The sequence below is a fragment of the Microbulbifer weihaiensis genome, assembly GCF_048323715.1.
Taxonomy (GTDB): domain Bacteria; phylum Pseudomonadota; class Gammaproteobacteria; order Pseudomonadales; family Cellvibrionaceae; genus Microbulbifer.
Window position 1 is genome coordinate 57672 of record NZ_JBLWFL010000017.1, and the last position, 56112, is coordinate 113783.

Here is a 56112-nt window from a genome sequence, read left to right on the forward strand (position 1 = left end):
AATACAAACCCGAGGGAGGTGAACACTTCCTCACGCTCCTCGAAGCAATCCGCCTCGCGTTCGCTGACCGCGAGACTGACGGGCACGAGCAATGGCTGCGCCTGGATGCCACCGGCGGCAAACGCGGCCTTCATCTTTTCATAGACGATGCGCTCATGTGCCGCATGCATGTCGACCACCACCATGCCATGGGCGTTCTGCGACAGGATATAAATACCGTGCAGCTGGGCGACAGCAAATCCCAGCGGCGGTGCTTCACTGTCCGTATCATCCACGGACACATTCCACGCCGGGGTGCCCGCCGGGGACTGCACCGGAGCTTCGGCAACACCGCCGCCATAGGGCGTGTGCAGCTCTCCATACCCCTGCATCTGCTGCTGGATCCGCGCGGGCGAGCTGCGCTCCCCAAAAGCGGGCGCAGCAAAGGAACCGGAAGCGGCGGGCGTCGGCGCCTGTGCAAGGGCCATCCTTTCCTGCCCGGCAAATTCGCCAGCGGCAATACCCGATGCCTGTGGCGCCGGCGCTTCGCTCTCATCTTTGTGCCCCGGGCGCACATCCGCCAGTGCCCGGTGCAGCGAGCCAAACAGGAAATCGTGCACCAGGCGGCTGTCGCGGAAGCGCACTTCGTGCTTGGTCGGGTGCACATTCACATCCACGGATGCAGGATCCAGCTCCAGATACAGGACAAATGCCGGGTGGCGACCGTGATACAGCACGTCGGCAAATGCGCGACGCACCGCATGGCTTACCACCCGGTCGCGGATGGCGCGGCCATTCACATAAAAGAACTGCAGGTCGGCCTGTGAGCGGGAGAATGCCGGCTCCGCGACCCACCCCCACAGGCGCAGGCCACTGCGCTCGATATCGATATGCAGTGCATTCTGCATGAAAGCCGGGCCGCACAGCTGCGCCACCCGACGCTCTTTCTCCGCGCGGCTGGTGCCGCCGCGCAGGTTATGCACACCCTTGCCGTTGTGCCGCAGGCTGATGGACACGTCAAAGCGCGACAGCGCTAGGCGCTTGATGGTCTCATCCACCCGATTGAATTCGGTTTTTTCCGTGCGCAGGAATTTGCGTCTCGCGGGCGTATTGAAAAACAGGTCGCGCACTTCCACCGTAGTGCCACGCGGATGTGCGGCCGGCGCCAGCTGGGTTTCCATCTCGCGCCCTTCGGCCGTCACCATCCATCCCTTACCGGTTTCATCGCGGCTGCTGGTCAGGGTCAGCCTGGCCACGGACGAAATACTGGCGAGGGCCTCGCCGCGGAACCCGAGTGTCGCCACTGCTTCCAGATCCTCCAGCGCGTGAATCTTGGAGGTGGCGTGGCGGGCCAGGGCCAGGTGCAGGTCCTCCTGCTCGATACCCTTGCCGTTGTCCCGCACCATGATGCGCTTCACCCCGCCTGCATCAAGATCCACTTCCAGACGCGTGGCCCCGGCGTCCAGGCTGTTTTCCAGCAGTTCCTTGATCACCGAAGCCGGGCGCTCGACCACCTCGCCGGCGGCGATCTGGTTTGCGAGTCTGGGAGAAAGGAGGCGGATATTGTCGGGCATTGAAAATCTTGCTGTGTTGTCCACTCCGCGGGTGCACCGCGGAGGTCTGATCGGTCAGGCGCGCCGTCGCGCCGGGCTCCCACCTAGCTCGATGGGATCGTTAACGTCTGTCCAACGCGGATCATCGAGGTCTGCATTCCGTTGACCTTTTTCAGCGCCGCCACCGACACGTTGTAGCGGGCGGCAATTCCGGAGAGCGTGTCCCCGCGCGCAATCGTATGCGCCTTGGCCGCGCCGGTGCCGCGCGCCGCCAGCCTGGTACCGGCTGGCGGGCGGGCGTTGAAGTGCGCCACTATACCGTCACTGAGCTTTTCTGCCATGCGCTTCTGGAACGCCGGGTCGCGCAGGCGGCGCGCCTCCTGCGGGTTGGTGATGAAACCCGTTTCCACGAGGATCGACGGCACGTCCGGCGAGCGCAGCACGGAGAAGTTGGCCTGCTCCACTTTCTTTTTGTGCAGGTGCGTGAAGCTACCCAGTGAACTCAGCACACTGCCGCCGATGTCGAGACTGGCATTCATGGTGGCGGTCATAGACAGGTCCAGCAATACGCCAGCCAGGGTATCGTCCTTGTCCCCCAGGCTCAGGCTGCCGGCGCCACCGATCAGGTCGGATTCGTTTTCGCGCTGGGCGAGAAACCGCGCCGTTTCACTGGTGGCACCGCGGGAGGAAACCGCGTAAACACCGGCGCCGCGCGCATCCTTGCGGGTAAACGCATCCGCGTGGATGGAGACAAACAGGTCCGCGCGCAGTGCGCGGCCCTTTTTCACCCGATCCCGAAGGGGAATGTAGTAGTCACCGCTGCGCACCAGCTTGGCGGAGAAGCCGGGGTTGGCATCAATCGCCTTGTGCAGCTGGCGGGCAATGGCCAGCACCACATCCTTCTCCCGCAGGCCGCCGGGGCCGAGGGCGCCAGGGTCTTCACCGCCGTGACCGGCGTCGATGGCAATGATGATATCGCGCTCACTGCCCACCTGCTCGATGGTTTTTTCTTCCACCCGATCGCGGTCATGCAGGTCGATCACCAGGCGATCCGGAAGCTGTTCGTGGCGGCGCAGGGCAAAGCTGCGCGGGTTTACTGGCTGTTTCAGGTCCAGCACCAGCCGCAAGTCGGTTTTGTCTTTGGCCGCATGGCGAATGCCGGAAATCGGTGTTTCTGCAATGGGCAGCCCATCGATCGAAGCGGCCAGCTTGGCACCACTGACATCAATAACAACGCGGTCGGGATTCTCCAGGGTAAAAAGTCTGTGCTCTGCGGGGCCGTCGAGATCCAGTACCAGCCGTGTGTGATCCGGCGCGCGCCATAAGCGCACCCCCTCCACTTCTGCTGCACCAGCAGACGCCGTCATCACTGCCACCAGCGCCAATGTGCAGGCCCGCTGCATCCCCAACAGCGTCCTGAGCCACACCTTTCCACGCCTCTGCATCCCCACTCCTGTCATTATTATTGCCCTATCGAAAATTTCGCCCTGCACTCCCTGACCACAGCACCTGCAAGGTCGCCTAGCCGCCTGCCGGAAAATCCGCGCGCTCGAGCACGCCGGCACCTGCAGCAGACAGCGCACGCAGCTCCAGTCTTCGCCCCGAGCCGTCCACCACCAGGGAAAGCGTCATATCCGGTTCCGGCAGCACGCCCACGCCCCGCTCAGACCACTCCACCAGGCTCAGGTTACCCGCCCCGAAGTAATCCCGCACCCCCATGAACTCCAGTTCCTCGGCATCACCCAGGCGGTAGAGATCAAAGTGGTACACCCGGCTATCGTCAAATTCATAGGGCTCAACCAGGGTGTAGGTCGGGCTCTTTACTGCGCCGCGATGACCGAAAGCCCTGAGGACGCCGCGGCTGAACGTGGTTTTACCGGCGCCCAGCTGGCCACCGAGAAAAATCACCAGCCCTTCACTCAGGCCGCTGCGCTTACAGGCCTCGCCCAGCGTTTCGCCGGCCGCAACCGTCGCCGCCTCGTCGGCCAGGAACAGTGCCTTGTGTACACTCATCGTCAGTCCACCAGTTTGCGAATGTGGGGCAGCAGGTCGGTGGCCAGCAGTCCCCGCTGGCCGCCTTCGGCGGCAGCGCGATCCCCGGCCTCACCATGCAACCAGACGGCGAGGCGCGCTGCAGCGGGCAGCGCCATACCCTGGCCGATCAGCGCGGCGACAAGCCCCGTCAGCAGATCACCCATCCCGCCGGAAGCCATACCTGGATTGCCGCCGTTGATCAGATCCACGCCATCGGCGTGGGCAATCAGGGTTCCCGCCCCTTTAAGTATCACTACGCCGCTGAATTTCTGCTGAATTGCCCTGGCGGCCGCAACCGGATCGCGCTTTACCTCGTCGGTGGATACGCCGAGCAATCGCGCCGCTTCTCCCACGTGCGGGGTCAGTACCCAGTCATCCCGGCGGATCCCGGCAAGCACACGGCCTTCGGCAAGGATGTTCAGGGCATCAGCATCCACGACCAGCGGCGCGCTGGCGCGGCCGGCCCGTGCCAGCATCTGCTCACCCCAGGGCGCGCGGCCCAGGCCGGGCCCCACGGCAATCACACTCGGTTTCTCCAGCAATGGTTCCAGCTCCTGGCCGGAAACCACCGGCTTCGCCATCACTTCCGGACAGCGGGTTAACACGGCGGCCACGTGCTCCGGGCGGGTCGCGAGCGAAATCAGGCCGGCCCCGGCGCGGGCAGCGGCCTCGGAGGCCATCAGTGGCGCACCGCCGAATCCATGGTCACCACCTACGACCATGACGTGGCCAAAATGGTTCTTGTAACTGTCCGCCGCCCGCAGCGGCAACCGCTCCAGGCTGTCGCCGGTGTAGCGGCGCAGCAGGTGCGGTACGCCGTCATAGACCGGGGATGCCGCACCGAGATCATCAAACACGACCTCGCCGGCCACAGCCGGGCCGCGGCCGAGATACAGACCCGCCTTGCGGCCGATAAAGGTGATCGTGACATCCGCCGCAACCGCGCCGGTTTCAGCAGCGGCACCGGTATCAGCGGACAGGCCGGATGGCAGATCCACCGCCAGCACCGGCGCCTGCGCGCGGTTGATATGGGCTATGGCAGACTGCACCGGCTCCCGTACAGCGCCACTGAACCCGGTGCCCAACAGCGCATCGACGAGAACGACACCCTCGTTGATCGCGGGCATTTCCGCCAGGGCAGTTACCAGTTTCGCGCCTTCGCGCTCGGCATACCCGTAGGCTTCCAGCGCTTCGCCGTGCAGCTTCTCCATCGGCACACCGACAAACACGGTCACCGGAAGCTTGTTTTGCGCAGCCAGCCCCGCGATCACGTAGCCGTCGCCTCCGTTATTGCCGCCGCCGCAATACACCTGAATTTCACGCAGTTCCGGCCAGCGCTGACGCAGGCACTCGAAGGCCGCACGACCGGCGCGCTTCATCAGCGCCAGCGCCGGGATCTGCTGCTGGTCAATCACGCGTTGATCCAGCAGGCGCACCGCCTCGGCGCTGTACAGGTATTCCGGTACCTGGGCGTCATTAATGGGGGCGATGGCGGTGGTCGGTTTCTGGCTATCCATAAATCGGTACTGCTCCCTCTGGTCAGTTCCAGCTGTGGTCAATTTTTAAACTGTGGCAAAATAGCGGCAATTATACCGCTTCAACCCCGATGCCTCCTGCATGATTTCCAACTCCACCCATTCCCAGAATGCCAACTGCACCGATTCCGCGATGTCAGAACTCGTGGCGCTCATTCGTATATGGGCGCGGGAACTGGGTTTTCAGCAGGTGGGGATTACCGACTGCCAACTGGAGCAGCACGGCCAGCGGCTCCAGCAGTGGCTCGACGCCGGCTATAACGGCGACATGGAGTGGATGGGCGCCCACGGTGATAAACGCTGGCGTCCCGAGCTGCTGGAGGAAGGCACCCTGCGGGTGATCAGCGTACGCCTGGACTACCTGCCGCCCGATACCCAGCCGGTCAAAATCCTCAAAGACCCGGAAAAGGCCTATGTGTCGCGCTACGCCAACGGTCGCGATTACCACAAGCTGATCCGCAAGCGCCTGGCCCAACTGGCGCAGCAGATCGACCAGTACTGTGAAGCCCGCGGTATCGCGTCCAGTGGCCGCGCATTTACCGACAGCGCCCCAGTCATGGAGCGCGCGCTGGCCGAGAAGGCCGGGCTCGGCTGGATTGGCAAAAACTGCATGGTGATCAACAGCAGCGCAGGTAGCTGGTTCTTTCTCGGCGAGGTGTATACCAACCTGCCGCTGCCGGTGGATACCAGTGAGGAGCCGAATCAGTGCGGCGAGTGTACGGCCTGCCTGAAAGTGTGCCCCACGGATGCCTTCGTCGCGCCTTATACCCTGGATGCGCGTCGCTGCATTTCCTACCTCACGATCGAGAACAAGGGCCCGATTCCGCTGGAGTTTCGCGAGCCGATGGGCAACCGGGTGTTCGGCTGTGACGATTGCCAGGTGATCTGCCCCTGGAACAAGTTTGCCAGGCCCACAGATGAAAAGGATTTCCACCCGAGACACGGCCTCGACAGCGGCGAGCTGGTGACACTTTTCCAGTGGTCGGAAGACGAATTCCTGAAGAAAACCGAGGGTTCTGCGATCCGGCGTATCGGCTTTGAGCGCTGGCAGAGAAACCTGGCGGTGGCTTTGGGCAATGGTGAGCCGAATTCGGAAGTGATCGAGGTTTTGGAAAGAACTCTGGAAGCTTCAACGCCGCTGGTCGCGGAGCACATCGCGTGGGCCATTGAGCGGCTGCGCAGCGGACGGCGGCGCAAGCGGAAGATCAAACGGACCTCAAGGTAAATCCGGCCTCAGCGGCAAGGGTGCTTCGAAGCAAGAGCTATGTTGCCATTTTGTGATCTTGCGGAGTACTGCAGCCCAAAGTGCAGGCCGGGTATCGGGTTCGGGGTTTCAGGAGCGTCGCAAACAGGATGTTTGCGCCGCAGCGCCCAGGGATGGGTTTACAGCGGTCCTGGAACCCCGCACCCGATACCCGGCCGCCACAAATCCAGCGTCCAATCCACAAGATCAGAAAGCACTTAACTCATACGAAAAAAGTGCTCGCGATAGTGCTTCAGCTCGTTAATCGAGTCATGGATATCATCCAGCGCCAAATGGCTGCTGGTTTTCTTCACACCTTCCAGCACATCCGGTCGCCAGCGTCGCGCCAGTTCCTTCACCGAACTGACATCCAGGTTGCGGTAGTGGAAATACTGCTCCAGCAGCGGCATGTACTTCACCAGAAAACGGCGATCCTGGCCGATGGAATTGCCGCACATGGGCGAAGCGCCCTCCGGCACCCACAGACTCAGGAACTCAATGGTCTCCCGCTCCGCCTCGCGCTCACTGATATGGGACTCCCTGACCCGCGCGACCAGCCCCGAGCCACCGTGCTGCTCCGTGTTCCAGTCATCCATCGCATTCAGCAGCGCATCGCTCTGGTGAATCGCCATCACCGGCCCCTCAGCCAGAACGTTCAGGCGGGAATCGGTCACGACAGTGGCGATCTCGATAATGCGCTCTTTCTCGGGATCGAGGCCGGTCATTTCCAGATCGATCCAGATCAGATTATTCTGATCCACAGTATTCTCCTGATTTGCCCCACTCTAATCGCGGGAGCAGGCATTGCGGGTAAATTTGAAGGCTAAGGGGAAGTTACCGCAATCCCCTAGCGATGCAAGTTATAATCCGCCGCTTTCCGCCAGTCGAATCCCCATGAGCAAACGTAAACTGAACCGCCGCCAGCAGTGGCGCATCGCCAAAATCCAGCAGGAGCGGGAAGCCCGTGCGCGCAAGCGGGAGGAAAACCTCGAGCAGGCGGATGAAGAAGGGGACCTCGGAACCGAGCAGACCGGCCTGGTCATCGCCAACTACGGCACCCAGGTGCTGGTCGAAAGCGAGTCCGACGGGGAGCTGCGACAGCGTTGCCATGTGCGCGCCAATATCGACACCCTGGTCACCGGCGACAAAGTCGCCTGGCGCCCCGCAGTTGGGGGATCCACCGGTGGACTCGGTGTCGTCGGTGCTCGCCTGCCGCGGCATTCAGAGCTGCAGCGCCCGGATCGCTACGGCGACATGAAAACCGTTGCCGCCAATATCGACCGCATCCTGATCGTGATCGCCCCCTACCCCGAGCCCTTTGCCAACGCCATCGACCGCTACCTGGTCGCCGCGGAAACTACCGGCATCCAGCCTCTGCTGCTGCTCAATAAGATCGACCTCATCGACGACGGCAATCGCGCTGCCCTCGAGGACCTGCTGCGCCCCTACCCGGAGCTCGGCTACCAGGTACTGAAATTGTCCACCAAAACCGGCGAAGGGCTCGACAACCTGCTTGCCACCCTCGCCCTGGGCACCAGCGTATTCGTAGGCCAGTCCGGCGTCGGCAAATCGTCCCTGATCAATGGCCTGCTGCCGTCCGCCGCCGCGCGTACCGGCGCACTGTCTGAAGCGACCGGCAAAGGCACCCACACCACAACCGCCGCGGAACTGTTCCACCTGCCCAGCGGCGGCGATCTGATAGACTCCCCCGGCATCCGTGAATTCGGCATCTGGCATATGAGCGAACAGGAGCTGCTGGAGGGATTTGTGGAGTTTCGCCCGTTTATCGGCCACTGCCGCTTCCGCGACTGCCGCCACCAGAGCGAGCCCGGCTGCGCCATCCTGGAAGCCCTGGAGCGTGGCGATATCAGCGAACGGCGCATGGACAGCTACCTGCACCTGCGCAACAGTCTCGAAAACGAATAAGCCGGGAACATCGGCAACTGTAGGAACCCAATACTGTGACTGAAGCACTTCCCCTGATTCTGGAACCCGAACAACTGGTGCCATTGCTTGAGCATGAAGAAATCAGAATCGTCGACCTGAGCAGTGCGCAAAACTATTTTGCCGGCCACATCCCCGGCGCCATTGGCCTGCCGTTCCAGGCCCTGATGGCAGGCACCCCGCCGGCGCCTGGCAAACTGCCATCGCTGGAACGCCTGACCGAAGTGTTTCGTGCCATCGGCCTCACCCCGGAAACCCACATCGTCGCCTGTGACGATGAAGGCGGCGGCTGGGCCGGGCGCCTGCTGTGGACCCTCGAAGTCATTGGCCACCGCAAATACAGCTACCTGAACGGCGGCATGCAGGCCTGGAAAGGTGCCGGATTGCCATTGTCCACCGACGAAGCCAGTGTCACTCCCAGTGAGATCGAAATCGCAATCGCCGCTGACGCGCCGATGATCGACGCCGAGGAAATCCAGCAACGCCTGCAGCAGGGCGACCTGCAGATCTGGGATGCCCGCACCCCGGCCGAACACAGCGGCGAGCGCGTGCTCGCCATGAAGGGCGGCCATATCCCCGGCGCCATCAATTGTGAATGGACGCAACTGATGGATCCACAGCGGGATCTGCGCATTCGCACTGACGCCCGGGAACTGCTCGCTGGGCTCGGAATCAATGGTACAAAAGAAATCGCCACCCACTGCCAGAGTCATCACCGATCGGCATTTACCTGGCTGGTCGGCAAATCCTTGGGATTCCCGATCAAGGCCTACCCGGGCTCCTGGAGCGAGTGGGGGAATTTGCCGGATACACCAGTGGAGAACTGAGTCACTGCCACCGATCACTGGATTCCCGCATTCGCGGGAATGACGAAGAGAAGAATTGGTGTCTTGCACCACCTGACCGCCACAGAAATCCAACCAACGGGACCACAAAATTTCAATGCATCCAAATCTGTTTATTTTCCTGCAGTACATCACTCCCCAGCACCTGCTGTCCCGCGCGGCCGGCTGGCTCGCGGAAACCCGGATCGGCGGAATCAAAAACCCCTTCACCCGCTGGTTTGTGGATAAATACGATGTCGACATGAGTGAAGCCGCCGAGCCGGACTGCACCGCCTATAGCTGCTTCAACGACTTCTTCACCCGCGCCCTCAAGGACGGCGCCCGTCCCATCGTCGAAGGCGAGAACACCATTGCCGGCTGTGCCGATGGCGCCATCAGCCAACTGGGTGAGATCCACAACGGCCGTATCTTCCAGGCCAAGGGCCAGGACTACAGCCTGCTCGAACTGGTCGGAGGGGATCCCGAAGTTGCCGCACAGTTTACCGGTGGCAACTTCGCCACCATCTACCTCTCACCGAAAGACTACCATCGCGTGCACATGCCCGTGGACGGCACCCTGCAGCGCATGATCTACGTGCCCGGCGACCTGTTTTCCGTAAACACCACCACTGCGGAAAACGTACCCCGCCTGTTCGCCCGCAACGAGCGCCTCGTCTGCATCTTCGACACCCCCGCAGGCCCCATGGCCATGATCCTCGTCGGCGCCATGATCGTCGCGGCGATCGAAACGGTCTGGGCAGGTCAGGTTGCCCCCATCAAGCGCCAGATTCGCACCACCCGCTACGACGAACAAAAGCCCATCGAACTGAAAAAAGGCGAAGAGATGGGCCGCTTCAAGCTGGGCTCGACCGTCGTGCTGCTGTTTGGCGCCGACAAAGTGAAATGGCTGGAAAGCCTTGCGGCGGAAACGCCGGTGAAAATGGGCGAACACTTCGGAGATATGGTTTAACCCCCACACCCACCTGCTGCTGCGCTCTCGTTACTATTTGGGGCCATGCGGGATCAAAAAGCGAAGGGCGCCGCCAGGCACCCTTCACCCCCACCCTAACCTCGCATCCCAACGCCACACCAATCACACCCGCGAACGGGACGAAGCCGCACCATGGCCCCGCTCACGGAATGGCAGCGCGTCACGATTAGAGATTATCGAAAAGGCGTTAGAACCCTGCGCTGCCGGGCATACAAGCCCGGCAACCTGCGTCTCAGGGGGGAGATAAATCTGGCAGGATTAGCGGTTGGGTAGCAGTCGGGAAAGAATACCCGGCAGCATGCCCCGCACGTTATTTTCAAACAGGTACTGGTCGCGGATCGCCGCCACATCAACCTGCGGGTAATGGCCGGGATCCAGATCCCGGGCCACAGTAACCAGCCCTACTTCCTGCAGCGTCTTCTTGCCGCGGGCCACCAGCTTCTGCTTCTGGTCATCATCCGCCGCCATATCGAACAGGCGCGGCTTTGGCAACGGCTGCTTGTTCTTGTCCAGTACCACCATGACCTTGGGCTTGAGCCTGCGCTTGTAGCTCTGCTCTACCACGACCGCCACTTCACCGGTGGACAATTCAACCTGGGTGCCCGTGGGGTAAAGGCCGATGGACTGGATAAACTCCACCACCAGCTGCTCCTGGAACGCGCAGTTGCGCAAGTCATACAGCTTGGCCACGGCTTTAGACGGCGGAACCGGATATTCCGCACCGCGCGGGTTGGTCGCTTCATCGTAAAAAGTGACGATGCCGCACATGCGCGCCAGCACCGGAATCTGCCCACCGCGCAGGCCTCTCGGGTAACCACTGCCGTCATACTGCTCGCGATGGCAGTGCACAATGTTGATTACCGCCTGCTCGATATTCGGATCCGCGGACAGCAGACGCACACTGTTATCGACGAAACGGCGGTATTCCAGCTCTTCACGCGGCGTCCGAACCTTAGCCTGTAAGACCTCGTCTGCGATATACAGCTTGCCGACATCTTTCAGCAGCGTCGCCATCCCCAACTGCACCAGCTCCTGGCGGCGCAGACCGATATGACGGCCAAACACTACTGCCCAGACACTCGCCCGGATGGAATGGCTATAGGTGTGTTCATCTTTTTCCCGCACCCGCGCCAACCACGAAAAGGCATCCGGGCTGCGCAAAACGCTATCAACCAGTTGGGTAACCACCTGATTGACTGCCCCGGTGGGCAACGGGCCATCACTGCGCAACTGCACCATGACCTGATGCATACCCTCAATGATACGACCGTGCAGCTCGCGGGCTTTGCCGGCTTCCTTTTGCGCCGGCTCGGGGGCCGCGTAGGCATCCCTGGAAATCAGAACCGGCTTGCAATTAATGGCCACCGGCACCCGGCGAGGCTGGCGGCTAGCGGGAGCATTGGCTTCCTGCTGGCTCACTGCGCGGGTAATTTTGCGCAGACGCACGCCTACATCGCCGACGGATTTGACCACATCGACATAGACATAGCGGCAGTACTTCTGCAGCTGGCGGATTTCTTCCAGGTCGCGGATATAGAAGCCCTGAAGGGCGAAGGGAGTTCGCGTCCACGGGCGATCCAGGCGCGACACAAACATGCCGCGCTGAAGGTCTTCAACGAATACTTTCGCTTGTTCGATCGCCACTGATCCTGTGCCGTGTAACCCTGGGGAATCTTGTTCTTGTATTTTCTGGCAACTTGCTCTGAAGGCAAAGTTTGCGCCAAGTTAAAACCCCGTTTCGGCGAGACCAAAACGGGGCAAACTGTCACGCAAGTCTACTCCGCAGTAGACACTTTGTTTGTGACGCAAATCACAAAAAATGCTTGTGATACAACGCAATCGTACCAATAACAGTAAATCTGCTGTCAGCTCAGGCTGCCCACAAGATTATCTGGCGGACTCAGGACTGATGGTAAGCCCCTGACAGCTCCACCACAGCTTCGATCATTGCGCCGGCATGTGCCGGATCAACCTGGGGCGTGATGCCGTGGCCAAGGTTGAAGATGTGGCCGCTGCCATTGCCAAATGCCGCCAATATGGACGCCACCTCATCGCGAATACGCTGGGGACTGGCAAGCAGAATGGCCGGGTCGAGGTTGCCCTGCAGCGCCACCCGGTCACCAACACGGGCGCGCGCCGCGGCAATATCGGTCGTCCAGTCAAGGCCCAGCGCGTTGGCACCGGTATCAGCCATTGCCTCCAGCCACTGGCCGCCGCCCTTGGTGAACAGGATCGCCGGTACCCGTCGACCCTCGTGTTCCTTGATCAATCCCTGCAGGATACGGGCCATGTACTGCAGTGAGAACTCGCGGTAGGCGCTGTGACTCAGGGCTCCACCCCAGGTGTCAAAGATCTGCACCGCCTGGGCACCCGCCCGAATCTGGGCGTTGAGGTAATCAATTACCGAATCCGCCAATACCGTCAGCAGCTGGTGCATGTCTTCCGGGCGGTTATAGAGCATTTCCTTGGCGCGGGCGAAATCCCGGCTGGAACCGCCTTCAATCATGTAGGTAGCCAGGGTCCAGGGGCTGCCGGAGAAGCCAATCAGCGGCACGCGGCCGTTGAGCTCGCTGCGGATGGCGGCAACGGCGTTGGTCACGTAATCGAGATCCCGGGCCGTATTCACTACTTCCAGCGCGGCGATATCGGCACTGGTACGCACCGGCTTCTTGAACTTCGGGCCCTCGCCCTCGGAGAAATACAAACCGAGCCCCATCGCGTCGGGGATGGTCAGAATGTCGGAAAACAGGATCGCCGCATCCAGCGGATAGCGCTCGAGCGGTTGCATGGTCACTTCACAGGCCAGTTCCGTATTGCGACACAGGTCCATAAAGGTTCCGGCCTGTGCGCGGGTCGCGCGATATTCCGGCAGGTAACGACCGGCCTGGCGCATCATCCACACAGGGGTGCGATCGACGGGCTGGCGCAGCAGGGCGCGAAGGAAACGGTCGTTCTTCAATTCGGGGAGCTTGGATTCAGACATGACTACCACAGGCTGGTTAAAATCGCGGCTATTGTAGCCGGGTGACGCGACGGAAAACAGGATTCGACAATAAACCCTCGGGATTCCCGGATCGCAGCCGATTGACCACCTGGCCAAGCGGGGATATTGTCGGGTCGCATATGATAACAACAATTGAAAACCCCTACCGCAGCACATATCCACTGAGACCGGTACTCTCGGAGCAGCCACATTGATCGGCGAGACAGAAGAACTGGCCCAATGGCACAGCGCGCTCGGCACACTGGTGACGGCACTGGGTAGCGACAACTTTTATAAAACGCTGCTGGAAACCATCCATACCCGGGTGCCGGTGGACTACCCGCAGATCTGGCTATATCACCGGGAGCAGCGGCCCACCGCCCTCTACCATGACCTCCCGGCAGGCGACGAACTTAACCAGATCGATCTCTATATCGCCGGCTCCTATCAACAGGATCCCTTTTATCTCACTGCGTTCGAACAGGGCGAACCCGGGGTTTACCACCTGACCGAAATTGCCGCCCACCGGTTCGAACAAAGTGATTACTACAAGAGCTACTACGCGCTGCTCAATGCCACCGACGAGATCGTATTTATTGCGGACATACCGCCGGGCAGTTCGCTGCAGGTGTGCCTGATGCGCGGCGCAACTTCCGGCCGCTTTAGCGAGCGGGAATTGCAGTTCCTGCGCTCGGCAGAGCCCGTGGTCACCGCCCTGCTCAGGCAACACGTCAAATTACGCCCTCCACAACCCGCAGCTCCGGTGGTGGGAAGCAATGTGGAGCGGGCTTTCAGCCTGTTCGGGCAATCCATGCTCACCGGGCGTGAGCGCAATGTCCTCGGCCTTATCCTTCAGGGATACAGCAGCCGGGTGGCGGCCGAACGCCTGGGGATTACCGTGGAGACCCTGCGCCGCCACCGCAAGAATATCTATCGCAAGCTGGACATCGGTTCCCAGAACGAACTGTTTTCCCTGTTTCTGAGCTCACTGCAGTGCCTGGATCACGCCGCCGACATCGATCCACTTCTCACCTATATGAACCTGCAGCTGGCAAATTCCTGACACATACCCCAGTTGGGGTATACCCCCTTTCCCCACTGCTCCCTAGTATGTCAGCAGTGCCACGCACGATAACGACAACAGGCACCATCCAGCGGTGAAAATTAAAATAATTACCCGGGAACTCGACAATGAGAAATGTACCCCTGCGCCATCGTGCGCTCGCGGCTGCCATCGCCGGCCTGGCTTCGGTAGCCGCCAATGCCCAGCAGATTGAAGAAGTCACTGTAACCGCCCAGCAGAGAGAGCAGACGCTGCAGGAAGTGCCGATTGCCGTGTCCGCCTTCAGTGACAATTTTATGGAGCAGGCGAATGTCGACGACGTTCGCGGTCTGGTCGCCCTGTCCCCCGGATTCAACGGGGCCACGGAAGACAGTTTCTCCGACGCCATGGCCATGCGCGGTATCAGCACCAACGATTTCGGCGTTGGCGGCGATCCTTCAGTTGCGGTTTTTATGGACGGCGTCTGGCAGGGCCGCAACGGCGGCGTACAGACCAGTTTCTTTGACGTACAGCGCGCCGAGGTGGTCAAGGGTCCGCAGGGCACCCTGTTCGGCCGCAACGCCATTGCCGGCGCAGTCAGCGTATTTACCAACAAGCCCACAGAAGAGTTCGAAGGCAAGATCCAGTTGGGCGCGGCCCAGTTCAACAAGCGCGAAGCCACCGGCACCATCAACCTGCCACTGACCGACAACCTGTACTTCCGCGGCAGCGTGTACGGCCTCAGCGACGACGGCTGGCTGGAAAACCTGCAGGGTGGCGAGGACTACGGCTTCCACGAACGCAGTGCCGCCCGTGCCGCCCTGCGCTATGAAGGCGAGCGCACTGACGCCACCCTCACGCTCAACTACGAAGATCGCGAGCAGAACAGCTCGATTTACTGGGACCCGGAAGCCGGCCTGCCCAAGAACAAGGTCAACAGCGACCTGCGCGGCCGCGATGCCATCGATGAAGGCGAAATTTTTTCGGCCACCGCCAACGTGACCGTCAACCTGTCTGACGAATACACCCTGACCTCGATCACCGGCTACAAGACCTTCAACTTCTACTACCTGGAGGACTATGACGCGAGTCCCGAGCTGGTCAACAACTACCTGCAGGACTCCAAGGTCGATTACCTGAGCCAGGAAGTGCGCGTCAACTTTGACGACGGCGGCGACCTCGTGTGGTTCGCGGGTGCCAGCCTGTACCGCGAAGACATCGACAACGTCGCCTCTGCGCTGTACGACGAAGATGCCCTTTGCCGGGCCATCAGCCGCACCGATGCCGAAGACTTTGACGGCGAAGTGAGCGGCTGCGCGGATCCCGGTTTCTGGATGGACTACTGGGAAGCGGATGCCGCCCCCACTGCTGACGAGCTGGCACTCAACAAGCGCGAAGACACCTTCAACGAGGTCACCGCCTCCGGGTGGGCCGTGTTTGCCGACGCCACTTGGTCAGCCACCAGCCAGCTCGACCTGATGCTCGGCGCGCGCTACACCGTAGACCGCAAAGAGATGGAAATGCTGATCCCGGATTCCGGCGGCTGGCTGGGCAACAATTTCAACTATGAGTTCGCGGTACCCGAATGGATCTCGGCCGATGACGAGTGGAGCGCATTCACCCCCCGCGTTGCCGCAAACTATGTCCTGAGTGATGAAATCAGCCTCTACGCCAACGCCGCCCGCGGCTACAAGACTGGCGGTTTCGCCACCTTCGGCGTGGATCTCGTGGGCGTCGACGATGACGGCATAGCCTTGCCGGGATCCACCCCCATGCAGTTCGACCCGGAGACGGTGCAGAGCTTCGAGGCGGGTATCAAAAGCAAGCTGCTGAACAATTCCCTGCAGGCCAACCTGGCCATTTACCAGTACACCTACGAAGACCTCCAGTTCGTCTACTTCGACAATGGCAGCCAGTTGGTGGAGAACCTGGGTGAGGCCGGCGGCCGCGGGGCAGAATTCGACCTGCGCTACCTGCCCAGCGAGCGCCTGGACTTCTTCTTCACCCTGTCTTACATGGATACCGAAATCACCGACGACAGCGATATCCGCGGCAAGGCCTGTGATGAGTCCGGATGTAAGGGCAAGGCGCTGCCATTTTCTCCGGAGTTGAGCACTGCATTTATCGCTACCTATCGCCATCCGCTGAGCTCGGGAGAGCTGCTGTTCAGCTACGAACACATTGCCCAGTCCAAGCAGTACAGCGATATCGACAATATCGAGCTGGTGGCGCAGAAGGCCTGGCAGGAGAGCAACCTGCGCCTGGGCTACCAGGCCAACGCCGACTGGAACCTCACCCTGTGGGTGGAGAACCTGTTTGAAGAGCAGTACTTCGAACGCGGCTGGGCCAATGCCGATGTGAACAACCAGTGGGGCTATGGCCTGGTTAACACGCAGGTGTGGCCGAGCAAACCGCGCATAGCCGGCGTGGATTTCACCATGCAGTTCTGATCCGGGCGCGCGATCTCCGGGGCCGCAACACGCCCCGGATGCGCTCCCACCACAAGCCAGGCAGCAGCCCTGCCTGGCCTGTCACCGCGCAGGTTCGTCACCGCGCACTCTTCATCCGTAGCGGGCCGGTATCCCGCGGCCCCGCAACCCGAGGTTTTCCATGGATACCTACGGACTCCTGAGCTTATTGCCCACCCTGGTGGTGGTGGTTACTGCGATCCTGACCCATCGCCCGGTGGCTGCGCTCGCCACTGGCGTCGTCGCGGCACTGCTGATGCTCGATCCCACCAATATCATGACACCTCTGGCAGACACGGCACTGTCGGTCATGATGGACGAGACCATTGGCTGGATCATTCTGGTGTGCGGCCTGTTCGGCAGCCTGATCGCGCTGCTGATCCGAACCGGGGGCGCCAGCGCCTTTGCCGATATCCTGGCTGCCGGGGCCAATACCCGTGCCCGCGCACTGCTCAGCACCTGGTTACTGGGCCTGGTTATCTTTATCGATGACTATCTCAACGCGCTGGCCGTCAGCGCCTCAATGAAAAAACTTACGGATCGGTTCCGTATTTCTCGCCAGATGCTCGCCTATGTGGCGGACTCCACCGCGGCACCCGCCTGCTTTCTCGTGCCAATCTCGACCTGGGCGGTCTATTTCTCCGGGATACTGGAATCCTCGGATATCGCCAGTGAGGGAAGCGGTATGGGCCTGTATATCAGCGCCATCCCGTTCATGCTCTATTCCTGGCTCGCACTGTTAATCGTGCCCCTGGTGGCCACGGGCCATATTCCGCTGATCGGCCCCATGAAGAAGGCAGAGTCGCAGGCTGCGCACGGGGAACCTGCCGCGAGGGAAGATGACCTGGAACTGGTGCCCGCCTCACTGGGCGCCGCTGCCGTAAGGCGCAAGCGTCACGCCTGGAACTTTGCCATCCCGATCCTGAGCCTGCTGATTTTCAGCTGGCTGTACGATATCGATGTGCTGAAAGGTGTGATCGCCGCACTCGCCATCACCATCCCCCTGCTGGGGCTGCAGAAATTGATTTCGTGGGGCGATATTTTCGACACCGTCCTGGAAGGGTTCAAAACCATGATTGCGCCGCTCGCCATCGTGGTCGCTGCCTTCATGTTCAAGGCGGTCAACGACAGCCTGGGCATGCCGCAGTATGTGATCGAGTCGGTGAAGCCATTGATGACCGCGCAGTGGTTGCCACTGGTGGCCTTCCTCTCGATGTCACTGATCTCTTTTGCCACCGGGTCATCGTGGGGTGTCTTTGCCATCACGATTCCGATCATTATCCCGCTGGCCGAGGCCGTTGGCTGTCCGCTGCCACTGGCGATCGGCGCCCTGTTGTCCGCCAGCGCGTTCGGCAGCCACGCCAGCTTCTACGGCGACGCTACGGTATTGGCTGCCCAGGGCAGCGGCTGCTCGCCAATGAGCCATGCACTGACCCAGCTGCCTTATGCGCTGATTGCAGCGGCGGTTTCCAGCGCCGGCTTTATCGCTCTCGGCTACCTACTGACCTGATCACTCACAGGCAGGAGGCGACAGAACGGCAAGACCAGTGCAGGGAAAACGGCGGGAGGAAGAAAAAACACAACGAAAAAAGGGGCGATAACGCCCCTTTTTTACACGGTCAGATTCACAAGATCAGACAGAGAGGTAATCGAGGATGCCCTCGGCTGCCTGCCGCCCTTCCCAGATGGCCGTTACCACCAGGTCGGAACCGCGCACCATGTCGCCACCGGCGAAGACTTTCTCATTCGAGGTCTGGAATTTGTATTCCTGCTGCTCCGGTGCAACAACCCCACCCCAGTCAGCCACTGCGATATTGTGGTCGCCAAACCACTCCGCAGGGCTGGGGCGGAAGCCGAAGGCAACCAGCACCACATCCGCCGGAATGATTTCTTCCGATCCCGGAATCACCTCGGGGCGACGGCGGCCGTTTTCGTCCGGCTCACCCAGCTGGGTGGTCACAACCTTTACACCTTCCACCTTGCCATCACCGACGATTTCCACCGGCTGGCGGTTGAACAGGAAGCGCACGCCCTCTTCCTTGGCATTCGCCACCTCGCGACGGGAACCCGGCATGTTTTCCTCATCGCGACGATAGGCACAGGTCACACGCTTGGCGCCCTGGCGGATTGAAGTGCGGTTACAGTCCATGGCCGTGTCACCACCACCGAGTACCACAACGCGCTTGCCCTCAACGGAAATGAAATCTTCCGGCTGCTTTTCCCAGCCCATGTTGCGATTCACATTGGCCACCAGGAACGGCAGCGCGTCGTGCACGCCAGGCAGGTCTTCCCCGGGGAAACCGCCCTTCATGTAGTTGTAGGTACCCATCCCCAGGAAAACCGCATCATAGTCGGCCATCAGCTGGTCAAAGGTGATGTCCTTGCCAATCTCGGTTTCCAGGCAGAATTCCACCCCCATCTCGGTAAAAATCGCGCGACGCTGCTGCATCACGGACTTTTCCAGCTTGAATTCCGGGATACCAAATGTCAGCAGGCCACCGATCTCTGGATGCTTGTCGAACACCACCGGCTGCACGCCGTTGCGCACGAGTACGTCCGCGCAGGCCAGGCCCGCGGGACCGGCACCGACGATGGCGACGCGCTTGTCGGTTTTCTTGACCGCACTCAGATCCGGGCGCCAGCCCAGCGCAAAGGCGGTGTCGGTGATGTACTTTTCCGCGTTGCCGATGGTCACCGCACCGAAACCGTCGTTCAGGGTACAGGCCCCTTCACACAGGCGATCCTGCGGGCACACACGGCCACACACCTCCGGCAGGGAGTTGGTCTGGTGGCTCAGCTCCGCCGCTTCCACGATGTTGCCTTCGCTGATCAGGCGCAGCCAGTTGGGAATGTAGTTGTGTACCGGGCACTTCCACTCACAGTAAGGGTTGCCGCAGTCGAGGCAGCGGTGCGCCTGGCTGGCTACCTGCCGCTCGGTGAACGGCTGGTAGATTTCCACAAACTGGTTGGTGCGGGTAATGATGTCTTTCTTGGCGGGATCTACCCGGCTTACGTCGACAAACTGAAAATCGTTACTGAGACGCTGAGACATAAGTAAATCTCCCCCTTATTCGCCGCGCTTGCGCACATTGGCCATCAGGCCGGCGAGGCTCGCCGCCTTGGGCTTCACCAGCCAGAATTTGTTGAGGTAATCGTCGAGGTTTTCGAGCAATTCCTCACCCCAGGCACTGCCGGTCTCTGCGGTAAACTCTTCGATCACTTCGCGCAGGTGGCTCTGGTATTCCTCCAGCGCCTCGCTGCTGATGCGGCGCAGCTCGATCAACTCGTGGTTGCACTTGTCGAAGAAGTCGCGATCCATATCCAGTACGTAGGCGAAGCCACCAGTCATACCGGCACCGAAATTGACCCCGGTCTTGCCGAGCACGGCAACCATACCGCCGGTCATATACTCACAGCAGTGGTCACCGGCACCCTCGACAACCGCAAAGGCGCCGGAGTTACGCACCGCAAACCGCTCGCCGGCACAACCGGACGCGAACAGTTTGCCGCCAGTAGCGCCGTACAGGCAGGTATTGCCGACAATGCTAGTTTCCTCGGAAGCGAACGCGCTTTCGCGGGGCGGTCGGATCACCAGCTTGCCGCCGGCCATACCCTTGCCCACGTAGTCGTTGGCATCGCCTTCCAGGTACATCTCCAGGCCGCCGGCATTCCACACCCCGAACGACTGGCCGGCAACGCCGGTCAGGTTCAGCTTGATTGGCGCATCGGCCATACCCTGGTTGCCGTGGCGTTTGGCAATTTCACCGGAGAGGCGCGCACCTATGGAGCGGTCGCAGTTGGTGAGCTTGTAGGTGTACTCGCCGCCGGACAGGTTTTCGATTGCGGGAAGAATCTCTTCCACCATGCGCTCGGCCAGCAGGCCTTTGTCCCAGGGCTCGTTTCTCGGTTGCTGACAGGTCTGCGGCTTGCTGTCGAGCAGCGCATCAGTGTGCAGCAGCGGAGACAGGTCCAGGGTTTTCTGCTTGCTGGTGCTACCTTCCAGTGTTTCCAGAAGGTCTACGCGGCCGACCAGCTCGTCGAGGCTGCGGATACCCAGGCTCGCCATCCACTCGCGGGTTTCCTCGGCCACGAACTTGAAGAAGTTCATCGCCATTTCCACGGTGCCGATGTAGTGCTCGTCTCGCAGATCCTTGTTCTGGGTCGCGACACCGGTGGCACAGTTGTTCAGGTGGCAGATGCGCAGGTATTTACAGCCCAGCGCCACCATCGGCGCGGTACCGAAACCGAAACTTTCCGCCCCGAGAATCGCTGCCTTGATTACGTCGAGACCGGACTTGAGACCGCCATCGGTCTGCACCCGCACTTTGCCGCGCAGGTCGTTGGCGCGCAGGGTCTGGTGGGTTTCCGCCAGGCCCAGCTCCCATGGGGAACCGGCATAGCGAATCGAGGTAATCGGGCTCGCGGCGGTGCCGCCGTCGTAACCGGAAATGGTAATCAGATCCGCGTAGGCCTTGGCCACGCCTGCGGCGATGGTGCCAACGCCAGGGCGGGATACCAGCTTCACGGAAACCAGCGCATCCGGGTTGACCTGCTTGAGGTCATAGATCAGCTGCGCCAGATCCTCGATCGAGTAGATATCGTGGTGTGGCGGCGGCGAGATCAGGGTCACGCCGGGCACGGAGTAGCGCAGGCGCGCGATCAGGTCGTTGACCTTGCCGCCCGGCAGCTGGCCGCCCTCACCGGGCTTGGCACCCTGGGCAACCTTGATCTGCAGTACCTCGGCATTGACCAGATAGTGCGGGGTCACACCAAAGCGGCCGGAAGCGATCTGCTTGATCTTCGATACCTTGTCGGTACCGAAGCGCGCGGGATCCTCACCGCCCTCACCACTGTTGGAGCGCCCACCCAAGCGGTTCATGGCCTGGGCCAGAGACTCGTGCGCCTCCGGCGATAGTGCGCCGAGGGACATGGCAGCGGAGTCGAAACGGCGCAGGATATTTTCCACCGGTTCCACTTCGTCCAGCGGAATTGGCTGTACATCTTTTTTCAGCGCGAGCAAATCGCGCAGGGTGGCCACCGGGCGCTGGTTGACCAGGGTCGCGTAATCGCGCCAGGCCCCATAGTCGCCGGAGCGCACCGCCTGCTGCAGTGCCTGCACCACATCCGGGTTGAACGCGTGGTATTCCTCACCATAGACGAACTTGTGCAGGCCGCCGGGGGACACTTTCTTGCGCGGCTTCCAGGCAAGCTGTGCGCGCGCACGCATATCGTCTTCCAGCTCCTTGAAGCCAGCGCCCAACACACGGGCCGGCGCTTCCGGGAAACAGAGATCAATCACGTCCTGGGACAGGCCCACAAGCTCAAACAGCAAGGCGCCGCGGTAAGACGCAATGGTGGAAATGCCCATCTTCGACAGGATCTTGAGCAGTCCCTTGATGATGCCATTGCGGTAGTTTTTCTGGGCGGTAGCCGCATCCAGCAACAATTCACCAGTTTCGATCAGGTGGTTGATGATGCTGTAGGAGAAATACGGATGCACCGCCGTGGCACCGACGCCGAGCAGGCACGCCAGCTGGTGCGAATCCCGCGCGGTTGCGGTATCCACCACGATATTTGAATCGCAACGCAGGCCCGCGTACACCAAGTGGTGATGCACGGCACCGGTGGCGAGAAGGGCATCGATCGGCAGCTTGTTTTCACTGATGCCACGATCAGACAGCACCACAATTACAGTGCCTTCCTTGCGCACGGAGTCGGCAACATCACTGCACAATTTTTCGATCGCTGATTTCAGATCCTGCTGCGCGGGGTCGTAATTCAGGTCGAAAACCCTGGCCTTGAACTCTTCGCGCCCCAGATCCAGCAGCGCGGTGTACTTCATATGTGACAGCACTGGCGACGAGAGAATGACGCGGTCACCGTGCTCGGGCGTTTCCTCGAATACGGATTTCTCACGGCCCAGGCAGGTCTCCAGGGACATGACGATGGTTTCCCGCAGGGGATCGATCGGCGGGTTGGTCACCTGGGCAAACTGCTGGCGGAAAAAGTCGTACAGGCAACGGTTGCCCTGAGACAGTACCGCCATCGGCGTATCGTCACCCATGGAGCCCACCGCCTCCTGGCCGGATTCGGCCAGCGGGCGCACGACCTGATCGCGCTCCTCCAGTGAGGAACTGAACAGCTTCTGGTAAACCTTGAACTGCTCGAAGGAGAAGTTGTTGTCCACCGGTGCCGTGACCAGGGTGGAACGGATACGGCGGGCCTTGTTCTTCAGCCACTGCTTGTAGGGGTGGGCTTTTTTCAGCGCATTGTCCACATCGGCGGTATGGCGCAACTCGCCCGTGAGCGTATCGACAGAAAGGATCTGACCGGGCCCGAGGCGTCCCTTGGCAACGACATCGGCCGGGTCGTACTGGTAAGTACCCACTTCCGAGGCCACCGTAATGAAATCGTCTTTGGTGATCACCCAGCGCGAAGGACGCAGGCCATTGCGGTCGAGGGTACACACCGCATAGCGGCCGTCCGTCAGTACCAGGCCAGCCGGGCCGTCCCACGGTTCCATGTGCATGGAGTTGTACTCGTAAAACGCACGCAGCTCGGAATCCATGGTGTCCACGTTCTGCCAGGCCGGTGGCACCAGCATGCGAATCGCGCGGTGCATATCCATGCCGCCGGCCATCAGCATTTCCAGCATGTTATCGAGACTGGAAGAGTCGGAGCCGGTGCGGTTTACCAGCGGCGCCAGCTCAGCCAGTTCCGGGAGCAGCTCGGAATTGAACTTTGGCGTACGCGCTACGGACCAGTTGCGGTTGCCGGTGATGGTGTTGATCTCACCATTGTGCGCCAGCATGCGGAACGGCTGCGCCAGCGGCCAGCGCGGCATGGTGTTGGTGGAAAAGCGCTGGTGGAATACACAGATCGCCGTCTCCAGGGACGCATCGGCGAGATCCGGGAAAAATTTCGGCAGATCCGCCGGCATCATCAGTCCCTTGTAGGACAGCACCGCGGTCGACAGGCTGGCGATGTAAGCGCCTTCTGCCAATTGCTGTTCCGCCTTGCGGCGAACCACAAACAGGCGCGCATTGAATTTCTGCTCGCCCAGCGGCTGCTCGGCATCGTTAATCAGCAATTGCTCAAAACGCGGCAGGGACTCCCGCGCAATAGGACCAAGACATTCGGCATTGGTTGGCACCGGGCGCCAGCCGGCGACCCTCAGGCCCTGCGCCGCGACTTCACGCTCGAGAATAGCGCGGGCAGCCGCAGCTTCGTTCTCATCCAGCGGCAACATCAGCGAGCCGACAGCGTATCTGTCGGTCAACTCGCCGCCAAAGGCATCCTTTGCCGCCTTGCGCAGAAATGCATCCGGCTTCTGCAGCAAGAGGCCGCAGCCATCACCGGTTTTGCCATCGGCGGCAATACCACCGCGGTGAGTCATACAGGTCAGCGACTCAATCGCCGTCTGCAGCAACTTGTGGCTGGTCTTGCCTTTCAGATGGGCAATCAGACCAAAGCCACAGTTATCTTTGAACTCATCCAATCGATACAGACCGCTACCCATAGAATTCCTCAAAGTGTTATTGCTACCCCTTCCTGAGAAAGGCCTCCGGGCCTTCTGTGCTCAGCCCGCAGGCTGGCTCAGGGGGTATATTTATCTACTTTCGAGCCAAATTTGCCGCAGCTTCCACTGAAATTTCCATAGTCCAGTGACAAAAAAAGCCCGCTTGCGGGGCTTTGTTTTTGCACATTTTTTATGTGCCTGCGTTTGTTGTTATCAGCTCACTTCCCCGGCTTTTACCAGGGGGGCGCGCAATATTACTAGCCACCCCCTGCGATTGCAAGATTTGGCAGTTTTTTTCGCTGTAAGCAACACAAAAAACCGATTTATCTTCTTCATTCGCAACGCTCTGTCAAAGAATCCTCAGCAGGGTCAATTTGACGCCAAGCCATCACTTTGCACCGCACTTTTGCAAGGTTTCTATCAGCAGCGGTTTTGGCGTATCGGAAACAATATGCGCATCGCCAAGCGCACGCAGCAGCACCAGCCGCAGCTGTCCATTCTGCACTTTCTTATCCACAGCCATGGCCTGCAGGTAATCCTCCACCGTCATGTCTGCCGGGGACGCGAGCGGCAGGTTGGCGCGCTCAAGCAAACGCCGCAGACGCTGTACATCTTCCACTGATATCCAGTCGCGCAGGCAGGAAAGCTCGGCCGCCATCACCATCCCGGCAGCCACCGCCTCACCGTGCAGCCAGTTGCCGTAGCCCTGGACAGCCTCAATCGCATGACCAAAGGTATGCCCAAAATTCAGGATCGCCCGACGTCCAGACTCCCGTTCATCGTCGGCAACAACCTCGGCTTTGCTCGCACAGCTTTTCTCAATCGCGTAAGCCAGAGCTACAGGGTCGCGTGCCAGCAGGCGATCCATATTTTCTTCGAGCCAGGTGAAAAAAGGCGCGTCGCAGATCATGCCGTACTTAATGACTTCCGCGATGCCGGCGGAGAGTTCTCGATCGGGCAATGTGGTCAGGGTATCTATGTCCACCAACACCAGCTGCGGTTGGTAGAAAGCCCCGATCATGTTTTTCCCAAGGGGATGATTCACCCCGGTTTTACCGCCCACAGAGGAGTCCACCTGGGAGAGCAGCGTGGTCGGCACCTGGATGAAGTCCACTCCACGCTGGTAACAGGCGGCGGCAAAGCCACTCATGTCACCAACGACGCCGCCACCGAGGGCGATGATGGTGGTTCCGCGATCATGGCGGTTGTGCAGAAGGGTATCGAAGATTCGATTGACCGTATCCAGCGTCTTGAACGCCTCTCCATCGGGCAGCTCGATACTGTCTACCCGATCCAGGCCGGAAAGGCTCTGGAGTATGCGCTCCAGATACAGTGGCGCGATGGTTTCATTGGTCACCACGAGCGCCTGGCGTCCGCGGATATAGGGCAGGATGTGCTCCGGCGATGCAATCAGGCCGGAACCGATAAGAATCGGGTAGCTGCGCTCCCCGAGATCGACGTTGAGACTGTGCATGGCAACTCCCTTACTTGCACGTTTATGCTCAAAGGAAGCACTCTAACACAGCCGGAGAGCGTGTTGCTGATCGGAGGAGGTAGTGCGCCCGCTCAGGGAGAAAGGGTACTGCCCAGCAGATGCTCCGCGACCATCTGTGCAGCCTGCTTCGGCGTGCAGTCGTCGGTGTCACACACAAGGTCAGCAACCTCCCGATAGTACTGCTCCCGCTGCTGAAGTATCTCCTGCAACTTCGCCCGGGGGTCGTCCACCTGCAACAGGGGGCGATTGCTGTTTTTGGCCGTTCGCTCCACTAGCTGATCGAGGCTGGCACTCAGGTAAACCACCAGACCACTGTTAATCAGCAGCTGGCGATTTTCCGGTAACAACACGATCCCACCACCCGTAGCGATGACCTGGGGTAAACCATTGCAAAGATCCAACAGCACATCGTGCTCGCGCCGGCGAAATCCAGCTTCCCCTTCAACATCAAATATCCAGGGTATATCGGCGCCGGTGCGCTCTTCGAGCACCTTGTCTGAATCGGCAAATGGCAGCTGCAATTGCGCTGCCAGCAATTTACCGATGGTGGATTTGCCGGCCCCCATGGGGCCGACTAAAAAGATGGGCTGACTGATCACTTGCTGAAGGACAAGAAATCGTCCTGCATGATGCGTGGGGTGATGAAAATCAGCATCTCCCGCTTGTCATCCTGCCGCGTGGTGGTCTTGAACAGGTGGCCCAGGTAGGGGATATCGCCGAGGAACGGGATCTTGGTTTCACCTTCGATCACCGTATTCTCGAAAATACCACCGAGCACGATCGTTTCACCATTGCGCACCAGGACTTTGGTCTGCAGCGAGTTCACGTTGATCGTGGGAATACCGGTGGTGCCCGCGAGCTGACCGATGCTGTCCTGATTAATATTCAGGGCCATGATGATGTTGTCATCCGGGGTAATCTGCGGCGTCACGTTCAGCTGCAGCACGGCTTCGCGGAAGGTAACGGAAGCCGCACCGGAAGAAGTCGCTTCCAGATACGGAATCTCCACACCAGACTGGATATTGGCTTCCTGCTTATCGCCGGTAACCACCTTCGGCTGGGACACGATTTCGGCCTTGCCAACATCTTCCAGTGCCGACAGCTCAAGGCCCACAAAGAAGTTATTCTTCAGGATCGAGTAGGCAATGTTACCGGCCGGATTATTCACGCCGAGGTCCACCAGCAAGGTGTCGTTCAGGCTGGGAGTCCAGACGTCGACTTCTACTTCGTTGCCCGCCGCATCGGTAAAGGTTTCCTCGGTGCGGTTGTCCTCAAGCCCGAAAGAGCCATCCAGGGAGCCGGTGCCCTCGCCGATACCACCGTGGTACTCGTGGTGTTCACCGTAGTTCCAGCGCACACCGAATTCTTTCAGGAAATCGGTATTCGCATTGACGATACGCGCTTCGATCATGACCTGGCGAATCGGGATATCGATCGCGGAAATCAGCTCGCGGAACTGCGCAATCTTCTCTTCGGTATCGGTCAAAATAATGGTGTTGGTACGTTCATCCACGATGGCACTGCCGCGCGTAGACAGGATGCTGCGCTGATCCTGATCATCGCGACCACCGGCAAAATTGCCGCGGCCACCACCGCCACCACCTTGCTGGTCACCAGAGAACAGGGTGAACAGTTCACGCGCGTCGGCGTAGCGAACCTGAATGTATTCGGTGCGCAGCGGCGCCAGTTCTTCCAACTGCTTGCGGGTCTCGAGTTCCTGGCGTTCGCGCTCGGCAATTTCTGCCGCAGGCGCCACCATGATCACGTTGCCCTCCTGGCGCTTGTCCAGGCCCTTGGCTTTCAAGATCAGCTCCAGCGCCTGGTCCCAGGGCACACCGTCGAGACGCAGGGTAATGCGGCCTTCAACGGTATCACTGGCCACCAGGTTCAGGTCGGTGAAGTCAGCAATCAACTGCAGCACCGAGCGCACCTCGATGTCCTGGAAATTCAGGGACAGCTTCTCGCCAGTAAATGCGAACTCTTTCTGCTTTTCCCGCACTTCGGCAACGGTCAGAGGTTTGACGCTGAGGACATACTGGTCATCGGCCTGATACGCCAGGTAGTCATACTCACCATCGTGGGGATCGACAGAAATTACCGTGTTGCGGCCATCGTAATCCACCGCGATAGAGTTGACCGGGGTGGCGAAGTCCGTGACATCCAGGCGTTGGCGCAAAGAAGGGGGTAATTCCGCACCGAGGAAGGTCAGAACAATCTTGCCCTTGGTGCGCTCAACGTCAATGTTCACTGCGGGGTCGGTCAGGCTCACGATCAACTTGCCTTCACCGCCTTCGCCGCGACGAAAATCAACATTGTTGATCGCGACATTGTTGGCCGCCTTGAATCGTGCGTTACCGCCCACATTGGTGCTGCTGTGCACCGGGGCTGCAGCCACGGCCGCGGTGGCTGCGGTATCCGCACCCACTTCCAAAACAACCTGGTTTCCCACGCGCTCGCTGGTGTATACCGGCAGTTCGTCCAGGTTAATTATCAGGCGGGTACGGTCTTCCCCGGAAACAATCACCGCGCTGCGTGCAGCACCGATATCCAGGGAGTACTTTTTCTGCGGCAGAACGCTCTCGACGCCGGCGAAATCCATGACGATTCTGGCCGGTTGCTCGATGGTGTATCCGGTGGGCTCAGGAGGCACATCACTGAAAGTGAGGCGCAATTGCAGCCTGCTGCCAGGCAGTTCGGAAAATTGTATATCGTTCAACTGACTGGCAAATGCCGGCACAGCCAAAATCAACAACAGTAACCCCGAGAACAGCGCTTTTGCACGCTGCATACTCCTGGCGGCGCACGCCATTACTTTGGCGAGTTGCGTGGTAATCATTTTAGTTGTCCTTCTCTTCCAAAGTCAGTGCCCGCGGCCGTTCAATCCAGCCACCGGTGCCATCCGGCACAATTTCCAGTACATCGATCTGAGACGATGAGGCGTTGACTACACGCCCGTGATTTTTGCCCAGGTAATTTCCAATGGTGATGCGGTGAATGCCACCCTCACCATCATTCACCAGCGCCCACAATTGGCCACTGCGAGAAAGTGTGCCCACCATGGAGAGCGCATCAAACGGAAAACGCTCCAGCAACTCTTTTTGCCGGTTTACATCCGGCGCCACGTCCAGCTTGCGTCCAACCAGACGCTGCTCAGCCTCCAGTACGGGACGGATGAACGGACTGCGCAAGGCAGCCGCGCTGTATACATAGGGGCTGTAAGGGGTAAAGGTTGGGATCGGCTCAATTTGACCTTTCGGCTTGTGCTTCACGGCAGCGATTTTCTGGCGCAGGTCACCGTGATTGCCGTCGAGACTACACCCGGCCAAAGCCAAAATTACAGCTGTCAGAGCGAAGTACTTGTTCATCCTTCTCCTCCCTGATCTTTGTAACGATAGGTCTTTGCATTTACGACCATGTTCAGCAGGGCATTTCCGTCTTTACTTAACTGAATGTCGAAATCATGCAGGGTCACAATACGCGGCATGCCGGCAATACCACTGACAAAGGCACCAAATTCGTGGTACCCGCCCTGGACTTCAATACGAATTGGCAGCTCGATATAAAACTCGCCGACCTGTTCACCTTCCAGAGCCACTTTCTGGATGGTCAGGCCGCTGCCGCGGCCGAACTCATCGATATCTTCCAGCAGCCCCGGCACTTCGGTGTCTTTCGGCAGCTGCTTGAGAAGCGCGCCGAAGGTTTCTTCCATTTCCGCAAGCTGTTCTCTGTAGGCCTCCAGGTTGGCGGCCTCAAACGCCTTGCTTTCGAACTGGGTAAACAGCTCGCGCTCTTTGTTTTGCGCGAATTCGAGCTGGCTGTAACGATCCTTGATCATGAAGAAATAGCCACCGCCAACGAGCAGTGCCGCAATGACAACCAGCAATACGATTCTGCCAGCCAGGGGCCAAACCCCCACCCGGGAGAAATCGATATCATTGATATCCAGCTGATTCAGCTGCTTGAGAGTATCTTCCAGAGCCATCGTTACGCCCCCTCGCCCTTGCCATCGGCATCTTCCTGGCCCTCGGCTTTTTTGCGCTTGCTGACGTTTACCGTCATTTCAAACGCGCTCGCCTGCTCGCCGAATTCCGGCTTTGCAGTAACGCCGGTCAAGTTCGGCGATTCATACCATTCGGACTGATCCAGACTGCGCATGAACGAAGAAACGCGGTTATTGGACTCCGCGACACCGGAAATTTGCATCGTGTTGCCACTGCGCTTCAGGTGCGTCAGCCAGAGGCCTTCCGGCGCTGCGCGCACCATTTCGTCGAAGTAGCGCACCGACAGCGGGCGGTTGCCCTGCAATTCCTGAATCACGCGCATACGGTCAATCAGTTCCTGACGACGTTTTTTCAGATCCTTGATTTCCGCTACCTGCCGGTTCAAGGCGGTAATTTCGGATTGCAGTACCTGATTGCGCTCGTTTTGATTGGCAATCTGCGAATCGACGGTTTTCATCCACATAAACACGGAAAAACCAGCCGCAATCACCACCAGTGTCGCAACTTGCTGGAATTCTTTCTGCTTCTGCGCCCGGTATTCCTGGCGCCAGGGGAGTAGGTTTATCTTCGCCATGGTTAAAACTCCCTCTCGCGCATAGCCAGACCTGCAGCAATCATCAATGACGGCGCCTCACTGGCCAGCGCCTGGCGGTTGACCCGGGACGCCACGCTCATATCGCGGAACGGGTTTGCCACCATGGTCGGCTTGTTCAGTTTCTGGGCAACCAAATCGGCCAACCCCTCCATCGCCGACACACCGCCGCCGAGGAGGATGTAGTCAACGTCACTGTAGGAAGTCGATGAATAGAAAAACTGCAGGGAGCGCGTTACCTGTTGCACCACCGCGTCGCGGAAGGGCTCGAGAACTTCGGGGTAGTAGTCGTCCGGCAGGCCGCTGCCGCCCTGGCGCTTGGCCAGTGCAGCCTCTTCGGCGGACAGGCCGTAGCGACGCTGAATTTCATCCGTCAACTGGCGACCACCAAACAGCTGCTCACGGGTATACACAGTGCGCCCATCAACCATCACCGACAGCGCGCTCATCGTGGCACCGATATCGATCACCGCGACAACCAGTTGCTCCTGGGCGGGGAACTGATCCGCCAGCAGGCTGTAGGCACGCTCAATCGCGTAGGCCTCCACGTCGACAACGCCCGCCTTGAGCTCGGCCTCACCCAATGCCGATACTCGCTGGTCAACGGTTTCCGTGCGGCAGGCCGCCAGCAGAACCTCTACCTGCCCTTCGCCCCGTTCGGACGGCCCCTGAACCTCAAAGTCCAGGTTTACTTCATCCAAGGGGTAGGGAATGTATTGATCCGCCTCCAGTGCGATCGCCGCCTCCAGGGCATCATCGGAAAGGTCGGCGGACATTTCCAGGGTCTTGGTAATGACCGCGGAGCCGGATACAGCCACGGCTGCCTGGCGCAGGCGGGTCTTGGAGCGGCGAACCACCTTGCGAATGGCTTCGGCCGTAGCGGCAATATCGTTGATATTCTTATCCACTACCGCATTCGGAGGCAGGGGCTCAGTCGCATAGCTTTCTACCCGGTATTTGTCGCCACTGCGACTCAGTTCAAGCAACTTTACCGAGGTAGAGCTAATATCGAGCCCAAGCATGGCTTTTGGGCCTTTATTGAGAAAAGGGAGCATCCCCATTTTTCTTATCTTTTCCGTGGGTTATGGAGGTTTGATGGTATAGCACTTTAAATTACCGTCGCAACCGCCTTTTGCATAGGTATCAGTGCACATTATTCGTATAATTGTCGAACAGCTCCGTCATAATTGATCAATTCGCGCACTAAACAGAAGCTTTTTCATGACTCACAAAGTCCGCAACCGCCTGCTGTCACTGTTGTGGCTCGCCCTGGCCGGCACCGCCGGCACCGCCATGGCCTTCGCCAGTATTTATATGTACCTGAAGCCGGGTTTACCCTCCGTGGAAACCCTGCGCGATATCCGCCTGCAGACCCCGCTGCGCATATATTCCACCGATATGAAGCTGATCGGCGAATTCGGCGAGAAGCGGCGCAGCCCCATCACCATCGAGCAGACCCCGGACATGTTCATCAAGGCGATACTCGCCGCGGAAGATGACGGCTTCTATTCCCACAACGGCGTCTCGATCAAGGGCCTCATGCGCGCTGCGCGCCAGCTCGCTCAGAGCGGATCCATTCAGTCCGGCGGCAGTACGCTTACCATGCAGGTAGCACGGAACTTCTTCCTGAGCCGGGAGCAGCGGTTTATCCGCAAATTCAACGAAATCCTGCTGTCCCTGCAAATCGAGCAGGAACTCAGCAAAGATGAAATCCTCGCGCTCTACATCAACAAGATCTTCCTCGGCAACCGCGCGTACGGTTTCCAGGCGGCGGCCCAGGTGTACTACGGCAAGGACATCAACGACCTGAACCTGGCCCAGTGGGCCATGATGGCGGGCCTGCCGAAGGCGCCCTCCACCTACAACCCGATCGCCAATCCGTCCCGCGCCCTGGTGCGCCGCAACTGGATCCTCAAGCGCATGCTTGAGCTGGGACATATTTCCCAGGATGAGTACAAAAATTCGATTACCGCCCCTGTAACCGCCCGCTACCACGGCCGCGACCTGGATCTGAGCGCGCCTTACGTGGCGGAAATGGCCCGCAAGGAGGCCGTAGAGTTATTTGGCGATGCCGCCTATACCGATGGCTACCAGGTCATCACCACAGTCGACAGCCGCCTGCAGAATGCCGCGCGCGAGGCCCTGCAGCACGGCCTTGAGACGTACGACAGTCGCCACGGCTATCGCGGTCCGGAGCAGCGCCTCGACCCAGCCCTGCTGACGGACAATGACCAGCTGGTTGATCTGCTGAATGAAATCCCGGTGCTCGGCGGACTCGAGCCCGCGGTAGTTACCTCAGTCGCGGAGAAAAGCCTCAACGTGCAGTTGCGCGATCGCCGGGTGGTGGAGATCCCGTGGGAGAATGGCCTTAGCAGCATTCGCCCGTATATTTCCGAGAATGCGCGCGGACCGAAACTGACCAGAGCTGACGAAATGTTCGCCGCCGGCGACGTGGTGCGCCTGCGCCGCGTGGTGGTATCTGCCGAAGAACTCGCAGCACAGCAGCAGCAAGAGCGCGAGCAGGCCGCCCAGGAACTGGCGGAAAACCTCGCCCCCGGCACCGATCCGTTTGCGGAATCTGACGCGCTCGCCGCGACTGAAAATGACGACCCGCCGGTGCCACAACCGCGGGAAGAGTGGCACCTGGCCCAGGTGCCCAGCGCCCAGGGCGCACTGGTATCCCTGGCACCGGAAGACGGCGCCATACGCGCGCTTGTCGGCGGCTACGATTTCCGCCAGAGCCACTTCAACCGAGTAACCCAGGCCGCTCGACAGCCGGGTTCGAGCTTCAAGCCGTTTATCTATTCCGCGGCGCTCGAGAATGGCTATACCGCCGCCAGCATCATAAATGACGCGCCTATCGTCTTTGAGCAGACCAACCTGGAAGACGTGTGGCGCCCGGAAAACGATGGCGGCACCTTCCTCGGGCCGACCCGACTCCGCAAAGCCCTGTACATGTCACGTAACATGGTCTCCATCCGGCTGCTGCAGGCACTGGGCATTGACCGAGCACTGACGTTTGCCGAAGGTTTCGGATTCGAGCGCAGCAAGCTGGCCCGCAACCTGTCGATTGCACTGGGCAGCTCCGCACTGACACCGCTGGAAATGGTGCGTGGCTACGCGGCATTCGCCAACGGCGGTTTCCGGGTCGAGCCCTACCTGGTCAATCAGGTACTCGATGTGCACGGCGAAGTTGTCTACAGGGCGCTGCCGCTGGCCGTCTGCGCGGATTGCCCGGAACTCGGCGAGGTTACCCAGCCGCAGGCCGAACCCATCGACCTTTCAGCGATACAGCAGGAGCAGCCGACGGACGACGAGCCACTGGAATTGCGTACACTGCCGGTAGCGCCCCTGCATGCGGGCGATCAGGCACGCCCACGCGCACCGAGGGCAATGTCAGCCGAAACCGCGTACATCATGGATTCGATGCTCAAGGACGTGATCAAGCGCGGCACGGGACGTAAGGCACTGGTAATGAAGCGGGGCGATATCGCGGGCAAAACCGGTACCACCAACGGCCCGCGCGATGCCTGGTTCTCGGGCTACAGCCCCTACCTGGCGACCAGTACCTGGGTAGGCTTTGATGACAATACCCCCATCGGCCGCAATGAGTATGGTGGCTCAGCCGCACTGCCCATCTGGATCGACTTTATGAGCAATGCGCTGGATGGATTGCCGGAGCGTCACCTCGCGCAACCGGACGATATCGTCACCATGCGCATTGACCCGCGCACCGGCCTGCGCACGTCGCGCGGTGGAATCTTCGAGATATTCCGCGCCGACCGGATTCCTGGTCGTGCCACTTATGGTAACTACCCGTCGATTTACTCTGACGGCCCGGCGGCACCAGCCGATGACAACGAGCAGGCGCAGGAAGCGATTCCAGAGGAGCTGTTCTAGTCGCGGATCGGCTCACACCAGCAGAGACCAACAAAAAAAGGCGCCACCCGCAAGGGTGGCGCCTTTTTCATGTCTGGCGATGAAAGCAGCCGGCAAGTTCAGCGCCGGCTGCGATAGGCCAGGCAGGACTCTTCCAGTGCGGCGAGATCCGGGATCACCGCTTCCTCACCGGACAGCGCAACGTGCATCAGCTCGCCCAGCGCGCACTCGGCGTCGCGCCCGGCGAGTTCCTGCGGGGTTACCCGCACCAGGCGCGGAGTACCCTGCAGCACCATCGCGAAAAAGGGCAGGTCGCCTTCAGCATTGCCACTGCTCAAAACCGCAATCCGGCAATTGCTGCGCAGTACCGGCATCGGGTTGCCTCGCATCACTTCAAAGGCCACCAGTGGCAGGCGCAGTTCGCGCCAGTGCAACTCACCCATGTACCAGTCCGGCGCGTCGAACGCGGACACCGGGCTCTGCAACGCAATGATTTCCGACAGGGTATCTACCGGAACCAGCAGCTGCCCATCGGTCAAAGGCAACAGCAAGCTGCTGACTTCCTGTGGTATCTCGGTGGTGGGCAGGGCTTCTACTCCGCTCATTTCCATCAATCTCCGCCGCCGGTGCGGCTATGTTCAGTCTACCTCGAGGGGCAGGCGCTGCGCTCAGTGCGCAGCCTCTACCTCTGTGTAATCGTGGATGGCCGACAACAGGATCTCTTCCTGGTACGGTTTGCCGAGGTAGTGGTTAACCCCCAGCGACAACGCGTGATCGCGGTGTTTCTTACCGGTTCGGGAAGTAATCATGATGATCGGGATATCCCGCAAACGGGTGCTGGAACGGATATGCCTTGCCACTTCAAAGCCGTCCATGCGCGGCATTTCGATATCCAGCAGGATCACGTCTGGCATGACGTCCTGCAACTGGATAATCGCATCCTGACCGTCTTTGGCTGTGGTTACGGCGTACCCTTCACGCTCAAGGAAACGTGTCGTTACCTTGCGCACGGTGACCGAATCGTCCACCACCATCACCAGCTTCTGGGTTTCAGGCTCTTCGCGCGTCGCCATCTGCACCGGCGCCTGCAGCACCGGCGTTTCCGGACGAGCCAGCATCGCGGAGTGCTTTCGCAGCAGCGCGTGGGCGTCGAGAATCACCACCACGGTACCATCACCGGTTACCGTAGCCCCGGACACACCCTGGACGCCGGCAAACTGGGCACCCAGGCTTTTCACCACAATCTCGCGGCTGCCCAGGATCGCATCCACCTGCAGCGCCATGGCGGTCGTCTCGGAGCGCACCAGCAACACCGGCAACTGCATGTCTTCCACATTCAGCTTGGGCTGGGCGCTGGACTGTAACAGGCTGCCGAAATAGTTCACCTGATAGGGTTCGCCCGCATACTCAAAACGTGCATCGGGCGAGCGGTAATAGTGCTCCAGCTCAAACGGGCTCAGGCGCACGATACCTTCGATCGTATTCAGCGGCAGGGCAAACAGGTCTTCGCCCACTTTCACCATCAGCGCCCGGTTCACCGACACGGTAAACGGCAGGCGCACGACGAACTCGGTTCCCTGACCGAGCTGGGAGCTGATCGCAACGCTGCCACCGATCTGCTTGATTTCAGCAGACACCACATCCATGCCGACGCCGCGACCTGAGATCTGGGTGACCTTGTCCGCGGTACTGAAACCGGCCTGCAGGATGAACTGCATGATTTCGTTATTGGAAAGCTCCGCATCCGCCCGCATCAGGCCACTCTCAATGGCCTTCTCGCGCACGCGCATAAGGTTGATACCGGCGCCATCGTCGCTGATCGTCAGCACCACCTCACTGCCCTCACGGGCCAGCATCACCGCGATGCGGCCGCGCTCCGGTTTCCCGGCCGCGCGACGTTTTTCCGGTGTTTCAATACCGTGGTCAACCGCGTTGCGCAGCATGTGCTCCAGCGGTGCAACCATCCGCTCAAGCATGGAACGATCCAGCTCTCCTTCAACGTTGGAGAACACCAGATCCACCTGCTTGCTCAGCTCGGCGCCCACCTGACGCACAATCCGGCGCAGGCGCGGCACCAGGCGCGAGAAGGGCACCATGCGGCTGCGCATCAGGCCTTCCTGCAATTCGGTGTTTACCCGTGACTGCTGCAGCAACAGCGTTTCTGTGTCCCGGGTTTTATTGCCCAGGGTCTGCCGCAGCTCCAGCAAGTCCGATGTGGATTCAAGCAGCGAGCGCGACAACTGCTGAATGGACGAGTAGCGGTCCATTTCCAGCGGGTCGAAGTCGCCATCCTGCTCCGCCAGCTGTTCCTGACGGAACAGGATCTGTGCTTCGGTTTCTTTGTCGAGGCGGCGCAACTGTTCATTCAGGCGCGACAAGGTGGAATCCATTTCGTCCAGGGCGAGACCGAATTCAGAGACCTGCTCTTCAAGACGACCGCGGGAGATAGAGGTTTCACCGGCCAGGTTTACCAGCTCCTCAAGCAGTTCCGACGCAACGCGCACCATTTCCTGGGGCTGGTTGCGAGGCTGCCCGCCGTCGCGATCCTTGATTCCCTTGCCCTTGCGTATAAACGGCAGCACATTGCTGGCCGCAGCAGCCGGGGCCGCCGGTGCCGGGACTGTCGCCGGCAGCAGCTCCTGCTCGCTCACTTCCTCAGCAACTTCGATGGCCTCTGCGCTGACCTCCGGCAACTCTGCCTGAGACTCTTCCGCAACCGGTGCAGCAACGTAGTCGACCGGATCTACCTGCACCGCTTTTTCATCGGCCCAGTTTGTTTCCAGCAACGCACAGAACGCATGCAACTGGTCACCGCCCATCCAGGCGCGCACGGTTTCAACGCCGGCGGCAAGGCGGTCATAAATTGCGTGGGCATCGGCAAAGAATGCCGCTGACGGCGCGCTGCCGCTCTGCATATTTTCGATGACGGTTTCGAAGCGGTGGGCAACCTCACCCAGCCCCATCAGCGCCGCCATACGTGCACCACCCTTGAAGGTGTGCAGCACGCGCTTCAACGCTTCTGCCTGCGCCTTGTCGGCGGGATCCTGCTCCCAGGCCTGGATCAATTCTTCCAGCTCGTCGACAAGGTCGCCGGCTTCCTCGAGGAATACCTCGATAACATCCGGGTCGATATCCGCCAGCAGTGCCTGCTGCGCGGCATTCAGGTCACCCTCTTCGCCTGTCGCCGCCTCGGAGGCCACCACAGCAGCGTCCGCTACCTGTGGAGGAGCCACTTTATCTTCTGCTGCAGCCTCTTCCCGGGCATCTGCCACCGGGGTCGCCGGGGAAGCGGCTTCCGCGATATCTTCAAAACCTTCCAGGTCGGTGAGCTCGAACGCTGCGAAGTCATCGCTCTCAGAAGACCTCGGCGCGTCGCTGGCAACTTCTTCCATAACCAGCTCGAAGTCTTGCGCTTCAGACTCCACATGTCCGGCTTCGGCACCCACCGTCTGGAACCAGTCCTGCGGCAGCGCATCGCTGTCTGCAGACGCCTCATCGGCTTCATCGACAGCAGCAATGGAAGTCACCTCTTCTGCCCACGCGACGTCGAGCGCAGGCTCCAGGGTAACTTCCGCCGCCACCGACTCGACATCAGTCGCTTCTTCTGCGGCCACCAGATCATCAAAACTGAAGTCGGCAAACTGCTCTACAGGATCCGCTTCCACGACCGGTGCGGCGACGTCGTCAGTAATCGCGATCGGCGCTTCCGGCTCTTCGCTGCCCAAGACCGGAAGGTAGTCTTCACTTTCGATACCGTATTCGGAGAGGTCGTAATCATCCTCTTCCTGACCATCGTCACCCTGGGCAAGGGTGCGCAGCGCGGCACCAACCACTTCACTGACTTCTGGCAGATCCTGTGCCGCGGCGACGGCATCGACCAGATCCAGCAACTCATTGTGGCCCTGCTCCAGCGCCGCCCACAGCGCCGGCTCTTCTTCCAGGTGCCCGTCAATGACCTGCTGATAAACCGCCAGCAACAATTGGGAAAGTTCCTGCAGGGTCGGCAACTGCGCCTGACCCGCAGCTCGCTGCAGCACATCAAGCTCCTCGGCCACGGGCAGCAGGATGCTGCGATCACCCGGGCTGGAACGCCACTGGTTCAGCATCTGGTCGGCATCCAGCAGCACCTTCATGCCGTCAGCCATGATCACGGCGAGCAACTGCGGGTCGACGGCTTTCGGCTCGTTGGATTCGCGTTCGCGGATCAGGTGACCCACTGCGCGCTCCTGAAGCTCGGCAACGCGCGCAACAAACTGCTCGGCGCGCTCCACGAACAGCGGCTGGCCGCTGTAGATCTGCTCCAGAACCGCCTTCACATAACTGGCGGCATCGCTGAGGAGATCAAAAATATCGCTGTCGATTGAAACCTGGTAGGTGCGCAGCTCTTTGACAAAGCGCTCGAGCGGCGCCACGAGGTCCGCTACCGGTGTCACCTCCGCCATGTGCGCAGACCCCTTCAGGGTATGCAGCGCGCGGTGCAGGGGATCCGACGGTATTCCGTAAACCGGCGCAGCGCGCTCCATATTGGCGAGGAAGTCCGCAACCACCGCCAGATGCGTTTCCGCCTCTTGGGCAAATATTTCCCAAAGCTGCGCATATTCATCGCTGCTGTCGGCGATGTCGCTGTCCTGGCTGCCATATGCCTGCGGCTGGCTATCAGCCGGCGCAGCAGACTGCAGTAATTCCGCGGGCACTTCGCCCGCAGACAAGCGTTTTGCCCAGGCTTCGAGCTCCGCAGTCCGCGCAGGATCCGGGTCGCCGCTGCTGGTGCGGAATGCGTCGATCATCGACGGTAGCTTGGCCACCACATGTTCGATCAGCAGCACATGCGCGCGGTTGGGACTGACGGTTTCGTCGAGCACCCGGTTGAGCATGTTTTCAACTGCCCAGGCCAGCTCGCCAATTTCCAGTGCCTCGACCATACGGCCGGAGCCTTTCAAGGTATGGAAGCCGCGGCGGAACTCCACCAGGGAATCGCGATCGGAGAAATTGCTCGCCCACAGCGGGAAGTATTGGCCGATGGTCTCCATGACCTCGCCCGCCTCTTCCAGGAATATCTCGATAATTTCGTCGTCGATGATGCTGCTTTCGTCATCATCCTCAGCGCGAGCTGCCTCGATGGCTGCAGAATCGCCGGCGACCTCATCTGCTGCTGGAGCGGACGCCTCAATGGCAGGCTCCGGTGCCGGAGAAAACCAGCTTTCATCCAGCAGGGAAGGCTCTGTCGAAGCCGTTTGCTCTGGGCGCTCTTCAGCATCCGGCGCAAAAACATTTTCTTCACTTTCAAACGACGCGCCGGCCACTTCAGGCTCGGGCGAGGCATTCTCAGCCGCGGCATCGCTGTCAAACTCAAACGAATCCAGTGCCCAGTTGTCATCAACCCCGGCACTATCTGTCGCGGTGACACCTGCGGTTTCGCCGCTTTCTTCAGCCTGCATTTCCGCCAGCTTTGCCAACGGATCGGACTCGGTGAACTCGTCGATTGCGTCATCGGCACTGCGATCTTCAGCAGGCTCGGTATCACCGCCGCCAACCGAGTATCCGAGCGCAGCCACGCTGTCTTCCGCCAGCGCCAGCAGCATATCTGCATCTTCGATGCCGTCTGCGCGGCGCTCGAGGTAGTACTCGACACTGGTCACCGCATCAGCGAGGGTATCCAGCAGTTTCCAGTCCGGTTGCTCACCGGCATTGATCAAGCGGTCTTCAATGTAGTTGCGGCAGGCGGTAACAATTTCACCGGCACGGCGGTAACCCACCATATCCAGGCCACCGCAAACTTCCTGCAGACGCTTGGGTACGGCGGTAAGGTGACCCGCATCCCAGTGACTGGCGATGTACTCAACCACCGCCTCTTTGACGGTTTCCAGTCCGATGCGCGCCTCGCGCAGGACGCGCGCAGTGGCTTCGCCCATCAGGGGCGAGTCGCTATCAATTTTCTTGTCCCGCTCGACAACAGCGGCGAGGCCCGAGTCCAGCTGAACCAGCTCGGAAGCGGCCTGCATCAGCAGCTCTTCAGGATCTTCGCAGCGCGACGCATCGCGGAGGAATTCGTAAATGCTGCGCGCTCTAACGCGCAGGTTTTCGAGCCCAAGAACGCCCAGGGTATCGGCGATGCGCTTGGCAATGACCGCTGTATCGGAAAGGGGCGCCACTTCGCTGTTGGTGACGCTGGGATCCAGCGCCTCGCGCACGTTCGCCAGCTCTTCGCGCAACGCATTGACCGCGGTGCCCATGGCATCCGGCCCCATGGCCAGTGCATCTTCGGTGTCCGGTCGCGGCGTGCCAGGCACAGCCTTGTCCAGGGCGTATTTCTCGTACAGGGCAGTGGTGCGTGGACCGTTTGGACCACTCAGGTAGACATAAAACAGGAGGTTGCGAATCAGGTCGCGATCCGGGCGCACGTCCAGTACGCGCACGCCCTGCCCCTGCAGTAGACGGAACTCCACATCGAGTCTGCGCAACAGCTGGCGCAGGGCAGGCATGACGCTCACACGGTGGTCGGCGAGGCCTTCCAGTACGCCCTGGACAATTTCCCACAAATGCTGGCGAGGGCTGCCACTGTAAAGCAACCCCATTTTTTCGCAGACCTTGGCCAGATAGGCGAGGCTCTCACCACTGTTCACATCGCGAATCAGGGACGCAGCAGCGACGTGATACATCTTGCGCAGCTTCGCCACCAACTCACCGACTTTGGCCGGGTCGTTTAGCAGGGGCTGGCGCTTGCCGGAGAACTGCTCCAGTGCAGACAGGTTCGGGGCGAACAGCGCCCCTTCGGTGATCAGGCGTTCACGGCGAACGGCACGCAGGTCGTTCAGCAGCGGCAGCAACAGCACCGGGTTGTCGCGGCGCTGGAAGGCAATTTTTTCCAGATAAAGCGGGAGCTCAAGCAGCGCGCGCATGAGGAATTCGCGCGTTTCATCGCTGTTTTCCACATCGCCATTGGCCAGGGCCTGAACCAGCTGCTCCATCTCTTCGGCCAGCATGGCGGCACCGGCGAGCTCCGCCATGTGCAGGCTGCCGTGAACCTGGTGAATCAGGTTGAGACAGTTGTTCAGCAGGCTATTGGAAGATTCACCGGAGACATCCGGGGACGAGGAATCCGAGGCAAAGGTTTCCAGCTGTTGACGCGCCTGAGCCAACGTCTCGTTGATTTCGCCTATCAGCCAATCCAAGGCTACAAAATTGGGATTGTCGCGACTCACGCCAAGTCCTCGGTAATTCAGTTTGCTCGCGCGCAGGCAGCGCTTACTGCTGCTGCCTGCTGCTTCGCATCCCAGCGGCCGATAACCGCCGGGATGCCCGCGTTATCGTTATCGGTATGTGCGGTGTATCAGGCCAGGGCCCGCTCTTCGCGCTCGTGTTCGGAGAGCTGATCCTCGGCGCTTTCGTCCTCGAGCATCGGGAACTCTTCAGACAGATCCGCCAGATCGCCACCGTACAGATCACTGTCACTGTCGACGTCGTTTTCAGTCGGCAGTTTGAAGCCGGCTACGGAGTCGCGCAGCGCCGAAGCGGTCTGGGCGAGGTTACCAATGGACTGTGCGGTAGCCTGGGTACCGGCAGAAGTCTGCGAGGTAATCTCCTGAATCACGTTCATCGTGTTGGAGATGTGGCCCGCAGAGGAAGCCTGCTGGCGTGCCGCGTTGGAGATGTTCTGAATCAAGGATGCGAGGTTGGTAGATACCGTCTCGATCTCTTCCAGGGCAACACCCGCGTCCTGGGCCAGGCGGGCACCGCGCACCACTTCAGTGGTGGTGGATTCCATCGATACAACCGCTTCGTTGGTGTCCGACTGAATCGCTTTAACCAGGCCTTCAATCTGCTTGGTTGCCGCAGCGGAACGTTCCGCAAGACGCTGTACCTCGTCCGCAACCACCGCGAAGCCTCGACCTGCATCACCGGCCATAGAGGCCTGGATCGCAGCGTTAAGTGCCAGAATGTTGGTCTGGTCGGCAATGTCGTTAATCAGGCTTACGATGTCACCAATCTCCTGGGAAGATTCACCCAGTCGCTTGATTCGCTTGGAGGTGTCCTGAATCTGCTCGCGGATAGTGTCCATGCCCTTGATGGTGTTCTGTACCACCTTGGCACCGTTACTCGCGATCTGTACCGAGCGCTCCGCAACCTGTGCGGATTCCGCGGCGTTCGCAGATACCTGGTCAATGGTCACGGCCATTTCGTTAACCGCGGCAGATGCACCGGCGATTTCCTGAGCCTGGTGCTCGGAAGCCTCGGCCAGGTGCAGAGCCGTCTGCTGGGTTTCCTGGGACAGGGAAGATACTTCCTGTGCCGCGCCGTTGATTCGGGATACCAGCACGCGCAGCTGGTCGATGGTGTAGTTGATAGAGTCCGCAATCGCACCGGTGAAGGCCTCGGTTACCGTAGCGGAGGTGGTCAAGTCACCGTCTGCGAGGTCGGCCAGCTCGTCCAGCAGCTGCATAATCGCCTGCTGGTTACGCTCGTTGGTCTCAGACTCTTCGCGCAGGCTGCGGCGGGTACCGGAGAATGCCGCAATCATCATGCCGAAGATCAACAGTACGAACACACCGGCGATGATGGCGATGGTCTGGTTGTTGGGCTGGCGTACAGTGGAGAGACTAACGATACGGTCGTTCAGGGTAGACAGTGCTTCCAGCAGTTGCGGAGAAGATGCCGCAATACCGTCAGCCGCCTGGCGGGTAGCAAACAGTGCCGGGGTCGCTTCGAAGATCTCGCGTACCGAAGAGCTCACGAACTCGAACAGCTCGGTAATTTCTTCCAGAGACTCACGGGCCTCACTGTCGGTCACGCGGGAAATACCCATCACCACGTCACCGCTCTTCATGCCCTCTACTACTTTACCGAACAGGCTGGCGTCGGTATTGAACTGGTCGGCGGCAGCTTCCGCATCGTCACCACCCTGGAGCATCTTGTCGATGTTTCGACCAATACGCTCCGCGCGCCATACCTGCAGCTGGGCCTGCTCCACCTGGTTGGCCGGGGCATTGTTGGCCAGCAGGATTTCCACGATATTGTTGTGCTCTGCCTGCAGTTCCGGCAGCGAGTCGTTCAGGGTACTCGCTACGTCGTTCAGGAAGATAATGGAGTCTTTGTTGCCGATAATGGTGTCGGCCTGCTCACGCAGCTGGCGCCACACCTGGCCGTAGTTGGCCAGTTCCTGGTTCAGCGCACTGCGGCTGCCCTCGTCCATGTTCTGCAACACATTCCAGGTAGCCGACATCTGGTTGATCACTTTCTCCAGATCGGCAAACGCCTCTTCGTCACCAGCGGTCGCCGCCGGTGCGTAAGATACAACCTGGTAGGACAGTGCGCGCAATTCGGCAACGTCCTGCAGGTATTCCTTATCCCGGTCAGCCTGGGTCTGCACCAAGTAGATGCTGACAATCAGCCCCGCCAGTGTGGCGAGTACCAGCAAACCCATAAACAGCGCCGCAGGGTTACTGCGCAGCGCAGAAAATGAACTCTGGGAGCCTGTTTTCATAATTTACTCCTGGCGGACCTGTGCCCAGGCCAATTCTTGTTATAACCACTACCCGGACTCCGTGCCCGGACTTGCCGCAACACCCCTATTGATTAATAGGGGCGCCCCATTCCGGCGATTGCCGATAAACCTTGTCGGCCGCTCAGCCTAAAACTGAACGCCCCATGCTTACCCTTGTAACAGCGGGCAAGCACTGAGTTTGACGATTGAATCGCGCTCAACCTCATCCGGACGATTCGCCCCGGAGACGCTTGCGAATACCCAATACCACAAACCTAAAGCAGCGGCTCAATGAGCCGCTGCATCCGCAAACTGGAAGTCATTGATCAACGCCTGAAGATCAAACACCAGCCAACGGTTGTCCTGGAGGACAAACTGGCCATTGACCATAGGCGCAAAAGGCTCGACCAGATCCGAAGGTGGCAGCTGGCCGTATTCAAGCGCGAGGTGCTGCATACCATGCAGCTCGTCAACGATCAGCCCGACATAGAGCTTCTCGTGTTCGACCACCAGCACCCGACGGCGCTGGCGAGGATTAATCAGGTGACCACCAAAAAAAGCGGCCAAATCGAACAGCGGCAGCAAGCGGCCACGAACGTTGGCAACGCCTCGAACCCAGGGCTGGACGCCGGGGATAAAGGTGTAGTGAGGCACCTCCAGCAATTCCACCACGTCGTCCATGGCGGCCACAAAGCGATGCCCCAGCAGCGAGAAGCCAATGCCCGTCCAGAAAGGTTTTACCTCCTGACGGGCAGGCAGCCCCTGTGCCTGCGCTTTTGCGCGATTGGCAATATCAACCAGCGCGAGATAAGGGGTAAGAGTTGATTGCACGGAGACTCAACGTCGGCCTCAGGCCAACACCTCCTCAATGGTGCCCAACAGCTTGCTTTCGTCTACCGGCTTGGTCAGGTAGGCACGCGCACCCTGGCGCATCCCCCAAACACGATCCGTGTCCTGATCCTTGGTAGTGACGATAACGATGGGGATACCACTGGTTTCGCCGTTCTTGCTCAGCTGGCGAGTTGCCTGGAATCCGTTCAGGCCCGGCATAACGATATCCATCAGGATGACATCCGGGCGCTGCTCACGAGCCACGTCCACTCCGTTCTCACCGTTGGGCGCGGTGATTACTGCGTGACCGTTTTTTTCCAGAATCGTAGTCAGCTTGTGAGTTTCGGTTGGTGAATCGTCAACGATTAGCACTCTTGCCATCTTTATTCCCCCAGGATGGTGTTATCCGCAGTTGTCTTGTGCAGCATTGCTAGTCAGCCCTGCGGCTGTTGTTGGTAACGGCCACCGGGTTTTCTGTACGGTGGCTACACACTTTTTTATTGATTGCCGAAGTCTAAGCCCGGTTGCGCGACTTTCCTGTCACTCTTGGCACCCCCCGGTAGCCAGGCGCCACATTCCAATGCGCGCATAGCAAAAAGTGGGCATAGCATACGCCATTTTTGCCAAAGGTTTCACACTCTCGGTGCAAATTACCTATCAAGCTGCGTGGTGCGGCTTGGCGTGGGCAGAAATCGCTCCCAGCAGCTCACTCTTGCTGAATGGCTTGGTGAGATACTGGTCGCAACCAACCACGCGGCCCTTGGCCTTGTCGAACAACCCGTCTTTACTGGACAGCATAATCACAGGCGTGCCGCGGAACTCGCTGTTGTTCTTGATCAGGGCGCAGGTCTGGTAGCCATCCAGGCGCGGCATCATGATGTCCACAAAGATAATGTCCGGACGCGAGTCGGCAATTTTTGCCAGCGCATCAAATCCGTCGGTAGCCGTAACCACGGTACAACCCGCTTTCTGCAATAGTGTCTCTGCGGTGCGACGAATCGTTTTACTGTCGTCGATCACCATCACGGTGAGACTTTCCCAATTCAGTTCCATAGTGCTCTTGTATCCCCTGTCTACTTATTTTCAGGTGCAGCAGTTAAATATGGTTTGCCACACCTTTAGTGCAACCTCATTACGGGGTTTTGATCGTTGCTTAGTTGGCTGCGGCCAGCGGACGCAGGTCAGGAGGAAACTTGTATCACAGAAGACAGAGTGAATCTAGCGACGATCAGGCACCCGATGGAGCAACGATCAAAATGTGAGCAGAGACACAGTTCGCGGCCCTTGCAGCCGCAACAGACTACTTTTAACGTAGCCACTTTCCGCCGGCTCAGGCTGCGGCAACTGCACCGCACAGCCCAAGCCAGTGCTTTCATATATAGAAACGGAAACCTGTATGAGCTTTTCCCTTGGCGTGGTCATGGACCCAATCTCCCAGATCACCTTCAAAAAGGACACTACCCTGGCCCTGCTCCAGGCCGCGCAACGCGCAGGCTTTACCCTGCACTATTTCCTGCAGTCCGACCTTTATCTGGACGGCGGCAAGCCTATGGGCAACGGAAGCCCGCTGGAAGTGTTCGACGATCCGGAAAAGTGGTTCAAGCTCGGCGAACGCGCACCGATGCACCTGGGGGATCTGGATGTAATCCTGATGCGGGTCGATCCCCCGTTCGACAACGAGTACATTTACTCTACCTATATACTCGAGGCCGCCGAGCGCGCGGGCACGCTGATTGCCAACAAACCGCAGTCACTGCGCGACTGTAACGAGAAAATATTCGCCACCCATTTTGCCGAATGCTGCCCACCCCTGATCGTCAGCCGCGACATGCAGCAGTTGCGCGCCTTCCACAAGGAACACAAGGACGTGATTTTCAAACCGCTCGATGGCATGGGCGGCACCGGCATCTTCCACGTCAAGCCAGACGGCAGCAATCTCGGCGCGATACTCGAGATGCTGACGGATAACGGCAAGCGCCAGATTATGGGGCAGCGTTACATCCCGGAAATCAAGGACGGCGACAAGCGCATCCTGGTGGTGGATGGCGAGCCGGTACCTTACTGCCTCGCACGCATCCCCGAAGCGGGCGAAACCCGGGGCAACCTCGCCGCCGGCGGCCGCGGCGAAGCGCGCCCACTAACCGAGCGCGATCTGTGGATCGCAAAACAGGTTGGACCGACCCTGAAAGAAAAAGGCCTGCTGTTTGTTGGCCTCGACGTAATTGGCGACTACCTGACCGAAGTCAACGTCACCAGCCCCACATGCGTGCGGGAAATCGACGCGGCCTTTGGAACAGACATCGGCGGATTATTGATGCGCGCAATCACAGACCGGCTGGCACAAAAAGGGTAAACTCACCCGTTTGTGATGGGTCGCAGGCAACGCTCTGCGACCCGACCATTCCCGGCAGTAGTAGATACCAATAATCACAATGACCGCAGCAGCTAGCCAGCCCCAAAACCCGGCCCCCGTCGCCGCGAGCCACGCCACCCAGGGAGACCGGTTTACCTTCGCCCTGTTCCTGGCCTGTGCCGTACACGCATTGGTAATTTTTGGAATCGGGTTTACCGCGCCGGAAGCGAAACAGGCTCCGCCCACGCTCGAAGTGACGCTCGCCCAACACCGCGCCTCCGACGCCCCGGAAGATGCCGACTACCTGGCACAGCACAACCAGCAGGCCAGTGGTACCGCGGAAACGCCCAGGGAATTGTCCACCGATCGGCGAGCCGAAATTGCCGACACCAATATCCGTCAGGTCAATCCACTGCCGCAGCAACAGGCCGCGCGCCCCGCGGATCAGCTGCGACAACTGATCACCACCATTGGCGACAGCCCGCAACAGGCGCCCGAGCTCCCCGCAGAAGACAAGCGCTCGGAAGAGAAGCGCGGCGATGCCCCCAGCGACCTGCCGCCCACCAACCCGGAAATCGCCAGCCTGCAGGCACGGCTGGATAAAATCCGCCAGACCATCGCCCAGCGCCCGCGCGTGCGGCGCCTCACGTCCGTGGCCACCAAAGCCTCTGCGGACGCGGCCTACCTGCACGACTGGCGACAAAAGGTGGAAGCCATCGGCAACGACAACTTCCCCGAAGAAGCCCTCAGAAACCAGATTACCGGCAACCTGCGCATGATGGTGCGCCTGCTCCCTACCGGCGCAGTGGAGGATGTGGTGATCCTGGAGTCCTCCGGCGAGCGCATTCTCGATGACGCCGCGCAACAGATCGTGCGCCTGGCAGCGCCATTCGCGCCCTTCCCGGCCGAAATCCGCAAAGAGGCGGATCGACTGGAAATCATCCGCACCTGGCGCTTTGAAATGACCGGTTTCTCCACCGCCGCAGGGCAGACGCCGAGCCGCGGCTGAAAGCCCCGCCAATGAATCAGCACCTAAACTAAACCCATGCAGCCATCCAATATCGACAGTGACCTGACCCATTCCAGCCTGCGCGGCCAGCTGTTACTGGCCATGCCCGGAATGGAAGATCCGCGTTTTCACAAAGCCGTCACCTTTGTCTGCGAGCACTCTGCGGAAGGCACCATGGGCATCGTCATCAACGCGCCGAGCAAAGTCCTGTGGCGCGAGGTGTTCAGCCAGCTGTCGCTGGAGGACAACAGCCTGCGCGGCGATGAACCGGTGATCATGGGCGGGCCGGTTGCCCAGGAGCAGGGCTTTGTCCTGCACGGTCGCGGCATGAAATTCGCCTCCACGGTGGAGGTGTCTGACGATATCAGCCTGACGGCATCCAAGGACATCATCGAGTCGCTGGCCGCCGGCCGCGGCCCGGACGACGTACTGTTGGCCCTCGGCTACGCGGGCTGGGGGCCGGGGCAGCTGGAATCGGAAATCGCCGAGAACGCCTGGCTCACCCTGCCGGCCGAACCGGAAATACTCTTCGCCACCCCCTGGGAAAAGCGCTGGCAGCTCGCCGCGGCCCGCCATGGCATCGACCTCAGCGGCATCAGCAGCCAGTCCGGCCACGCCTGATCCTGCCTTTAAGACGCAGCCCCTCATGAGTAAAGCCATCACCGCACTCGCCTTCGACTTTGGCACCGGCTCCATAGGCCTGGCCTACGGGCAGAGCCTCACTGGCAGCGCCCGCGAACTGCCGCCCCTGCCCGCCCGCGACGGCCAGCCCAACTGGGATCAGGTCAAGAAAGCGCTCGACGAATGGCAGCCGCACACGCTGCTCGTGGGCCTGCCACTCAACATGGACGGCAGTGAGAGCGAGATCTGCGCGCGCGCGCGTAAATTCGGCCAGCGCCTGCACGGCCGTTTTGGCCTCCCGGTAGAGTATGTCGATGAGCGGCTCAGCACCCGCGCCGCAAAGGATGAAGCGCGAGACCGCGGTCACCGCGGCAACTACGCCGACGAACCCATCGACTCCATCGCCGCGCGCATTTTCCTGGAAGACTGGCTGCGCACGCAGGGCGACCACTGATCGCCCCATCGCCGCGCACAAGCTGTTAGACTTGCGCGCAAATTCCCAACAGATCCGAATTCCGCATACCAGAGCCACGCATGTCTGACACCTCCTCCATCTCCCGCATCACCATAGCCACCCGTGAAAGCGCACTGGCGCTGTGGCAGGCCCACTACGTCAAACAACAGCTGGAACTGCACCACCCGCAGCTCGAAGTCGAGTTGCTGCCAATGACCAGCCGCGGGGACCAGCTGCTGGATATCCCCCTGAACAAGGTGGGCGGCAAGGGCCTGTTTGTGAAAGAGCTGGAAAAAGCGATGCTGGATGGCCGCGCGGACATCGCCGTGCACTCCATGAAAGACGTGCCGATGGAATTTCCGGAGGGGCTGCACCTGTCCGTTATCTGTGAGCGCGAGGATCCGCGCGACGCCTTTGTAAGCAATCACTTCGCTTCTATCGAAGAGCTGCCGCAAGGCGCCGTGGTGGGAACCTCCAGCCTGCGCCGACAGTGCCAGGTCCTGGCCCTGCGCCCGGACCTGGAAGTGAAATTCCTGCGCGGCAACGTCAACACCCGACTGGCGAAACTGGACGCCGGCGAGTACGACGCCATCATCCTCGCCGCCGCCGGCCTGCTCCGCCTGGAAATGCGCGAGCGCATCGCCGCGTTCATCGAGCCGGAAGTCCTGCTGCCAGCCGGTGGTCAGGGCGCCGTGGGTATCGAGTCCCGTCGCGACCCGGCACTGGAAGCCCTGCTTGCGCCCCTGCACCACGACCACACCAGCCATCGCCTCACCGCTGAGCGGGCCATGGTGCGCCGCCTCAACGGCAGCTGCCAGGTGCCCATCGGCTGTTACGCCACCCTGTCCGACGACGATGCCTCCCAGCTCTACCTACGCGGCCTCGTCGGCAGCCCCGATGGCGAAACCATGCTGCAGGCAGAGGTGCACGGCACGGTGACCGAAGCCGAGCAGCTGGGCATTCGCCTGGCGGAGCAACTGCTCGACGCCGGCGCCGACAAAATCCTCGCCGCCCTCTGACCAAGCGTGACCGTGGATCAGCCGCTGCGCGACAAACGCATCCTCCTCACCCGGCCGGCACACCAGTGTGCCGGCTGGCAGGCCCTGCTCGCGGAACAGGGTGCGCGCTGCGACAGCATCCCGATGCTGGAAATCGCCCCCTTTACGGGCGACGACCCCGCCGCAGCCCAGGCCATCAGGAACCTGATCCTGGATTTCGACCAGTGCGACCACGCCATATTTGTCTCCCAGAATGCGGTGCACTGGGGCTTCGACTGGCTCGACGACTACTGGCCACAATTGCCCCTGGGCCCGCGCTTCTATGCCATCGGTGCCGCCACTGCGCGCGCCATCGCCGCCCGTGGCGCCGAGCCTGAATGCGACGAGACCCTCGACAGCATGGACTCGGAGGCGCTGCTCGCACTGCCCGCGCTGCAGCACCCGCAAGGTACCCGGGTTTTCGTGTTCCGCGGCCAGGGTGGCCGCACCCTGATCGGCGACACCCTGCGCGAGCGCGGTGCGCGCGTCGACTACTGCGAGCTCTACCGCCGCCTGCTGCCCGCCGATGCGCCGGCACAGCTGGGCGAATACGCGTACACGCCGGACGCCATCACCGTGCACAGCGGTGAAACGCTCGACAACCTGCACCAGTGCCTGCAGCACAGCCGGCGGCCGGAGCTGCTGCGGGTACCCCTCATCTGCCCCAGTGCCCGCGTTGCGCAGCAGGCAAGGGCGCTCGGCTTCAGTCGCGTCACCGCCGCGCAGAATGCCGGCGACCCGGCCATGCTCGCCGCACTGCGTGAGGCACTCGCCGCCTAACAACCCCGCAGCGGCGCGCAATCCGGTAAAAAATTTCAATTGCACGCCATACTTCGTATAAAGAACGGCGGTAGTCGCTATAATTTGGCGACAAAATTTCTATAGCACGGCCACGCGTTACCTGCGCCCAGCATCCGAAAACTCGGTGCTTGTCACAGCCGTGATATTCATTCGCGAGCGAACCAACTCCATGAGCGATAAGAAAGCCCCGCCAAACGCCAGCGACAAAGCCCCCGCAGAGTCCCAGGACATCCCCATCGTGACCGAAAAGGCGACGCCGAGAAGCAACTTCGCCAAGGCCGATCAGGAGAAGCAGCAGGGGAAACCGGCGGGCAAGGACGGCGGCAAGACCCCGCCGCCGCAAAAAACCGCGAAGGCCGCCCCGAGGAAAGGGCTCGGCTGGCTCTGGTTCTGGCTGTTCCTGCTTGCGCTGATCGCAGTGGCGGTCGCGGCCTGGTATTTGTTCCCGAGCGTGCGCGAGCAAGTGGGCCAGCACCTGCAAGGTTTGCCCCTGGTCGGCAAACACTTCGACACCGCGCAGGCACCCGGCACCTCCAGCACAGGAACACCCAGCGGCACCGCCAGTACGGCAACCCCGGATCAGTCCGGCACTGCTGGCACCGAAACGCCGTCCAGCCAGGAGCCCGCGTCCGGCAGCCACACCACCACCAGTGACAGTGACAGTGAAGGTTACGGTTCAACGCCACCTGCCGGGACATCCAGCGAGCCCGCCACAGCTGCGGAGCCCGAACAACCGGCCTGGCAGCCCCAGGGAACCTCGCCGAAGCCGCCCACAACCGTCGCCCCGCCGACCCCGGATCACACAGCCGCACTGCGTGAGCAGCTGCAGCGACAGGCCGAAACTATCAACCAGTTGCAACAGCAACTCGCCGCCATGCAGCGCAATGTGACCGCCCAGGGCAATCGCCTCAGCCAGCTGGGCAATGCCAGTCGCGAAGACTGGCAGCTCGCCGAAGCCGACTACCTGCTGCGGCTCGCGAACCAGCGCCTGATGCTGGAACAGGACAGCCGCGCCGCCCTGGGGCTGGTGCAGGAAGTGGACAAGATCGTTCGCGATGTGGATCTGCCAGACCTCTACGGCGTGCGCCAGCAACTGGCCCGCGACCTCACCGCCCTGAAACTGGTGGAAAACGTCGACCGCGAGGGGATTTACCTGCGCCTGCGCGCCCTGGAAGAACAGCTGGTAAAACTCAACATCCAGCCCAAGTTCGATCTCGCCACGCCGGATGCGGCGCAAGCCGAGCAGCAATCCGCGGAAAGTGAAGCCGGAGACAACCGCTTCCAGAAAAGCTGGAACAACTTCACGAACTTCCTCAAGGGTTCCGTGCGGATCCGCGATGCCGAAATCGACCCGGTGCTGCTCTCACCGCAGAGCGAAACCCGCTTCCGGCAGACTCTGCGCCTGAGCATGGAGCAGGCTGAGCTGGCACTGTTGCGTGCCGACAAAACGGTCTACAGCGACGCCCTCAAGCAGGCGCGCGAGCTGTTGATGCAATACGGTGTGGACAATCCCCAGCGCCAGGCCCTGCTGCGGGAACTGGAAGCGCTGTCCAACGAGACCATCGCCACCGATCTGCCCAACCTCAGCGCCTCGCAGTCGGCACTGCGCAATTACATAGACCGCATGCACAAGACCGCCGACGGCCAGAGTGACGGAGGCGAGATCCAGTGAAACGCTTTCTGTTCTTTACCCTGGTACTGCTGCTCGCCGGGGCACTGCTGGCCGAAGCAGTGCGCTCCTATCCCGGCTACCTGATGGTGATGATTGGCGGCGAAGCCGGCAAACGCATCGAAATGAATCTGTGGGTCGCCATCGGCGGGCTGGCCTTCGGCATTCTGGCGCTGTTCGTGTTTTTCTGGCTGCTGCGCAGCCTCGCGCGGGCCATCGAGGGTGGCTTCAGCCGCATCCGCTTTGGCCGCAGCCGCCTCGCCCGCCGCCGCCTCACCAACGGCCTGGTGGAATACATGGAGGGTAACTGGACGCGCGCCCGTCGCCTGTTGCTCAAGAGCGCCGCGCGCTCAGATGCGCCCATCATCAACTACCTCGCCGCCGCCCGCAGCGCCTTCGAGCTGGGCTACCGCGACGAGGCCAATGAATTGCTGGCAAAGGCTGAAGCCACCGGCGACGACACCCAGCTCGCCGTGGCCATTACCCAGGCGCGCATGCAGCTGCTCGACAAGCACTACGAGCAATGCATCGCCAGCCTGCAGCGCGCGATGCAGGAAGAACCCAACCACCCCGCCCTGCTGCAGCTATTGCGCCAGGCGTACTACAACATCGGTGAATGGAACGGCCTGCGCGAACTCCTGCCTCGCCTGGAAAAACACGGCACCATGCCGGAATCGCAACTGCAACAGCTCGAGCTGGAGGTCTACCAGCACCTGCTCCGGGAAGCGGCCGCGCGCCAGAACAGCGAAAAACTGCGAGAGGTATGGCAGAGTCTCAACGGGCGCTGGCAGCGCAACATCGAACTGCGCAACCTGTACGGGGAAATGCTGCACCATGTGGGTGAGGATACCGAAGCGGAAAAACAACTGCGCTGGATTCTCAATCGCGAGTGGCGCGGTGATACCGTGCAGCTCTACGGCCTGCTGACCGGCGCCGATGCCAGCCAGCAGCTCGCCGTAGCCGACGGCTGGCAGAAAGAGTACGGCGAGAACGCGGACCTGCTGACCTGTCTCGGCCGGCTCTGCCTGCGCAACGAAATCTGGGGCAAGGCGCGGCAGTATTTCGAAAAAAGCCTGTTGTTGCGCTCCGACCCGGCAACCTCCGCCGAACTTGCGCGGCTGCTGTTTGCCCTCGGCGAAAAGGAACAGGCCGCCCGCCTGTATGAGCAGGGCCTGCTGCAGGCGGTTTCCAACCTGCCACAGCTTCCGCTACCCGACCAGGGCGGCGGCCTGCTCAGTACACGAACACCTTGAAACGGCCTCGCTGAAAGCATGCATAACGTTTTAAACAATCGCAGAAAACCGGCGATGCTGCGCGTCGCGGCCAGCCTACTGTTGATGGCAATCGGCACCAGCCTTAGTGCCGTTGCCGAAGAATACCGGGTACAACCGCGCGACGCCCTGCTCAGCGACTACAACTACCCCTATCCGGTGCGCTTCCATAAGTTCAATGCACAACAGCAGCCATTGCGCATGGCCTATATGGATATTGCGCCTCAGCTGCCGGCCAAAGGCACGGTTGTGTTGTTACACGGAAAAAATTTCTCCGGCGCATACTGGCAACGCACCATTGAGGCACTCACCACTGAGGGTTACCGCGTTATCGCGCCCGACCAAATCGGGTTCGGCAAATCCAGTAAGCCAGCCCACTACCAGTTCAGTTTCCAGTCACTGGCCGAGCACACCCGTTCACTGCTCGACACCCTCGGCATCGACAACGCCTACGTTGCCGGGCACTCCATGGGCGGCATGCTCGCAACCCGTTTTGCGTTGATGTACCCGAACCGGGTCGCGAAGCTGGTACTGGTAAACCCCATAGGTCTCGAAGACTGGAAACGGGTCGTCCCCTACCAGACAATCGACGACGCCATTGCGCAGGAAATGCAGCAGACGCCCGCCATAGTCAAAACCTACATGACCAAGGCCTACTTTGACGGGCAGTGGAAGCCGGAGTACAACCCGCTGCTGGATATTCAGGGCGGCTGGAGCACTGGCCCGGACGCGGAAAAAATCGCTGTTATTGACGCCCTCACCTCCGACATGGTGTTTACCCAGCCGGTTTTTTACGAGTTCAGCGAGCTGCGCGCACCAACATTGCTGATTATCGGCACCCGGGATCGCACCGCGATCGGCCGCAATCGCGCTACGCCGGAGATCCAGAGACAACTGGGCAACTACGAGCAACTTGGCAAGCAAACGGCCGACAAGATTCCGGGGGCACGCCTGGTGGAACTGGAAGGCATTGGCCATGTGCCACAATTTGAAGCCTTCGATTCTTATATCGACGCGTTCACTGATTTTTTGGCGGAAAATACGCAAAGCTGAGCGCAAGGAAACGTGGTCTCAAATGCGCGATCCACGCGGCAGCTCAAACTGCCGTTCATTCATAGAATACCGCGAGCCAAACGGTAAGCTCTGCGGGTGCCGTCCAGCTAACGCGGTGCCGGCAGTGCGCCGGGATATTGACGTGATCTCCGACCTTCAGAGTAAGCTCGCGACCATCCTCAAATACCAGCCTGGCGGCGCCCTGTAACACCAGCACCCACTCGTGCATGTCCTGATCGTACCACTGCCCTTCCGGAGTCGCCTGGCCACGGGACACTATGCGCTCAATCTTCACATGCTTTCCACCGGCGATGTGCGAGAACACCTCGCCCGCAAGGGCAGATGGTAAATCCGAGAATAGGTTTGGCACCGGTTGCTCCACGATGTTAATGACCTGGCAAAATACCTGCGTTACCCCAACGGAGTTCATAGCACGTCCCCCGGCGCTGCCGTCGAAAAATCCAGCGCAGGCTTGCCGCCGGTGACCGCTAGGCAGTTTCTTGCACAGATGCCTGACGCACTGGAAAACTACTGCCCAGTGAAAGTATCACGCCACCCAATACCAGCAGGCAGCCCAGAAAGGTTATATCTCTACTTGGGCCTTCCGTTTGTGGCTCGATTAAAAATGCAGAAAGAAGCACCGGCTGGCTAATCACAATCATCAATGACCCGAAATTCTGGAGATTTTTTCGGAGCTGACCCTTTCTTTCGATCCAATAGCATCCGATTACAACATTGATCGCACCGACAAACAGTAGGTACATATGCGATGCGCGATACGTCATTCTTTCCGCACTCATCTCCTGATCTGGCAGACCAAGATATCTGAGCATGTACTGGCCGGTTACCGCGAAAACAACCAGGAACAGTAAACCACTAAGCAGATGAATTCTTTTCAAAATTTTTCTTCTTGTTTTTTGACTAACACCGCGAGCAAGCAGTCCCGTTGGGACTGCAAGACCAGAGCAAATTGCCTTTTATTCTAGGTATTGGACATGCCAGTAAATGCCTGATACGTAAAATAGCCCAAGGCCACCACCAACACCCAGAAGAAAATACTTACCAGAACCACCCAAAACCCGTCTGGCTCTCGACCGTTTTTTGTGAAGGGCTTGCACAACAGTTGGCCCGGTATCTGAAATATTACTTCAGCCGCAGTAGTGAAGATAATTTCAAAGATGAAGCGACCAAGCACTCGAAAAAGACCACCAACTATTTCTTCCATGAAAACACTCTAGATACTCAAGATGCTTAACGCCGCCGGCAGGGGCAGCTTACCTTATGCGCGTTTTGCGCGAAAATGAGAACGAAGCGACCGCGTATAAAGTGCACAAAGTTGGCCGTCGGCCTGCAGCGCCTTGTATGGCCTAATTCCCCAAATATTCGGTAAGGTGAGACCCGTAACTTACCACCATAAGTTACCGGCCCGGCAGCCCGATGAGCGATAGGT

42 protein-coding genes (1 of these 42 cut by a window edge) are annotated in these 56112 nt (G+C 60.2%); 18 read left to right on the forward strand and 24 right to left on the reverse strand.

From position 1 onward, the window contains the following. The 4 genes from mutL to ACNKU7_RS15950 all read right to left on the reverse strand — a co-directional run. Positions 1 to 1553, reverse strand: partial view of a DNA mismatch repair endonuclease MutL gene (gene mutL, locus ACNKU7_RS15935; protein WP_418297992.1) — the 5' portion only. Its footprint begins 331 nt before the window's first position; 1553 of the gene's 1884 nt are visible here — the first part of the coding sequence; the start codon lies at positions 1551 to 1553; its stop codon lies beyond the left edge, outside the window. A gap of 83 nt (positions 1554 to 1636) precedes the next feature. After that, positions 1637 to 2935, reverse strand: coding sequence for an N-acetylmuramoyl-L-alanine amidase (locus ACNKU7_RS15940; protein ID WP_418298033.1), 1299 nt, complete (start codon positions 2933 to 2935; stop codon positions 1637 to 1639). 118 nt (positions 2936 to 3053) lie between these two features. Further along, positions 3054 to 3545 (reverse strand): tRNA (adenosine(37)-N6)-threonylcarbamoyltransferase complex ATPase subunit type 1 TsaE, encoded by a 492-nt coding sequence (gene tsaE, locus ACNKU7_RS15945; protein WP_418297993.1) that lies wholly within the window; start codon positions 3543 to 3545, stop codon positions 3054 to 3056. 2 nt (positions 3546 to 3547) lie between these two features. Further along, the gene (locus ACNKU7_RS15950) at positions 3548 to 5083 is read right to left on the reverse strand and encodes an NAD(P)H-hydrate dehydratase (RefSeq protein WP_418297994.1); all 1536 of its coding nucleotides are present in this window, start codon (positions 5081 to 5083) and stop codon (positions 3548 to 3550) included. Between the two features lie 151 nt (positions 5084 to 5234). Here ACNKU7_RS15950 and queG point away from each other — a divergent pair, with 151 nt between their 5' ends. Further along, positions 5235 to 6326 (forward strand): tRNA epoxyqueuosine(34) reductase QueG, encoded by a 1092-nt coding sequence (queG, locus tag ACNKU7_RS15955; RefSeq protein WP_418297995.1) that lies wholly within the window; start codon positions 5235 to 5237, stop codon positions 6324 to 6326. A 236-nt stretch (positions 6327 to 6562) separates the two neighbouring features. On the opposite strand, the gene orn is transcribed toward queG, so the two are convergent. Continuing rightward, positions 6563 to 7105 carry an oligoribonuclease gene (gene orn / locus ACNKU7_RS15960; protein ID WP_418297996.1) on the reverse strand — a complete coding sequence of 181 codons (543 nt, stop codon included), beginning with the start codon at positions 7103 to 7105 and terminating at the stop codon, positions 6563 to 6565. 133 nt (positions 7106 to 7238) lie between these two features. Here orn and rsgA point away from each other — a divergent pair, with 133 nt between their 5' ends. The 3 genes from rsgA to asd all read left to right on the forward strand — a co-directional run bounded on the left by rsgA (position 7239) and on the right by asd (position 10082). Then, positions 7239 to 8270 (forward strand): small ribosomal subunit biogenesis GTPase RsgA, encoded by a 1032-nt coding sequence (rsgA, locus tag ACNKU7_RS15965; RefSeq protein ID WP_418297997.1) that lies wholly within the window; start codon positions 7239 to 7241, stop codon positions 8268 to 8270. A gap of 35 nt (positions 8271 to 8305) precedes the next feature. Beyond that, positions 8306 to 9115, forward strand: a complete 810-nt coding sequence (locus ACNKU7_RS15970) for a sulfurtransferase (protein WP_418297998.1) — start codon at positions 8306 to 8308, stop codon at positions 9113 to 9115. A gap of 115 nt (positions 9116 to 9230) precedes the next feature. After that, on the forward strand, positions 9231 to 10082 hold the full coding sequence (gene asd / locus ACNKU7_RS15975; protein ID WP_418297999.1) for an archaetidylserine decarboxylase: 852 nt from the start codon (positions 9231 to 9233) through the stop codon (positions 10080 to 10082). A gap of 279 nt (positions 10083 to 10361) precedes the next feature. Here asd and ACNKU7_RS15980 read toward each other — a convergent pair whose 3' ends face one another. After that, entirely contained in the window at positions 10362 to 11747 is a 1386-nt protein-coding gene (locus ACNKU7_RS15980) for an HD-GYP domain-containing protein (RefSeq protein ID WP_418298000.1), read from the reverse strand. Positions 11748 to 12003: 256 nt separating this feature from the next. Continuing rightward, entirely contained in the window at positions 12004 to 13086 is a 1083-nt protein-coding gene (hemE, locus tag ACNKU7_RS15985; RefSeq protein WP_418298001.1) for a uroporphyrinogen decarboxylase, read from the reverse strand. Positions 13087 to 13297: 211 nt separating this feature from the next. Here hemE and ACNKU7_RS15990 point away from each other — a divergent pair, with 211 nt between their 5' ends. The 3 genes from ACNKU7_RS15990 to ACNKU7_RS16000 all read left to right on the forward strand — a co-directional run bounded on the left by ACNKU7_RS15990 (position 13298) and on the right by ACNKU7_RS16000 (position 18106). Then, positions 13298 to 14149, forward strand: coding sequence for a response regulator transcription factor (locus tag ACNKU7_RS15990; RefSeq protein WP_418298002.1), 852 nt, complete (start codon positions 13298 to 13300; stop codon positions 14147 to 14149). A gap of 128 nt (positions 14150 to 14277) precedes the next feature. Further along, the gene (locus ACNKU7_RS15995) at positions 14278 to 16578 is read left to right on the forward strand and encodes a TonB-dependent receptor (protein ID WP_418298003.1); all 2301 of its coding nucleotides are present in this window, start codon (positions 14278 to 14280) and stop codon (positions 16576 to 16578) included. 160 nt (positions 16579 to 16738) lie between these two features. Then, positions 16739 to 18106 (forward strand): Na+/H+ antiporter NhaC family protein, encoded by a 1368-nt coding sequence (locus ACNKU7_RS16000; protein ID WP_418298004.1) that lies wholly within the window; start codon positions 16739 to 16741, stop codon positions 18104 to 18106. A 123-nt stretch (positions 18107 to 18229) separates the two neighbouring features. Here the strand turns inward: ACNKU7_RS16000 and ACNKU7_RS16005 are convergent, their stop codons facing one another. The 9 genes from ACNKU7_RS16005 to ACNKU7_RS16045 form a co-directional block, all read right to left on the reverse strand. Next, positions 18230 to 19648 carry an FAD-dependent oxidoreductase gene (locus ACNKU7_RS16005; protein WP_418298005.1) on the reverse strand — a complete coding sequence of 473 codons (1419 nt, stop codon included), beginning with the start codon at positions 19646 to 19648 and terminating at the stop codon, positions 18230 to 18232. 15 nt (positions 19649 to 19663) lie between these two features. Continuing rightward, positions 19664 to 24115, reverse strand: a complete 4452-nt coding sequence (gene gltB, locus ACNKU7_RS16010; protein WP_418298006.1) for a glutamate synthase large subunit — start codon at positions 24113 to 24115, stop codon at positions 19664 to 19666. Between the two features lie 388 nt (positions 24116 to 24503). Then, positions 24504 to 25589: a 3-dehydroquinate synthase gene (gene aroB, locus ACNKU7_RS16015; RefSeq protein WP_418298007.1), complete on the reverse strand. Its 1086-nt coding sequence runs from the start codon at positions 25587 to 25589 to the stop codon at positions 24504 to 24506. Positions 25590 to 25681: 92 nt separating this feature from the next. Further along, positions 25682 to 26206 carry a shikimate kinase AroK gene (aroK, locus tag ACNKU7_RS16020; protein WP_418298034.1) on the reverse strand — a complete coding sequence of 175 codons (525 nt, stop codon included), beginning with the start codon at positions 26204 to 26206 and terminating at the stop codon, positions 25682 to 25684. Continuing rightward, positions 26206 to 28446 (reverse strand): type IV pilus secretin PilQ, encoded by a 2241-nt coding sequence (pilQ, locus tag ACNKU7_RS16025; protein ID WP_418298008.1) that lies wholly within the window; start codon positions 28444 to 28446, stop codon positions 26206 to 26208. Before pilQ ends, aroK begins: the two co-directional genes overlap by 1 nt. A gap of 1 nt (position 28447) precedes the next feature. After that, a complete protein-coding gene (locus ACNKU7_RS16030; protein ID WP_418298009.1) occupies positions 28448 to 28975 on the reverse strand; it encodes a pilus assembly protein PilP in 528 nt (175 codons plus the stop codon). Beyond that, positions 28972 to 29592, reverse strand: coding sequence for a type IV pilus inner membrane component PilO (locus tag ACNKU7_RS16035; protein ID WP_418298010.1), 621 nt, complete (start codon positions 29590 to 29592; stop codon positions 28972 to 28974). Before ACNKU7_RS16035 ends, ACNKU7_RS16030 begins: the two co-directional genes overlap by 4 nt. Positions 29593 to 29594: 2 nt before the next feature. Then, a complete protein-coding gene (locus ACNKU7_RS16040; protein WP_418298011.1) occupies positions 29595 to 30185 on the reverse strand; it encodes a PilN domain-containing protein in 591 nt (196 codons plus the stop codon). 2 nt (positions 30186 to 30187) lie between these two features. Then, complete coding sequence (locus ACNKU7_RS16045; RefSeq protein WP_418298012.1) at positions 30188 to 31264, reverse strand: pilus assembly protein PilM; 1077 nt, start codon at positions 31262 to 31264, stop codon at positions 30188 to 30190. Between the two features lie 160 nt (positions 31265 to 31424). Here ACNKU7_RS16045 and ACNKU7_RS16050 point away from each other — a divergent pair, with 160 nt between their 5' ends. Then, positions 31425 to 34103: a penicillin-binding protein 1A gene (locus ACNKU7_RS16050; RefSeq protein ID WP_418298013.1), complete on the forward strand. Its 2679-nt coding sequence runs from the start codon at positions 31425 to 31427 to the stop codon at positions 34101 to 34103. Positions 34104 to 34201: 98 nt separating this feature from the next. On the opposite strand, the gene ACNKU7_RS16055 is transcribed toward ACNKU7_RS16050, so the two are convergent. From ACNKU7_RS16055 to pilG, 6 genes are all read right to left on the reverse strand, one after another. Next, the gene (locus ACNKU7_RS16055; RefSeq protein WP_418298014.1) at positions 34202 to 34687 is read right to left on the reverse strand and encodes a chemotaxis protein CheW; all 486 of its coding nucleotides are present in this window, start codon (positions 34685 to 34687) and stop codon (positions 34202 to 34204) included. 63 nt (positions 34688 to 34750) lie between these two features. Next, the gene (locus tag ACNKU7_RS16060; protein WP_418298015.1) at positions 34751 to 41284 is read right to left on the reverse strand and encodes a hybrid sensor histidine kinase/response regulator; all 6534 of its coding nucleotides are present in this window, start codon (positions 41282 to 41284) and stop codon (positions 34751 to 34753) included. Between the two features lie 128 nt (positions 41285 to 41412). Continuing rightward, positions 41413 to 43563: a methyl-accepting chemotaxis protein gene (locus ACNKU7_RS16065; RefSeq protein WP_418298016.1), complete on the reverse strand. Its 2151-nt coding sequence runs from the start codon at positions 43561 to 43563 to the stop codon at positions 41413 to 41415. 288 nt (positions 43564 to 43851) lie between these two features. After that, a complete protein-coding gene (locus ACNKU7_RS16070; protein ID WP_418298017.1) occupies positions 43852 to 44394 on the reverse strand; it encodes a chemotaxis protein CheW in 543 nt (180 codons plus the stop codon). Between the two features lie 18 nt (positions 44395 to 44412). Continuing rightward, positions 44413 to 44775 (reverse strand): twitching motility response regulator PilH, encoded by a 363-nt coding sequence (gene pilH, locus ACNKU7_RS16075; protein ID WP_418298018.1) that lies wholly within the window; start codon positions 44773 to 44775, stop codon positions 44413 to 44415. A 276-nt stretch (positions 44776 to 45051) separates the two neighbouring features. Beyond that, positions 45052 to 45447, reverse strand: coding sequence for a twitching motility response regulator PilG (gene pilG, locus ACNKU7_RS16080; RefSeq protein WP_418298019.1), 396 nt, complete (start codon positions 45445 to 45447; stop codon positions 45052 to 45054). 343 nt (positions 45448 to 45790) lie between these two features. Between pilG and gshB the strand changes: the two genes are divergently transcribed. The 9 genes from gshB to ACNKU7_RS16125 all read left to right on the forward strand — a co-directional run bounded on the left by gshB (position 45791) and on the right by ACNKU7_RS16125 (position 54662). Next, positions 45791 to 46747 (forward strand): glutathione synthase, encoded by a 957-nt coding sequence (gene gshB / locus ACNKU7_RS16085; protein ID WP_418298020.1) that lies wholly within the window; start codon positions 45791 to 45793, stop codon positions 46745 to 46747. Positions 46748 to 46826: 79 nt separating this feature from the next. Next, entirely contained in the window at positions 46827 to 47756 is a 930-nt protein-coding gene (locus tag ACNKU7_RS16090) for an energy transducer TonB (RefSeq protein WP_418298021.1), read from the forward strand. A 36-nt stretch (positions 47757 to 47792) separates the two neighbouring features. After that, on the forward strand, positions 47793 to 48377 hold the full coding sequence (locus ACNKU7_RS16095; RefSeq protein ID WP_418298022.1) for a YqgE/AlgH family protein: 585 nt from the start codon (positions 47793 to 47795) through the stop codon (positions 48375 to 48377). Between the two features lie 25 nt (positions 48378 to 48402). Continuing rightward, positions 48403 to 48831, forward strand: a complete 429-nt coding sequence (gene ruvX, locus ACNKU7_RS16100) for a Holliday junction resolvase RuvX (protein WP_418298023.1) — start codon at positions 48403 to 48405, stop codon at positions 48829 to 48831. A gap of 80 nt (positions 48832 to 48911) precedes the next feature. Beyond that, the gene (gene hemC, locus ACNKU7_RS16105; protein WP_418298024.1) at positions 48912 to 49850 is read left to right on the forward strand and encodes a hydroxymethylbilane synthase; all 939 of its coding nucleotides are present in this window, start codon (positions 48912 to 48914) and stop codon (positions 49848 to 49850) included. Between the two features lie 12 nt (positions 49851 to 49862). Beyond that, positions 49863 to 50648, forward strand: a complete 786-nt coding sequence (locus ACNKU7_RS16110; protein WP_418298025.1) for a uroporphyrinogen-III synthase — start codon at positions 49863 to 49865, stop codon at positions 50646 to 50648. A 190-nt stretch (positions 50649 to 50838) separates the two neighbouring features. After that, complete coding sequence (locus ACNKU7_RS16115) at positions 50839 to 52341, forward strand: uroporphyrinogen-III C-methyltransferase (protein ID WP_418298026.1); 1503 nt, start codon at positions 50839 to 50841, stop codon at positions 52339 to 52341. Then, positions 52338 to 53591, forward strand: coding sequence for a heme biosynthesis HemY N-terminal domain-containing protein (locus tag ACNKU7_RS16120; RefSeq protein ID WP_418298027.1), 1254 nt, complete (start codon positions 52338 to 52340; stop codon positions 53589 to 53591). Before ACNKU7_RS16115 ends, ACNKU7_RS16120 begins: the two co-directional genes overlap by 4 nt. A gap of 54 nt (positions 53592 to 53645) precedes the next feature. Next, positions 53646 to 54662 carry an alpha/beta fold hydrolase gene (locus ACNKU7_RS16125; RefSeq protein ID WP_418298028.1) on the forward strand — a complete coding sequence of 339 codons (1017 nt, stop codon included), beginning with the start codon at positions 53646 to 53648 and terminating at the stop codon, positions 54660 to 54662. Between the two features lie 55 nt (positions 54663 to 54717). Here the strand turns inward: ACNKU7_RS16125 and ACNKU7_RS16130 are convergent, their stop codons facing one another. After that, positions 54718 to 55032, reverse strand: a complete 315-nt coding sequence (locus tag ACNKU7_RS16130) for a cupin domain-containing protein (protein WP_418298029.1) — start codon at positions 55030 to 55032, stop codon at positions 54718 to 54720. A 118-nt stretch (positions 55033 to 55150) separates the two neighbouring features. Continuing rightward, positions 55151 to 55561, reverse strand: a complete 411-nt coding sequence (locus tag ACNKU7_RS16135; RefSeq protein WP_418298030.1) for a hypothetical protein — start codon at positions 55559 to 55561, stop codon at positions 55151 to 55153. A 47-nt stretch (positions 55562 to 55608) separates the two neighbouring features. Between ACNKU7_RS16135 and ACNKU7_RS16140 the strand changes: the two genes are divergently transcribed. Next, entirely contained in the window at positions 55609 to 55917 is a 309-nt protein-coding gene (locus tag ACNKU7_RS16140) for a hypothetical protein (protein ID WP_418298031.1), read from the forward strand. Positions 55918 to 56112 lie beyond the last annotated feature (195 nt).

Bases quoted from the DNA above. Each gene is read 5' to 3' on its own strand.
- pilG (WP_418298019.1), bottom strand. From the start codon at position 45,447: ATGGAACTGAATTGGGAAAGTCTCACCGTGATGGTGATCGACGACAGT.
- ACNKU7_RS15950 (WP_418297994.1), bottom strand. From the start codon at position 5,083: ATGGATAGCCAGAAACCGACCACCGCCATCGCCCCCATTAATGACGCC.
- hemC (WP_418298024.1), top strand. From the start codon at position 48,912: ATGTCTGACACCTCCTCCATCTCCCGCATCACCATAGCCACCCGTGAA.
- ACNKU7_RS16095 (WP_418298022.1), top strand. From the start codon at position 47,793: ATGCAGCCATCCAATATCGACAGTGACCTGACCCATTCCAGCCTGCGC.
- ACNKU7_RS15940 (WP_418298033.1), bottom strand. From the start codon at position 2,935: ATGCAGCGGGCCTGCACATTGGCGCTGGTGGCAGTGATGACGGCGTCT.
- ACNKU7_RS16055 (WP_418298014.1), bottom strand. From the start codon at position 34,687: ATGAGCGGAGTAGAAGCCCTGCCCACCACCGAGATACCACAGGAAGTC.
- ACNKU7_RS16065 (WP_418298016.1), bottom strand. From the start codon at position 43,563: ATGAAAACAGGCTCCCAGAGTTCATTTTCTGCGCTGCGCAGTAACCCT.
- ACNKU7_RS16030 (WP_418298009.1), bottom strand. From the start codon at position 28,975: ATGAACAAGTACTTCGCTCTGACAGCTGTAATTTTGGCTTTGGCCGGG.
- queG (WP_418297995.1), top strand. From the start codon at position 5,235: ATGTCAGAACTCGTGGCGCTCATTCGTATATGGGCGCGGGAACTGGGT.
- ACNKU7_RS16000 (WP_418298004.1), top strand. From the start codon at position 16,739: ATGGATACCTACGGACTCCTGAGCTTATTGCCCACCCTGGTGGTGGTG.
- ACNKU7_RS16050 (WP_418298013.1), top strand. From the start codon at position 31,425: ATGACTCACAAAGTCCGCAACCGCCTGCTGTCACTGTTGTGGCTCGCC.
- rsgA (WP_418297997.1), top strand. From the start codon at position 7,239: ATGAGCAAACGTAAACTGAACCGCCGCCAGCAGTGGCGCATCGCCAAA.
- ACNKU7_RS16035 (WP_418298010.1), bottom strand. From the start codon at position 29,592: ATGGCTCTGGAAGATACTCTCAAGCAGCTGAATCAGCTGGATATCAAT.
- hemE (WP_418298001.1), bottom strand. From the start codon at position 13,086: ATGTCTGAATCCAAGCTCCCCGAATTGAAGAACGACCGTTTCCTTCGC.
- ACNKU7_RS16005 (WP_418298005.1), bottom strand. From the start codon at position 19,648: ATGTCTCAGCGTCTCAGTAACGATTTTCAGTTTGTCGACGTAAGCCGG.
- ruvX (WP_418298023.1), top strand. From the start codon at position 48,403: ATGAGTAAAGCCATCACCGCACTCGCCTTCGACTTTGGCACCGGCTCC.
- ACNKU7_RS16125 (WP_418298028.1), top strand. From the start codon at position 53,646: ATGCTGCGCGTCGCGGCCAGCCTACTGTTGATGGCAATCGGCACCAGC.
- ACNKU7_RS15995 (WP_418298003.1), top strand. From the start codon at position 14,278: ATGAGAAATGTACCCCTGCGCCATCGTGCGCTCGCGGCTGCCATCGCC.
- asd (WP_418297999.1), top strand. From the start codon at position 9,231: ATGCATCCAAATCTGTTTATTTTCCTGCAGTACATCACTCCCCAGCAC.
- gshB (WP_418298020.1), top strand. From the start codon at position 45,791: ATGAGCTTTTCCCTTGGCGTGGTCATGGACCCAATCTCCCAGATCACC.
- ACNKU7_RS16115 (WP_418298026.1), top strand. From the start codon at position 50,839: ATGAGCGATAAGAAAGCCCCGCCAAACGCCAGCGACAAAGCCCCCGCA.
- pilH (WP_418298018.1), bottom strand. From the start codon at position 44,775: ATGGCAAGAGTGCTAATCGTTGACGATTCACCAACCGAAACTCACAAG.
- aroB (WP_418298007.1), bottom strand. From the start codon at position 25,589: ATGCACAGTCTCAACGTCGATCTCGGGGAGCGCAGCTACCCGATTCTT.
- ACNKU7_RS16045 (WP_418298012.1), bottom strand. From the start codon at position 31,264: ATGGGGATGCTCCCTTTTCTCAATAAAGGCCCAAAAGCCATGCTTGGG.
- ACNKU7_RS16040 (WP_418298011.1), bottom strand. From the start codon at position 30,185: ATGGCGAAGATAAACCTACTCCCCTGGCGCCAGGAATACCGGGCGCAG.
- pilQ (WP_418298008.1), bottom strand. From the start codon at position 28,446: ATGATTACCACGCAACTCGCCAAAGTAATGGCGTGCGCCGCCAGGAGT.
- tsaE (WP_418297993.1), bottom strand. From the start codon at position 3,545: ATGAGTGTACACAAGGCACTGTTCCTGGCCGACGAGGCGGCGACGGTT.
- ACNKU7_RS16090 (WP_418298021.1), top strand. From the start codon at position 46,827: ATGACCGCAGCAGCTAGCCAGCCCCAAAACCCGGCCCCCGTCGCCGCG.
- gltB (WP_418298006.1), bottom strand. From the start codon at position 24,115: ATGGGTAGCGGTCTGTATCGATTGGATGAGTTCAAAGATAACTGTGGC.